The organism is Acetobacteraceae bacterium, from assembly GCA_004843165.1.
Classification (GTDB): Bacteria; Pseudomonadota; Alphaproteobacteria; order Acetobacterales; family Acetobacteraceae.
This window is the reverse complement of sequence record CP039459.1, coordinates 1129560-1187230: the sequence shown is the minus strand read 5'-3', so window position 1 is coordinate 1187230 and position 57671 is coordinate 1129560. Positions and strand designations below refer to the sequence as shown.

Below are 57671 nucleotides of genomic sequence, written 5' to 3'. Positions count from 1 at the left end.
CTATTTCGGGTGAGAAACGCGCTTATAGCGCTGATGAGGTCAGCCATTATCGGGGTCTATAAAGATTTTTGCTCAAAAGCTAAAAGCATCGACCCCACGCTCTATCCTTTGCCAGACCCTATCATCTTTTCTCAGACAGGGTTTTCTCTTGTGAGGGAGTACACGGCGTATTTAAAAGCTCAGATTGAAGCAGAAGAGAAACGATTAGAAATTTTAGTCTCTTCTAAAGATTCATAAATATTCGCATCTCTTTTATTCTTAATTACTTTTAAAAAACTCTATTCCAAAGATCACTTTCTGTTAAACCATTGTCATCATGCAGTTCTATCTGATCAGTTTTATAGATTTTATTCCCCATATTGTTTTCCAATACTCTCATCAATGAGCAATTTCCGAATATGTTTAAAATAATCTAATGCAGAAAAGTGCTGGCTTTTTTTGAAATATGTACGATTTATTTTCGATAAATTTCTTGGAAGTTTTTTTCTAAAGCCTCTTGAATAGCCTCAAAATATTCTAGCGTAGAAAGATGATCATAGTTTGGAATTGTTTCCTCCCGAATCTCTTCTAAAAATTGGTCTGGATTGACTTCACCTTTTTCCATTAAAGAAATCAGTTGATTTATTTCGGAAATAACTCTTGTTGCGCTCTCTTGGCCTGAGCGAGAAACATAATCATGTGTCAATTCCTCTATTGTCGTCCCATAAAGAAAAAAATCCTGACAAAACTGACAGCCAAGGAGATTGACAAGTTTTGGAAATCTTTCTTTCCATTTTTGTTTGTTCATAATCATTTTGGAAATCCTGTTATAAAATTAAAACCTTCCGCCATCTTGGCATTTTTCCTTAAAATAAACTTGGCTTCTTTCTTATAAATTATCTTTCGATCGCTTTTGCGCATAGAGCGACCGATATTTTGGGGCATTTTGACATCTATTTCGAGATCTTCTTTCAAATTCGGCTCATTAAGCCAGTCATGAATTTCTTGTGCGTTATCCTTAATCGCCTTTTCAGCACTCTCCTGCATGAGGTGATTAGTTTCAAAGCAAGAAGAAGTTTTAGGTGCATTAGGCTAATTAAATCTTTCTGCTAGCCCCTCATTATTGCGCGCACCATGCTCTTTTAGCATATGTCCACCTGCATTTTCATGTTCTTCTAAAGAGGAACGTAATCGAATATTCTCCAAGGCATGAAGATTCTTCTGAGAAAATTTCTTCTCTCTTTCCGCTAACTTTGTCTCTGCTTTGCTTTTATCTGCATATTTATTGACATACTCTTTTGGAGAAGAGGCTTTGCCTTTCTTGTCAAAGAAATTTGAAAGCGTTTTTTCTTCTTTCAGAACATTCTTGGGGGCAGCCGCAAGCGCCTTTTTACCCTCCTCTTCGGCAAGAAATTTAGCGAGAAACGCCAGTGTTTCTTCGGAAAAACCATAAGCAAGCTTTAAGCCTTTTAAAATTTTCAAACCTGCCGCTGATGGGGTCGGTAAAAAATCAAAAGGCTCCGCTGCCGGATAAATCGCATCTTTTAAATAAGCTTTATCCTCCTTTTTATTTTCAGCAGAAAATTCGCTCTGCTCTCCGCCGCCCTCTTTTTAGCAAATCGTCCGCCTGTGCTGTCAGGCTATCCGGTGGGGAGATGGTTGGGATTAAAATCCTGTGCTAGTTTCTTTTCTTTTGCGCGCCGCCACATCCAGCCGCACGGCCCGCCTATGGGATATTCCCATGCGTCATCTTCTATCATTTTAATCTCTATTTTATTTCTAAGTTAAATCTAAAAACCCCGTGCCGATAAGGGGGCACGGGGGTTCAAAATAATGCTAAAATGAATTTCTGAAAATTGGGGAAGTAGATTACCCCATAGCATAGAATAAGTATTTCATTTGCGTATTTAATTCGCTAATCTATCATCCTAATTAGAAATTAAAAGGAGTTAGGATATGCCTAAGCCTCTAAGTCAAAAAACGATTGAGATTGTTACTGCTTGTATTCCTGCGCTTGAGGTGCATGGGATCGATATCGCCAAAGAAACCTATAAAAATCTGTTGGCAGATAAAGAAATTGCGGATCTCTTTAATCTTTCCCACCAAAAAGACGGTTCTCAGCCCAAATCTCTTGCAACGGCTTTGCTTGTTTATGCCCAGCATATCCAAGATCCTTCTGCCCTAAAAAGCATGATTGAGCGCATTGCAGAAAAGCATGTTAGTCTCAATATCTACAAAGAACATTATGATTATGTTGCAAAAGCGATTATCAAAGCACTTAAAATCGTCCTTGGCGACAAAGCAACAAAAGAGATTCTTGATGCATGGGGCGAGGCCTATTGGTTCCTAGCCGATGTTTTGATTGAACGTGAGGCCGAAATTTATACAGAACATGCGCAGCAACAAGGCGGTTGGCGTGGCTGGCGTCAATTTAAAGTCGCTGAAATTAAACAGGAATGCGAAGATATGAAATCTTTCAAATTGCTTCCTGTCGATGGCAAGCCCGTTCTCAAACACAAGCCGGGCCAGTATCTAGGTCTTAAATTAGAAATTGAAGGACACGGTTCTCAACGCCGCAACTATTCCATCTCCTCTACCCCGAATGAAGAATTTTACCGCCTTACTATTCGTACCGTGAAAGATGGCGTTGTGTCCGAATGGTTCAATCATAGCGTTAAAGAAGGCGTCATTTTTGAACTTAGCGATCCATCAGGCGATTTTACCCTCCAGCATTCCGATGCGCCTATCGCTCTAATTTCTGGCGGTTCTGGCCTTACGCCAATGATTTCTATGGTTGGCGCACTGGCAGCTCAATCTTCCGTAGAAAAATTGCGTTACATCCATTCTACCCGCACGCAGGAAACAGAAGCCTTTGGCGAACATATCCGCAAACTCGCAGGAGAAGGCAAATTAACAGCCGATATTTTCTATACGAAAGGCGAAAAATCCCCTGAGGCTGAAAATGTAAACACCTATGAAGGACGTGTTTCCGAAGCCTTCTTTAAAGATGCCATTCCAGCCAATGCAATCTGCTATATTTGCGGTCCAAAAGACTTCACCCTTGCAGTCATTAAGGCGCTCAAAGCACAAGGCTTAAAACAGGAACAACTCCGCTATGAGCTTTTTGGCTCTATCACGGATGCAGAACTAGCTGTTTCCTAACTAAAATGCATAAAGCAACAAAAAGCCCCGTTAAAATCGGGGCTTTTTTATAACTGCTTTTCAAAACGCTTTTTTTTGATAACCGAAATCCCAAAAGCGCTTCAGTAAGACGGGAAGATGTGCTGTTTTGGCGAGAAACGGAGGCGATTTATCTTGAGGATAATGAGCCGAGTATCATAGTCGAAATAGTGCCTATTCCCCCTTAATGAAGCGCTTAAGCGTGAATCTCGTCAAGATCATCGAAACGTGTAAACTGCCCATCAAAATAAAGCGGAATGGTACCAGTCGATCCATGACGGTTTTTCTCGATAATAAGATCGGCCTTATTACTTACTTTTTCCATTTTATTTTGCCATTCCACAAGGGCAGCAGCGTAATCTTCCTGCGTATCTTTTGGCTCTCTCTGTTTAAGATAATATTCATCTCGATACACAAACATCACCATATCCGCATCCTGCTCAATCGAACCTGAATCCCTCAAATCGGACATCATAGGCCGTTTGTCTTCACGCTGCTCCACACCACGGGAAAGCTGGGAAAGCGCAACGACAGGCACATCCATTTCTTTGGCAAGTGCTTTTAACTGTCTTGAAATGGCAGATGTTTTATCCACCGTATTGGTAAATTTTGTCCCGACAGCCGGTTCAATAAACTGCAAATAATCGACAATGACCAGATCAAGACCTTGGGTACGCTGCACTTTACGGCAATAGGTACGGATCATGGATAAAGGCGGGGTCGAGGCATCATTAATGCTTAAGGGCAAATGTTCCAATCTTCTAGCAGCCCGAATAAAATTCTCTAAATCTTTTTCTTTAATATTGCCCTTACGCAATTCACTTGCAACGATGCTGGCCTCATCGGAAAGAATACGGGTGACAAGTTGCTCTGCGGACATTTCTGCGGAGAAAAAAAGGACACGCCCTCTTTTTTCTTTGCCTGCAGCTGTTTGCTCTAAGTGACGTGCCGCACGATAAGCCATTTTTGTTGCCAAGGCAGTTTTTCCCATTGCGGGGCGACCAGCCAAAATAATTAAATCTGAGCGGTGAAAGCCGCCGGTTTTCTTATCCAAATCCCGAAAACCTGTTGTCAGACCCGAAAGCTGATCCCCCCGTTGGGAGGCCTCAACGGCTGTTTCAACAACACGGTTTAAAAGGATGGAGAAATCAACGCATCTTTCATCCTGCCCTTTACTATGTGCCAACTGGAATAAAGCCTCTTCCGCCTGCCCAAGTTGGATTTCACCATTATAATCAGGGTTGCTTTCAAAGGCCCCGTTAACCGTTTTTTCACCAATTTCAATAAGCTGGCGACGCATCCAGCAATCATGAATGATTTGACCGTAGGAATCGGCATTGATAATCCCGACCATCGCATTCACAAGCTCAACCACATAGGCATAGCCACCGACATTTTTTAAAATATCGCTATGCTCCAATTCCGCACGCATCGTAATTGGATCAGCTAATTGCCCGCCATTGATTCGGCGTGCCATCGCATCATAGATTTCGCCATGGACTTCATGGGCGAAATGGCGGCCTTCCAAATAAGATTGAACCCGTTCATAGGCACGGTTATTTGTAAAAATTGCCCCTAAAAGTGCCTGTTCTGCCGGAATATTTGCAGGGGTAGGTCGATTCTGCGCTTGAGAGGAATCATCATTTTCAGAAAAAAAAACGTTCGCCTGCCCTGCAGTCGCTGTCTTTTCCATCTTTCCTCCTATACCATTTCAAAACCATCTTGCCGTAAAACTTCACCGGCAAGATAGAGACTACCACAAATCACAATTCGATTCTTTTGAAGAGATCTATTTTCCAGAGCCAATTTTTGCAAAGCAGCTCGAACACTTGCCGCCTCCTCTATCGAAACGGTCTCTCCCATTGGCTCCAGCTCCTGATGCATGGCGGTGACCGTCTGAGCCAAATATTGGTTCTCTTCACAAACCAATAAAATTTTATCCCCCCAAGGCAAAAGCGGTACTAAAATTTCAGACGCTTTTTTACCTTCTTTTAATCCTAAAATGACATAGATTTTCTGATTCGGAGATTCCTCTTTCCAAGATTGAAACATTTTACCTAAGAATTCGGCACCATGCGGATTATGCGCACCATCCAGCCAGAGCTCCCAATTTTCTGGAATTAAATTTTTTAATTTTCCTGTCAACTGCTGTAAACGCCCAGGCCATTTTGCCACTGCAATTCCCTCAAAGGCTTTAGGGCTGTATTGCGGGAAAACATTTTTAAAAGCGGCGATTGCCAGTGCCGCATTTTCAATTTGATGTAACCCTTTCAAGGCAGGAAAAGGCAGAGAAATCTCTGAATCCTCATCTAAAAAAATCCATGATTGCTGATCTTTTTTAAAAGAAACTTTAAAATTTTGACCTAAAATTTCTAAAGGAGCATGAGCGCTCTGTGCCGCTTTTTCAATTTCAACCAAGGCTTCTTGCACCTGTTTGCCAGCATAGACAGGAATATTTTCTTTAATAATGCCTGCCTTTTCAGCAACAATCCCAGAAAGCTTGTCCCCTAAAAAATTTTGGTGGTCATAACTGATAGGCGTTATTAAGCAAACCGCAGGATTTACGAGATTGGTAGCGTCAAATTTTCCGCCCATTCCTACTTCGACAATGGTAAAATCTGCTTGTGTTCGAGAAAATAAAAGAAAACCAACCGCCGTCAGTACTTCGAAAACAGTAATCGGCGCTCCGGCATTTTTTATTTCAATTTCAGCAAGAGCCTCTTCTAAGGTCGCATTATCGACCAACTTCCCTGCAATCCGAAAACGCTCATTTAAAGAGATAAGATGCGGGCTCGTCAGAACATGCGCCCTCAATCCGACAGATTCTCCCATTGCCCGCAAAAAGGCACATGTGCTGCCTTTGCCATTCGTACCGGCAACATGAAAAACAGGCGGTAGGTGATCTTGTGGACGCCCCAATTTCTCCAGCAATTTTTCCAAACGGCCGAGAGAAAGGTCAATAAGGCTAGGATAAAGTTTTTTAATGCGTTCTAAAATCTCTTGAGAACGCAAAGAAAGGCCAAGCAAATCATTGCTCGGCCCTTTCAAAGACGCTTTAATTTCTTTCAATTAAGAACCTTTTTTTGCCACTTTTTTAGAATTATCCTTTTTCTTACTCTTTTTTTCTTTGGACTTCTTCTCTTTTTTCGTTTCTTTTGATGCGTCCTCTACCTCTTCGAAAGAGACTTCCTCTAAAGCAACCGGCACCGTTTCATATTCAAAACCTTCTGGAAGAAGAGCTGTATAAGTCGAAAAGACGGAAATCTCATCTTTTTCGATTAAAGCAAGCTTTCTTTGCTGTTTTTCCAGATCCGCAGGCTTGAGGAAAGAAATCAGTTTACCGAGATAAGCAGGCAAATCCGGACGTGCGACAATTTGATCCACCATACCGTGATCTTGCAAATATTCTGCCCTCTGGAAACCTTCTGGCAGTTCTTCACGCACGGTATCACGGATAACACGTGGCCCTGCAAAAGCGATCAAAGCTTTAGGTTCAGAAATCTGAATATCCCCCAACATTGCAAAAGAGGCTGAAACCCCTCCTGTTGTCGGGTCGGTATAAACAACAATATAAGGAAGACTCGCTTCATGCAGCATCTGAACACCAAGAGTCGTTCTTGGCATCTGCATCAAGCTAATCACACCTTCCTGCATTCTTGCACCGCCAGAAGTGGTGAAAATAATCAATGGCAGATGATGAACAACGGCGTAATGGCAAGCGGCTAAAAAAGCTTCTCCCAAAGCGGCTCCCATCGTGCCGGCCATAAATTCAAACGCCATGACGGCGACAACAGCCTTTTCACCTGAAATCTCACCCGTTGCGACAACCAAGGAATCTTTCAGTTTCGATTTCGCTCTCGCCTGTGCCAGACGATCTGTATATTTTTTGGAATCCCTGAAAGCAAGTGGATCTAAAGGCGCATCCGGAAGCTCAACAAGTTTGTATTCGCCCTTATCAAAAGTCCATTTGAGACGTTCCTCGACATTCGCTTTTAAATGATGGCCGCAATGTGGACATACTTTAAGAATGCGATCGAGATCTTTGACCAACAACATTTGCGAACAGCCTGGGCAATTCGTCCAAAGGTTTTCAGGCACATCACGCTGGAACAAGCCCCTTACCTTTGGGCGCACATATTCAGTTAGCCATGTCATCCGTTAAATCCAGCCTTTTTCCCGTTTTACAGATCATTTGCACGTCACTCACTTGTATTAAAATTACCCTGAATTCTAACCAAATTACCGTGCGAAAATTTTACATATGGAGTTGCACCATAGCCAAAAGTGCAGAAAAGGGAAAGAACCCTCTTCCTAATTGTTGCTAAAAACCACCCTCTTTGTAAAAAATTCTCTCTCCTTTGTCGCTTAAAATCACAGCTTGCAACAAGCCGCCTGTATTCTCACTATTTTCTCAATCCGTCTCCACGCATAAAGCGACATAATACGTTCCTCATGCGCTATCGAATCGTTTCCGTCAATTTCAATAAAATTCAGATAAAGCCTAAAATTTTCATTCCTCATTGCCTTTTCCCTTTTCCCAAGATCTATTGAGATTAAAAGTAAAACAAGACAATGAGTCCAAGACAATGAGTCTATGCATATACATCTAAAATTCCCACCCTTAGAAAGAAGAGTTCTCTTTTTCAGGATCGGGCTTTATAGTTTAGATCTCAATGGCATTTTCTTAAAAAAGAAGTAAAAAGGCTACATTAAAGAATGATCTTCTTTTTTATTTTTATCGGATGGGTCCTTTTTTTCTCACTTTGGCATGGGAAAAAGCTCTCTCCGTTTATTTCATCAAAAAAGCCATTACTTCATTTTTTTTATATCGCACTGATTTGTTTTGTAGCGCTCGCTTGGATTATTTTTGCAGGTCTTAAAGCTTTTACCCTTATTCTTCTATATGCATTTCCGGCGGCTTTGTTCTGCTCTGTCTTACAAAAAATTTATTTTTATTTTCATAAAAAGCCGTAATTATTTTCTTTACTTCATTTTCGTATTATCCTCTTTAATATTGGCTCTGCTTTTTCATTTTTTATTAAAGAGCATCTGCTTTGTAACCTGCTCTCTGGAGTTTTTGATGACCCTTCTTAACAATTCTGACGCACACGCCGACATGCTTAAGGCAGAAATTGCCTCCATGATCAAAGTGAATCCTAATTGGTTTATCGGCAGTGGTGCCGTTTTATGCCTTCTTGGCCTTCTTGCACTCTCCTCTCCTGTTGGCCTAACCCTCGCAAGTACCGTTTTTCTCGGTATTTTCCTCATTCTTGCCGGGGTTGCTCAACTAACCGTAGGATTTGTGCATACAGCTGCCTATCATCTCAAACCGCATCATCCGCGCTGGGAAAGCATTTTAACAGGTGCCTGCTTGCTCATCGGTGGACTACTTATGTGCGTCCAGCCTGTTGACGGCGCTATTTTTGTTACGGCCTGCCTCGGAGCACTTTTCATTTTCTCCGGTATCGGACAGGTTTTTGTGGCCATTCATACCCGTCATGCGCCTGGTCATCTTTGGGTTCTCGTGGGGGGAATTGTTACGACCTTACTTGGTGTTGTTTTGTTTCTCAATCTTAACGGTGCCAGCTTGCAATTTTTAGGGCTTTTAATTGCACTTGAGCTCCTCATGCTCGGCTTTGTGGCTCTCTCTTACGGCTTGTCCCTAAAAAGCTTGCGGAAACAACATGCAGAGGATGATACCTACCTTCTCTAAAAGCAGACTAAAAATCCAATCTCTAAAAGGGCAGGTTTTTCCTGCCCTTTCTTTCTTTTGAGGTAAAAAGATAATGGTATTAATGTATAATGATATTGAAATGAACCAGATGTCTCATGTAATTTATGATTTTAGAATGGGAAAAATTGATGTTTTTGAGGCTCAAAATAAGATTTTTGATCTGAGAGATAAGCTAATAAAGCGGAAACCAGATCAAAAAACTGAAATATCAGAATTTGTCTCATCAGAATTTTTAGCAAATATTTGCTAATAAAAAAATGCAATAAGATAGCGTCTATTAGGACGCTATTTTTTTAAGTAATACTTATGGCAAATGAAGTAGATATATTAAAGAGTTTAGTATTGATCCGCTAACCCACAGAAATAGAAGTGAGCGTGCAAAAGATTATGCTGAATTTGATAAATTTTTATCTGCTGCGACTTAGGGCGAAAATCTCCCAAAGGCCTTGACCACAATTTCCCGCTGCTCTTTTTGATGCGTTTCTATCCAGCCTGAAGCCACCCCGGAAGTCGGTGTACGGGCAACATCATACAACTTTACTGTTTCTTTGCCGGCTCGTTGCAGCGCTTCTAAAATCCAAGGCAGAATGAAAGAACGTGCCCCCATATTTTCAGGCTCTTCCTGTACCCAAACAATTTCCTGTAAAACATCACACGCTTGTAATGCCGTAATTAAATCTTGCAACGGAAAAGGATAAAACTGTTCCAAACGCAAAAAGCCGACATTTTTTATTTTTTCTTTTTCTAAAGCCTCCTCCAAATCATAAAAGATTTTACCACTGCAAAGGATCAAGCGGCGGCTTTGCTTGAGTTTTTCTCCTGATTGCGTTCTTAGAATTGGCTCAAAGCGTGTATGCGGACCAATTTCTCTTAAAGCAGAACGGGCGGCCTTACGGCGCAAGAGAGATTTCGGCGAGAATAAAATTAACGGTTTCGGGCAACGCCGTGTTTTTTGACGACGCAAAAGATGAAAATAACTGGCTGGACTTGAAGGCATACAAATCCGAACATTATTCTGTGCCCCAAGTTGTAAATAACGCTCTATCCTCGCTGAACTATGTTCAGGCCCTCCACCTTCATGGCCATGCGGAAGCAAGAGTACCAAACTCGAAAGCTGATTCCATTTTTCTTCGCCAGAGACAATAAATTGATCAATAATAATTTGTGCACCATTCGCAAAATCACCGAATTGTGCCTCCCAAATGCCAAGAATATTCGGGTCCCCTAACCCATAACCATATTCAAAGCCCATCGCAGCATATTCAGAAAGCAAACTATCGACAATTTCAACACGTCCTTGCTGGTATCCTAGTTTTCCCAGCAATGAAAAACGCTCGCCGCTCTCTTGATCTGTCGTGAGCAAATGACGATGGCTAAAAGTGCCTCGGGCACTATCCTCTCCTGCCAGCCGAACACCATGCCCATCTAGCACAATACTGCCTAAAGCTAATGCCTCTGCTGTGCTCCAATCTAAAGTAATGGCATCACTCATTTCGCCTTGAAACGCTTTCACCTCTAAGGAATCTCTAATTGTTTTACGTTCCGCCAAAAAACGAGACAGACGAGGAGAGATACGGCTTCCTGGCCAGATTTCAGCAATTTTTTCAGGATCAAAAACACTTAAAATTCGGCGAATGCGTTCGAAAGGAATTCCTGTCATCGGCTGAATACGAGGCGCTCTATCATCACGCATGCTGGCACTTCCCTCATAGGATGGCGTAAGAAATAAGCGCTTTCTCTCTTTTTCCTTTTCCGCTTTTCTGGCCGCCTCTAAAGATTCTTCAAGAGCCTTACACACATGGCTTTTAATCACCTCTGCCTCATTTTCTGAGAGAGCACCTGTCGCAAAAACCTGTTGTGCATATTTTTGAACAACACCTGGATGATTGCGGATGGCCTCAACAGCCAAAGGCTGAGTAAAGGAAGCGTCATCTGTTTCATTATGTCCCAAACGGCGATAACCGATCAGATCAATAATAATATCTCTTTGATAAGTCTGGCGCCATGCAACAGCCCACTGCATGGCTTTCACAATCTCTTCTGGATGATCCGCATTAATATGCAAAATCGGAATTTCAAAAGCCTTCCCCAAACTCGCACAGCTTGAGCCTGAATAAGCCTCTTCCGGAGAAAGCGTAAAACCAACCTGATTATTCACAATCACATGAATCGTACCGCCGGTCTTATAGCCAGAAAGCTGATTCATCTGAAAAGATTCATAAACAACGCCTTGCCCCGCAAAAGCGGTATCGCCATGAATCAATAAAGCCGCATATTTTTCTTTGCTTTTAACAGATTTTAAATCCTGTTTTGCCCGCACATATCCAAGACTGACCGCATCGACAGCCTCAAGATGGGAGGGGTTTGGCAAAATCGTAACAGCAAGCGTCTCTTTAAGATTCTCAAAACCAATCTCACTTTGAAAGCCAAGATGGTATTTAACGTCGCCTCCGCCAGCAAAACCTTCAGGCGCTTCCTTTGAAAGAAATTCCCCAAAGATACACTCCCACCCGGCCCCTAAAGTGCCGCCTAGCAAATTAACCCGCCCTCTGTGAGAGAGACCGACAATCAGCTCCTCTCCGCCGGAAAGTGTAAATCCTTTCATGAGAGCCTGAATGGCAACGGCTAGAGATTCACTTCCTTCCAAAGAGAAACGGCGCAATGCAGGAAATTGCCTATGACAAAATTTTTCAAAAAACTCTGTCTTGTAAAGGGAGGTATAAATTTCTTTTGAGGAAAGAAGCGGCACTTCTCTTTGGGAAGAAGACTCAAAACGGTCAATCCACCATTGCCGTTCCTCTGGATTTTCCAAATGCATAAATTCTGCGCCAATATATTTCCCATAGGCATTACGCAGCAATTTCAATAGGGCAGAATCTGAATGTTGAAGATTAGCAGAAGCCTTTTCCATCAAAGGCAAAAGGACATCCGGTATCTTCTTACGTTCTAAAGGATCAAGCTGAACCGTTCGCCAGCCATAGCGCCGCCAAATATCGACATCATTTTCAATACAGGCTTGCGGCAGCTGGAAAATATTTCTTTGCGGTGCAATCGGGGGAAAAGGCTGAAAAGTAGCAGGATCATTTTGAGAATCAGATTCTAAATTTTCAAGGTAAAGCGCATTTGCCCCTCCTAAAAGATCAATCTCTTTTTTCGGTTGCTTTTCGGCGGAAGAAGATAAAGGCTGAATTGGTTTCTTGGGTATATTCAGCTGTTTTTGCATTTCCACTTTTGTCAAAATGACCTTCCTCCCTTGCGCTTCTTGAAAAGGTTCTAAAATATATTAGCATTAAATTTTTATTTTCCTTCTATTTTCCCCTATATTTAAAAATAATTTGTGAAACTGCCGACACATGCCCACAGATATGGAGAAAAATCATAACATTAGGCTGTAGAAGTAAAAGCATTTTATGCCAAAATTCTGCACCTGTGCTTAGTCTCAACAATGTTTAATTATGATGCCCTACGTGCTGCGCAACTGCGCACACATCCCACCCCTCATCTTATCGTAAAAGATTTTATCAAACCGCCATATTTGAAAAAACTTTTACCCCTTTTCCCAAAAATTTCTTCTGGTGGTTCCTTCCCTGCCTTTTCCTTTCGTCATCCCCCCCTTTTCCAACAGATGCTTTTGGAATTTCAGGGAGAAAAGCTTCAGCAGGAAATTCTCAAGAAATTTAACCTTTCTCTGAAAAATCCCCCAAAACTTTTGACGCTTCGTGGACAGACACGTGCTTGCGATGGAAAAATCCACTGTGACTCTAAAAGTAAAGCCGTAACTATTCTGCTTTATTTCAATGCACCGGAACAGGAATGGCAGGAGGGGAAAGGATGTTTGCGTTTTTTAAATGGCCCCCATCCTCAAAATCTTTTAACGCCCTGCTCTCCCAATGAAATGATCGTGCCGACAGGGGGAACTCTTGTTATTTTTCCCAATACAGATCACAGCTGGCACGGCCACCTCCCTTATGAAGGACAACGCCGAACTATCCAGCTCAACTATATGCACCATTCTTGGAAGGCATGGTTCGAAATGAAGCGCCATGCTCTTTCTGCACAATGGAAAAAATGGCATCGTGCTTAAAAACTCTTTTTCTAACCCTTTAAACAAAGCTAGAAATATGGCCTCTTTTTTAAAATTTTTAAGATTTCTCCCTCTCTATAAAACATCTAGCCTTTCGAGTTTTTTTTTAGCAGGCTTCTTTTTCGCTATTGGCACTTGTGTGCCCGCAAAAGCGGATATTTTAAAATCCACACTTAACAGCAGTGAGGGGAATTATGTCGTTCTCACTTGGCTGAGTGATATTCCTTTCCGCCCCAGCATGAAAGACGAGCAGGATTTCTTTGACAAAGAATATGATGACGACAATATCCATGTAAATGCTGTTCATCTTTCATGGAATGAAGAACGTAGCCTTATCAAAGTCTCTCAAGAATATAACCATGTCACCCGTGCAGCCTTTAGTAACCGGGATTTCTGGCTTCCCCTAAAGGCGGATCAACAAAATTACTATTGGCTCGTCAATGTTCTCTATTTTGAATATGACAAAAAAGGACATCCTCGGAAAATTCCGCAAATTCTCTACGGGCACTCTTATTTGCGCTATCTTCGGCATCAAGGTCATGCTGCACCTGATTGCGAGGCCTATACGGATATTGACGAAATTGACATTTCAAACAAACATCTGCTTTCTGTGATTAATCCAATGGATCGCCTTGCCCGACATATTGATATGGGTCAGTCCTGTGACCTGCCTAAAATTACCAGAAGTTTCGTCAGCCATAACTCCCCTGATCCTAAAGACGGACATCTTGTGCAAAGCAGTGATCTCGAACTCTCGCCTGAACTCGTTCTCCACAAGGGAAAATCTTAATCTTCCCTTTTAATTAAACTCATCATTAACAAAAATAATTCTAGGAAAAAAACGTGAAATTAAATGTTGTGGTTGCTGGGGCACGTGGTGTCGTTGGCAGAGAAATGCTCAGAATCCTTGCTGAACGTGACTTTCCCATCGGGAAAATCGCCGCCTTATGTTCTGCCCGTGGCGCAGGACACCAGGTCTCCTTTGGCGAAAACGATGTCTTAACGCTTCAAAATATTGAAAAGTTTGATTTCTCCGACTGGGATGTTGCCCTCTTTGCAACCAGCGCACAGGACTCTGCCAAATATGCCCCAATTGCCGCAAAAGCCGGCTGTCTTGTCATTGATAATTCCAGCCATTTCCGAATGGAACATGACATACCTTTGGTTATCCCTGAAGTTAATCCAAAGGCTTTAAACAAAATTCCTCGCAATATTGTTGCCAATCCGAATTGCTCAACAGCACAGATTGCCCTCCCTCTCAAAGCACTTCATGATGCTTTTGGGATTGAACGTGTCGTTGTCTCAACCTATCAATCTGTTTCAGGTGCCGGTAAAGCCGCAATGGATGAGCTTTATAATCAAACAAAAAAAACCTTCGTCAATGATGAGATCAAAGCCGAAATTTTTCCAAAACAGATTTCCTTTAACCTCATTCCCCATATTGACGATTTTCTAAAAGACGGACGCACCAAGGAAGAATGGAAAATGGAAGTCGAAATCCGTAAAATTCTGGATCCGGATCTGCGCCTTCATGCAACATGTGTCCGCGTACCCGTCTTTATCGGCCATAGCGAAGCGGTCAATGTCACCTGCAAATCAAAGCCAGACCTTAAAAAAGCCCGTGATGTCCTTAAAAAAATGCCCGGTATCATCGTCATGGACCGTCTCGAAGATGGCGGGTATATCACGCCTATTGACGTCGTTGGGGAAGATGAAGTCTATATCTCTCGCCTGCGCCTTGATCCGAGCGCTGAAAACACGCTTTCTTTTTGGTGCGCTTCTGATAATCTACGCAAGGGGGCGGCACTCAATGCGATTCAAATTGCTGAATATTTGCTGGCAGAAAAAAAGCTCCCCCTAAAATCAAAATAGGGGTTTTATGTCATCTCGTCCGTCAAAAGTTGGTATTCTTTTAATCAATTTAGGAACGCCTGAAGCCACAGGCTATTTCCCTATTCGACGCTATTTGAAAGAATTTCTTTCTGATCGGCGTATCGTCAATATCAATCCCATCCTTTGGCGGATCATTCTTCACCTGATGATCTTACCTCGGCGCCCCTTTGTGACGGGAAAAAATTATCAGCGCATTTGGGACGAAACAAAAGATGGCAGCCCCTTGCGTTTTTTTACAAGACGGCAAGCAGAACTTCTCAAACAAAGATTTCCTGATGAAGAGGTGCAGGTTGAGTGGGCCATGCGTTACGGCATGCCTTCCATTCCTCAAAAGATTAAAGCGTTGCAAGCTAAAGGGTGCCACCGAATTTTATTTCTGCCACTCTACCCTCAATATTCTGCCTCCACTTCAGCAAGTGCCCAAGATGCTATTTTTAAATATTTACGCACGCTGACCAATCAGCCGGCAATCCTCACGATGCCCAGCTTTGCTGGAGATGAGGATTATATTACGGCGCTTACGCTAAGCCTTAAACGTGCATTGAATTCACTCACTTTTACGCCGGAAAAAATTCTGCTTTCTTTCCATGGCATTCCACGTAAAATGGCTATCAAAGATTACCGCTACCCAACAGATTGCGCCTTAACGGCTCAAAAATTACGCCAAAAAATGCACATGAGCGAACAGCAGATGATCCTAACCTATCAATCCCGTTTCGGGGCGGCAGAATGGCTCAAACCTTATACAATTGATGTCGTCAAAGAGCTTGCAAGAACAGGAACAAAACATCTTGTGATCATGGCGCCTGGCTTTTTCTCAGATTGTCTTGAAACGCTTGACGAATTGGGAAGAGAAATAAAAGAAATTTTCTTGGCAGAAGGCGGCGAGAATTTTGCACTTATTCCCTGCCTGAATGATTCTCAGGAAAGTATTGATCTCTTGGAAAAATTAATTCAAAAAATAAGAGCTTCTTTTTAGGCCTGAGCCTTGCAATGGTCGGAGCGAGAGGATTCGAACCTCCGGCCTCTACGTCCCGAACGTAGCGCTCTACCAGGCTGAGCTACGCTCCGACAGCAAGAATGTCTCTTCCTAACGCCATTTAGGATTCCGATGCAAGAGCTTAATGCGTTAAATTTATGCTCCGGCCAAAATATTGCCGCCCTAACAATCCCAACCCATAACAAAAACTGGCACCAATCCCAATCCAAAAGGCTGGGGGCCAGCCTGTCAGGCAATATAAAACAATCCCTCCCCAGCTTAGGAATAAAGCACCTAGCACTGAAAAAATCATCCCTTTGAAGGGTGAAAGATTCAACATAAAAGCCCCCGAAGCCGGACCAATAATCAAACTAAATGCCAGCAATGCGCCCGAAATTTCTGCACAAATAGCACAACCAAGCGCCGCTAATGTCATAAAACCTGCGCCAACCCACCAAGCATTTTCACCCCTTGCCGTTGCCATTTCAGGAGAAATTGCAGCAAAAAGCAGCGGACGATACAAACAAAACAAACCCGCAAGACAAAAAAGACTCAGCCCCCCAAGAAACCACAAAGTCTCAACGGAAAGATGCATAAGTCCACCAAAAAGAAGCTCAATCGTATCGGCTTCTGGGGCGTGCGCAGCTTCAAGAACCCCCATCCCCACGGCTAAACTTCCAGCAAGAACAAGACCTGTTAAACGGTCTGCCGCACTTTGGTCTATGGTAATATCGCGTTTTTTTTCATAAAAACCCAACCCTTCCATAATCCACGCTCCGCCCAACGATGCAAGGATAAGGCCAATAATAGGATTAAAACCAAAGACTAAAGCAACAGAAGCACCGCTAAAACCAATATCTGGCAGGGCATGCGCCGCAAAAGCCTGTCCACGCAACAACATGAGCCAACCCAAAACACCGGCCAGCATTGCAATAAAAAAACTGCCAAGAAGCGCATTAAAGATCAACTCATGGGACATCAAAGAGACTTCCTTCTCTCAGATAGAGATCTCGGCGCATTTTAGGGAGAAGATCCATCCCCTCATGGGTAGCTAAGAAAATGCCTATATGCCGTTTTTTTTCAAGGGAAAGCAACAAATCAACAATTTCTGTTCGTGCCCTGTGATCCAAGGCAATAAAAGGCTCATCTAAAATCAATAAGGCAGGGTCTCCTGCAATGGCCTGTGCTAATGCCACTTTCTGGCGCTCTCCCCCAGAAAGCACTTTTAAAGGCCGGTTGGCCAAATGGGCTGCACCACATTCCATTAAAAGAGATTCTGCTTTTTTCTTTCTTTGCGCAGCACCAAAAAAACCAAATCTTGCAGGAATGGCACTTTCAACATGGCTTAAAGTTGGCAAGAAAAGGGCATTCTCCTCACGTTTTTGAGGCATATAGCCAATATGACAACGCGCTTTTTGAGGCGATTTCCCCAATAAACACAATTGGCCTTTACAATGGGGCAAAAGCCCAAGCATTGCACGAATAAACGTACTTTTTCCGCTCCCATTTCCCCCATGAAGCCATGTCCAGCCTGACAAAGAGGTCTTAAAAGAATCTTTTTTAAAAACACATGTCTGCTTATAAAAAATTGAGAAATGAGACATTTCAAGAGAAATATCTTGAGGGCCTAGTGTTTCTACAGTCTTCTTTGAGAACAATTCCATGCGATGACATCTGCTCCCTTAATTAAGAAGAAAGATCAATGTTAAAATATAATCTTATTTTAAGTCTCTATTTTAAAATATTGCGTCTTACTTCTACCAAACCTAATTTTTTCAATCCAGCCAAGAATATTTTCTTTCTAAAAGTTCTAAAACTCTCCGTATTAAGGTAGCTATACGAAGAAATAGATTAAGCGTATAATTGAAGTCTGATTTTTTGGGTTATCCTCGCCCCAAATTTAGAAGGGAAAACAATAATGAATAAATTCTTGCTTGCATCTATTTCAATGATTGCCTCTTCGGGCGCATTTTTCGCCGGAAGTAGCTATGCCGCAGACTCTGCTCAGCCAACAGCGCAACAGGCCGAAGCAGATCATAATGCTCCAAAATTTCTTGGCAAAACACGTATTGCACTCGCACCGGGGCCAGTACGTCTTGGCAAAGATGGCAAACCACTTCAAGCAGATTCAAAAACAAATGACCAGCAAAAGCAGGACGTGAAAGCCGATAATGAACCAAAATTTCTCGGCAGAACAGGTGTCGTGCTTGCACCGGGTCCCGTCCGCCTCGATAAAAATGGCAAACCTCTGCAAACACCTGTACGGATTGACCCAAAAGTCCGCCATCAGCAAGACCTTCAGATGAAATCAGACCTTAAATTACTGGCTGATGGCAAAAAACCTGAAACGAATCAACAGCGTGCCCTTGCAAGAATGACCCCACATGATCGTAGCCTTCTGCTCAATCGTGTGAACGAAGCCATTTCTGCATATAAAGGCTAAGCACTTTCTTCAAAAGCAAAGGAAGACAATTTTTATTTTCTTCCTTTGCTTTTAAAAACTTAACCCATTCCCAGAGGTTTCGATTCTTTTTAATGTCATTTGTGTGACCCCCGGCAAGGCTTCAACGCATTTTTCTCCCATCAATTGAGAGGGGGTAAAATAGCCGCCTTTTCCCTCATATTTCAGCAAAAAACGCACCGTCATCAGCGCAGAGCAAAGTGTCAACGTATAGGGATTAGGTGTCTTAAAACGTCCTATGACACTATTTCCCTCAGCATCTCGCACCTCTCCCCAAATATAGGCAGGATTTTTACCCCGCTGTTCCAGCGTTGGGCCGCTCATATTCCTTTTTACATAATTTGCAATAAATCTTTTAATGCCTGTCTTGGTTAAAAAGCCATTCTTCTTTTCAAGCCAAGCCATGAACTTAACCCTTCCCGGAGCCATTGGAACATAAACCGTAATATTTGGAATCCCTGTCGTATAATAGCTTGTTTGAACATCGCCCCAAGGGATTGAAACAGCATTGATCGGATTCTGAGAAAAATTTACCATGCGCTGTATTTTACCAAAGGGGACACGGACAATTTTCCCATCATGGCGCACCATTGTCCCTTTACCCAAATCCTGCAACATCGTTAGAAACGTGCCACGAGAAGGTTTCATCTCCGTTTGAAAACCGAGCGAAAGCATCGTTGCATTCGGCATGGCTGATTTGAGCACAGAAGCGAGACAATCCGTTGGAACAACATCAAAGCCTGCACCGGGGCAAACAACGATACCCGCAGTCTCATTTTCTTGGTGCCCCGCATACGCCTGTTCAAAAACACCTGCTTCACCTGTAATATCCAGATAATGTGTTTTGGTTTGGCGGCAAGCTGCCACCATCTCCGCACAGGTAATGACAAAAGGCCCTGCACAATTTAGAACAACCTTAATATCTTGAAGGGCATGGATGATTTCCTGCGGCTGATCTAAAGAAAAAACCCGATATTCAAGATCGAGCTTAATCGCTAATGTCTTCAGCGCTTTTACGTTTCTCCCTGCCAAAACAGGAGAGAGGCCTATTTTTTCTGACAATTCGGCAATAAGCTTTCCTGTATAGCCATTGGCACCATATATCATCCACTTATTGCGCATCTTAAGATCTCTTTTCTTAAATTTTTAAAAAATTTCTCTTTTCTCAAAAAATATGAGGCTTCTGAGAAAGAGATTCAAGCATTCCCCTTCATTCTCCGAAAAAATAACGCTAAAGTGCCAAAAGATTCCCCTTAAAAAGAAATAACATTTTCTTTGAATGCTCAGTGAAACAAGATGCCCGAAAACTCCTCCTTTTTTTCTATTTTTCGTGCCCATTCATTTTGTCTTTTTACATTTTCTTTTCTTCTTTTGCTGTCCCATAAAAGCTTTGCGCAATGCCCTCGTTTTGCTGCTGCTGGCGAGTTTCCAACAGCTGGTGAAGTCATCTGCAACGATAATTATGCTGTTGGCTATTCCAGCTCTCGGCGTTCACCGCTTTGGGCCGCAGAACATTTAACACCTGAACAGGCAAAAGCTTCTCAAAATGCCAATATGCCCAAAATAGGCATTACGAAAGACCCCAGACTCAATCAAAGCGCCGCGCTAACAGATTATCAGGACAGCCCATGGAAACCCCTTGCGCTTGCCCCAACGGAGGATATGTCTAGCCCGAAAGCGAAGCAGCAAAGTGCTTTTATCAGCAATATCATCCCAAGTGATCCCACACTAAAACAAAAAACATGGAAAACAATTGAAGAGAATACCCGTAAAATTGTTACGGAATATGGTGGATTAAATGTCTTAACCGGTGTTATTTTTGGCGATTCCCCACAGTTTTTTGGCAAAAACCGTGCCAAACTGCCTGAAAAAATCTGGAAAATTATTTATGTTCCCCGCCAAGGGACGGCGGCTGTGATTTGCAATAATGCCGCCCCGCTGCATTGTGTTTCCAGCAGCGTGCAGGAAATCGAAAATCTTTGCTATATCGGCCTTTTTCCCGGTGTGTCTGAGAGTGAAATCAATAGCAAGCTCAATCCTGCCCATTGGCCGGGTCTCTAACCTATTCCTCCGGGCGCAAATCCTTATAAAGATTATTAGCCCTTTTATTATGAAGGGTCGGTTTCGCAGAATCAGGAAAAAAAGACTGGATATGCGGACTAATTACAGGTTCAGGTTCTGAAGAAGGATGTTGCGGTTGTGGCAATGCTTTCGCAGAACTATCGCCCGACAGATACGGTACTCTTGATAGAGAAAGATTTTGTACAGAAACTCGCTCCTCTGTTTCGGGCGCAGCAAAAGGGTCTGACCAATTCGCCGTACATCCTAAGCGGACCAAAGCAGGTGCTTTCTGCATATCACCAAAAGGTGTCGCATAACGCTCAATCTGAATATTCCAATACGCATATTGTCCAGAGGGGCAATTTTCAAAAGCGCTTTTTGAAGCGTCCTTATAAAGAATAGAAAAAGAATCATTCTGACTGCCATTATAGACTTCATAAAGATTAGGATTAATCTTACGACGACTATCCTCTGGGGCGCATTTACCCTCCGAACAATTTTTAATTTCCAGTAAACCACCATCTTCACTATAAAAATGACGGTCTATTTTTCCCTCTAATAATTCGAGGGCTTCACTTGGCTGCGGCAAAGGCTGAAGACGAGGATAAATTTCAGAAAGATGTGCGTTTTTCTCACGATCTTTACGTTCTATTTTGAGACGATTTTGTTCACAGGATGCTGTCTCAATATCTTTTTGGCGCTCTGCCTTTTTTAAGCCACCTGAAAAATCAAAACGCATTTCCGGTTTGCCTGATTTCGTATCACATGGTCCTTCACGCCAGTAAACTTTGGCGCACCCGGCTAAAAGACCTGCCCCAACAAAAAAACTCACAAAGTAAAAGGGACGTAAAGAAAAAAAGACTCTCATACTCTCTTACAATTCTTTCTCTGATGACCTCGAAAAATACGCCAATAAAGCAAAGAATCCTGTAATCCAGCACCTAAGGAAATCCAAAATTTCCATGCAAAAATAAAACGCAGAGATTCTATCTTATGCTGCAAAGCAAAAGCTTTCATAGCATCGCCTGCAAGTAAGGGCGCATACATTAAAACGCTTGGATCACGATAGCAGGAAAGCATACAATTGGTACAATGACTCCGATCCTCTGGAATGATTTTTAAATCTGTTAATTTTCCAAAAGGTTTATGCCAAGCTTCACAGCGCCAAAGATTTAAATTCCAATCTAAATAATAATATTTAAAGCCGCCAATACAGGGAAAATATTCTTTTTTATTGGCAATATGGCGCTGAATATCCTCAATTCCCGCAATCGGATTTAACATCGGGAAAAGTTTTTTAAGCGCTTTCATCTTTTCTAAAAAATCATCCAACGTCTCTTGTGAAAAAGACACAAGATCCGAGTGTTCGCCATACACTAGCGAACTTGAAGCAAAGGGTTTTTGACGTGGATAAGAAAATGTCACACCGCTAAAACCAAACGCTTTTAAAAGAGGTGGTAACCTCAAAGGATTCACAAGTTTAGAAACTGTGACAGAGGCAATCACAGGAATACCGGCTGCCAGTATTATAGAAATGCCTTGTTTTAAACGCTTTCCCAAACCTTTTAATTGCCGATTTTGCTCATGTTTTTCAATGACATCGCTATCCAAGGAAACAAAAAGACAATGAAGGCCCGCATCAATTAAAGAATCTGCCATTTCCGGCAACTTCCAACCATTGGTAATAAGATCTGCCTTCATACCAGCTTTGGTAACTTCTTTCACCAATTGTAAAATATCAGGATGGAGTAAAGGTTCACCGCCTTGGAAATTAATAAAAGAAAAACCATTCTCTTTTAAAAGAGGTAAACTGGCAATAAAGCTTTCTGCCTCTAGAAAATGGCGTTTTGTTCCTTTTTTAAGATGCTTATTAAAACCGCAAAAATTACAACCGGCATTGCAATAATCGGTCACAGAAACATCCAAAGCTTTCGGAATTACGGCAACAATATTCTCCCCTGTTTGCCAAATTTTCTGCGAGAGATAAGATTTCATTTTTGAAAGCATGCTTGCCCATTCTGCCATTAAAAATCCCACGCTTCAGACAGCGTTACATATCGGCAAATATCACTTTACCAACGCAATATATCTCAGATAGCATCTATCTTGATATAGTTACCTAAAGGAAGCCATTATGTCTTATACCAGTATCAATCCTTACACAGAAGAAACATTAAAAACTTTTCCAGATGCGACAGCAACAGATATTAAAGTCATTCTAAACAAAGGCCATGAAGCTTTCCTCAAATGGCGTAAAACGTCCTTTGCCGAACGCTCTAAAATTCTTCATAAAGCAGCCTCTCTCCTTAAAGAAAATCTCAATGATTATACAGCGCTTATGGCCGATGAAGTCGGAAAACTTCTTCATGAAGGGGAATGGGAAATCACTCTTTGTGCAAATATTTGCGATTACTATGCCGATCATGCTGAAGAAATTCTAAAGCCGCAAAAGATCAAAAAACTTACGGAGAACGAAGGAGATTCCGTTCTTTACCCAACACCTCAAGGGATTATCTGGGCCATTGAGCCTTGGAATGTGCCTTTTTTCCAAGTTTTTAGAATTTTAGCACCTCAAATTGCCGGTGGAAATGTCGTTCTGCTAAAACATGCGCCCTGTGTGCCGCAATGTGCAGAAATGATTGTAAAACTTATGAGAGAGGCTGGACTTCCAGAAGGTGTTTTTCAAAATATCTATTCAACCAATGAACAGACAGAAGAGATTTTAAAAGACCAAAGAATACGTGGTGTCGCCCTCACTGGCTCCACCAAGGCAGGCTCTATTGTTGCGGGTATCGCTTCTAAATATATTAAAAAATCAACTTTAGAGCTTGGTGGCGCAGATGCTTTTATCGTCTTAGAAGATGCCTCTTTAGAAAAAGCTGTCCAAACCGCTGTCTTTGCCCGTCACTTTAATGCCGGCCAAATCTGCATCTCGCCAAAAAGAATGATTATCATGGATGAAATCTATGATGAATTTCTCACTCGCTACAAAGCAGCCGTAAAATCCTTAAAAGCCGGTGATCCAAAAGATCAAACAACAACCTTAGGGCCACTTGTCAGTAAGGCCGCCTTAGAGCACTTAAACCAGCAGGTTGAAGAGGCCAAAAAACAAGGTGTTACCGTTGAGACCATTGGTGCGCCGGTTCCAAAAAAAGGCTATTTCTTTCAGCCAATCTTAATGACAGGTCTTGAAGGGAAAGAAATTCGCAAAGAAGAATTTTTTGGCCCTGTCACACATCTCTACCGTGTCAAAACAGATCAGGAAGCCATTGATCTCGCCAATGAAAGCGAATATGGCCTTTCTGGTTCCATCCAAACAGGAGATGAAAAACGTGGGATTGAAATCGCAAAAAAAATAGATAGCGGTTCTTTCTCTGTAAATGGCGCGCTTTTCACCAGTCCAAATGCGCCCTTTGGTGGTGTCAAAAATTCAGGATATGGGCGTGATCTCGCACATGATGGAATCTTAGAGTTTATGAATATGAAACTCATCAATATTCAAAAATAAAACGACTTCATCAGATAATCAGAAAGGGCGCTGAAAAATCAGCGCCCTTTCCATTTTAGCCTTTTAAAAAGGCAGCTTCTTTTTCAAAGCTTATAGGTCGAAATTAATAACCATACGGCCACGAATTTTACCCTGATGCATTTCTTCAAAGATTTTTGGTGCATCTGCGATCGGACGATCTTCTGTTTTGCATTTCACTTTGCCTTGAGCAGCAAATTCAAAGGCTTCACGAAGATCTTCACGGGTACCGACCAAAGAACCGACAATCTTAATCCCATCGAGAACCAAACGTGGAATAGAAAGATCCATCGTTTCCACAGGCAGACCGACACCGACAACGGTACCGCCAGCACGTACAGAGTTCACAGCGGCATTAAAGGCGGCTTTAGCTGTCGCTGTAACGATTGCTGCGTGGGCACCACCAGCGACCAAACCATGTCCGATTGGTTTAGAACCGCCTGTAAGATCCTGAATTTGGGTGACGAGATCTTTATCAAAAGCATTAAGCGCATGATCTGCACCCAATTCTTTTGCAAAATCCAATGCTGTCTGGTTTCCGTCAACGGCAATCACACGGGCACCAAAAACATTTTTAGCCCACTGAACGGCAAGATTTCCAAGACCACCAATACCAAAAACAACAATCCATTGACCCGGAGCCACTTTGGAGTTTTTAACGGCTTTATAAGTTGTGACGCCTGCACAGGTAATAGAAGATGCTTCAGATAGGTCAAGACCCTCTGGCACTTTCACAGCATAGTTAGCAGGTGCAATGCACTCTTCTGCCATAGCGCCATCAACGGTAAAGCCGGCATTTTCAACTTGACGGCAAAGAGTTTCATCCCCATTGACGCAATATTCACAACGACCACACCCACGGAAGAACCAAGCGACAGAAGCACGATCACCGATCTTCAGAGCGCCTTCCCCCATCATTTCAGCAACATCATGGCCGACTTCAACGACTTTACCAACGCCTTCATGACCTAAAGTGGTACCTGTTTTGTCACCAAAATCCCCATGTGCAACGTGCAAATCTGTATGACAGACACCGCAACGCTCCATTTTAAGGCGAACTTCTGTTGGTTTAATCGGACGAAGCTGCTTCTCTTCGATAACAATGCTATGGTCTTTACCGCAACATACAGCTTTCATAATTTTATCTCCCGGATATTCAAAAAAATAATCCCACCTGTTGGGGTGGGATTATCTTATTTAGGAATTAGGCCTTGTCTGTAACGACAGGGGAACGTGCATTTGTTTTTGCAACTTCTTTACCCCATGTTAGCAGATCTTTGGTGCAATCGTCCTGATCAATGACGACTTGAATCAAAGTTGGGCCTTCTTTATTTGCCTCTGCTTGTTTAATCGCATCTGCAAGTTCTGCAGGTGTGGTTGCTTTTAAGCCGAGACCACTTTTCCCATTCTTATTATGGGAATAAGGGCATTCTTCGCCTTCGCCATTGAAGACTTCCATCAACTTCGCAAAGTTCCAGTTTTGGATGTAGTTGTATGGGCCATCATGAATAGCAATTTCAATGCCATAGCCGTGATTATCAATCAAAAAGATTGTCACAGGCAATTTGTAACGGATCATCTGGCTGACTTCCTGGCAAGTTAGCTGGAAGGAACCATCACCGCACATAATGATGTGCTTACGCTCTGGAGAACCGATCGCACCGCCAAATCCTGAAGGAATAGACCAGCCGATATGACCATATTGCATTTCGGTTTCAATTCTCAAACCATTTGGCCAGTTCATGTCTTTCACATTGAACCATGAATCACCTGTTTCTGCATGCAATGTTGTATTGTCATCCAAAAGAGCCATGATCTGGCGAGCCATTTCTGCATTGGTCAATTTTGCATCTGGCTTAGCAACAGGATATTCAAAATGAGGTGCTTTGCTTGATTCTGCGGTTGCTGGTTTCTTAGAAACTTTTTTAGCAAGACCTTCAACAAGCGCTTTCATGTTGAGGCCAGAGAAAACCTGTCCGTCAACTTGTGCACTTTTTTCATCAATTGTGACAACACCCGGACCTTTTGGCCATGCTTTCCAACCAACGGTTGCGTAGTCATTCCAATTTGGCCCTAAGACAATCAATGTCTCTGCTTCTTCAACAACTTTGTTGGCATCGCCTGTAGAAACAATACCCCAATAGGTTCCACGGAAACCTGGATGTTTTGCGGGGAAGAAAGACATGGAAGCTGGGCCGACTGTCACCGCACAGCCAAGTGCGTCTGCAAGAGCAACTGCAGCTTCTTTTGCTTTTCCTGGGCGAACTTTAGGACCGACATAAAGAGTCACTTTTTCAGAAGCGGCCACTTTCTTTGCAATCGCATCAATGGCGCTTGTCAAAGATTTATTGTCTGCCGCATATTGTGGCAATAGGTCTTCGATTGGACCTGGACGTGGGCATTCCATACCGGAAATATTGCAGGCAATATCAATATAGGCTGGTCTTTGTTCAAGCAACATCGTGCGAATGACATGGTCAATTTTCGCAGGCGCTTCGCTGGCTTGTGTAACGGATTCCGCAGCACACGTAATATGCTTGACCATATCAAGTTGCTGTGTAAATTCCGGCTTCCCAATGGTATGGTGGAGAATACGGCCTGAACCATAATCATTGCAGTTTGGTGCACCTGAAATACAAAGAACAGGTAGGTTTTCTGCATATGCACCAGCAAGGGCGGAGTTCATGGCAGAAATTGCACCCACTGTATAGGTCACAACGCAAGCGGCTGCCCCATTGGCACGTGCATAACCTTCAGCGGCAAAACCACAGTTTAATTCATTACAATCGTAAATTTGATTCCAATTTTTATTTTTCAGAAATTGATCTAATAGAACGAGGTTGTAATCCCCGGCGATAGCGAAGTGATCTTTAAGTCCAATTTGAACCAAGCGATCTGCTAGATATTGTCCAACGGTATAAGACATAATTCTGTTCAATCCTTAAATTAAGAAACCCGGATTTTCGTTACAGCTCCATCTATTATCTCATAATAAAACTTCTATCTAGAAGAAACTGTGATTAAAGAATCTCGAATGAATTCCAGCTTACTTTATACCTAAATAACCTCTCCTAAAACCCACCTGTTGAATTTAAGTACTTCACCCCCCATCTCGTAAAGACAAAGACTGTTGGGCGGCTCTGATAACGTGCATTCCCGCCTGTTTTCTAAAGAGATGAAACATGACTACAACTGATTCAAAAAAAACCAATAAAGCCTCTACAGGGGCTGACAATACTGTTGAACGCCATGAATTTAATGCCGAGGTTGGACGTTTGCTCGATCTCGTTGTTCATTCCCTCTATTCAGAACGGGAAATCTTCCTGCGTGAACTTCTTGCCAATGCGGCAGATGCCACCGATAAACGGCGCTTCGAAGCGCAAAGCGATGCCAGCCTTGCTTTACCTGCCGAAGCACCCATCATTGTTAAAGCCGATGAAAAAACCAAAACCCTCACTGTTTCCGATCAAGGACTTGGTATGAGCCGTGAGGAGCTTGCACAAAATCTCGGAACAATTGCTCGCTCCGGAACAAAAGCCTTTGAGGAAAAACTTCGCAATGCCGACAGCAAGGATCGTCCCAACCTTATCGGCCAATTCGGGGTTGGTTTCTATTCTGCCTTTATGGTTGCAAATTCTGTTGATGTGATTTCTAAAAAAGCCGGTACAGACGAAGCTTGGAAATGGCATTCCGATGGTAAAGGCGCTTATACGCTCGAGCCCGCCACCAGAGAAAAAGCCGGAACGGAAATTATCCTTCATCTTAAAGAAGATGCTGAAGAATTTTTAAAGACAGGCCGTATCCATGAAATCGCAGATAAATGGGTCTCGCACCTTTCTTGGCCGGTCACCTTGGAAGAGGAAAAAGACGGCAAAGCCGAGTTTACCCCCCTTAATAAAGGTAAAGCGCTTTGGAGCCAGCCTAAAAGTAAAGTGGAAGATGAAGAATATTCTGCCTTCTACCACGGCCTAACCCATAATTTTGACAAGCCTGCGGAAATTCTGCATTGGCATGCGGAGGGAATGACAGAATTTTCTGCCCTTCTTTTTGTACCGAGCGAGCGTCCTTTCGACTTTTTCTCTCGTCAGGAACGTGAAAGTAAAATCCAACTTTACGTCCGCCGCATGTTCATTACAGACGAGGCCGAACTTCTACCGGCTTGGCTACGTTTCTATGCCGGTGTGGTCGATACATCCGACCTACCGCTAAATGTTTCCCGTGAAATGCTCCAAGCAACGCCAACCTTAGCCCGTATTCGGAAAGCCGTTACAAGCAAAGCTTTCTCAGCGCTTGAAAAAATCGCCACAGATAACGAAAAGTCAGAAGAGGAAAAATCTTCTTTTGAGAAAATCTGGGGGAATTTCGGAGCTGTCCTCAAAGAAGGTATCTGGGAAGACACCGATTACCGTTCTAAAATTGCGGCAATTTCTCTTTTCCACTCGACCGAAAATCCGGATGGCTGGACGACACTTTCCGACTATGTCAGCCGTATGAAAGAAGGTCAAAAGAGCATCTATTATATTACAGGGGAATCACATGATGCCTTGCGTCATTCCGCTCATTTGGAGAAATTCCGTGCCCGTGGCATCGAAGTTCTGCTCTTAAGCGATCCTGTCGATAGTTTCTGGCCAGAACGCCTCCATGAATTCGAAGGCAAAAAATTAAAATCCGTTACCGACAGCGATGAAGATTTAAAAGACATCAAAGCTCCTGAACCAGAGGGTGAAGCTGCAAATTTAGAGGTGCTGGATACACGCCTCAAAGAACTTCTCGGTGATCAGGTCAAAGAAGTGCGTCCAACCGATAATCTCAGCGAAAGTGCGTTGATTCTAAGCTCTGATGGGGGGCCAGATGCCGCTTTGCAGCAGCTTCTACGCCGTACAGGTCAGGAAGTCCCGGTTTCTCAGCCTACTTTAGAGCTTAACCCACGCCACCCATTGATTGCGATGCTGGCGAAAAAAGCTGAAAAAGGCGAAGACCTCGGCCACTATCCTGAAATTCTGATGAGCCTTGGACGTTTACAGGATGGCGAACATCTTAAAGACCCAACCAGCTTCACCCGAATGATCTCTGATCTTTTAGCCGGTGAGGCAAAATAAGGTTTTTCTAAAAAATACCTGTATAAACTGGAAAGGCAGAGAAGCAATTCTCTGCCTTTTATTTTTATCAAATCAAATTAAAGTTTTAAAAGACACCTCCAGCTTGGGATAATTCCCTTAATCAAAACAAGGCAGATTTTATGAGACGGCAAACAATCATTTTCATCATGTTCTTGTTGGGCTTTTTTCAGTCCGCCCAGGCTCAGGATACACTGGTTCTTTCAAGTTTAAGTCCATACAAATATTGGAAACTTTCTGCCTTGAAAGAGCAGGCAGAGGCCGGAAACACAGAAGCGCAATTATATCTTGGCAGGGTTTATTGGTATGGGGGCGATGGCTTAATTGCGCTTACAGAAGCCCAAGCCAATGAAAAAATGGTTGAACAGGATTATTACAAGGCGGTGATCTGGTTTGAAGAGGCTGCTAAAAAAGGAGAATCCAGAGCCCAGGATTATCTCGGTTTGGCTTATGCCTCTGGGGCGGGCAAGAAAGTGGATTTAAAGCAGGCTTTTGATTGGTTTGAAAAATCCGCCCTGCAAAATAATCTCTGTGCGCAAATACATTTAGCGCAAGCCTATGCAAAAGGCGCAGGCGTGGCAAAAGACTGCCGCCGTGCAAAGGATTGGGTCCATCAGGCAATTTCCTCCCCTGAATGGGAACCCATGATATGGCTTCCTTTTTGCGATGAAAAATCTAAAACCTTAGACCAAATAGAAAAAGAAGGAATTGAATGCACAGATTAAAATTTTTCTAAAAAAGGCGGATGAAATTTCATCCGCCTTTTTCTCGTTTTAAATCACAGTAATTCAATGTTTATGATGCCTATGGTGATGATGGTGATGCCTTTTATGATGCGCCGGTGCAGGCTGTGGCGCTGGATCAGGTTTTTCCAGTGATACCGGTGGCGATAAAGGTTCCCCGGGTTTAGGGTAAAAAGTAGCAGGATCAATCAGAATATCGGTTGGCAAACCTGTCTTCATCGGCTCAAAGGGATGGGTATTCTTCTGAGAACCGCCATCCGCGCTTCCCGCTTCATCTGAAACAGGTACTCCTATATCCGCAACGGTATAATGTGTAATCGTGCCTACTTTTGGTGAAATATGCAATGTGACAGTTTCGTGTGAACGGTTTTTCCACCTGCTTGCGGATGGGCTGAATCAGGATGGATAATAATCGTTGCATCTTCTATCGTTGCGCCTGTAATCGTTTCATCCTCTTGTGTACCCGTTCTTACACCACCGATAATTGTGCCGGCAATGATATAGGCTTTGCCATCTTTTGCAGGGGGCGGGACGATATCTTTAATAATATCTCCTTGGTATAAACCATTGCCGCCTCCACCCAATTCCGGTCTGGACACCCCCGAATTGACATGCGGTGCCGGCGGAATAAAGCCCGGATTATTCGGTCGAATACCGCCACCGCCATTTGGCCTCTGTCCGCGAACATGGATCATCTCACCGCTCTCCTCCTCCGGTTCGTCAGTCATATGCTCCCTTACCATTTTTTTCTTCCTTTCATTCTCGTTAAAGCCTGTTAAAGCTTGAAGAAGCACCTCCAGCTTGAAACGATTCTCTACACAGGAACAAGGGGCATTTTATGAAATGGCAAAAAATAATTTGGATCCCGTTTTTGTTAGGATTCTTCCAATCAGCCCAGGCTCAGGATACACTGGTTTTTTCAAGTTTAAGCCCATACAAATATTGGAAACTTTCTGCCTTGAAAGAGCAGGCAGAGGCCGGAAATACAGAAGCGCAATTATATCTTGGCACACATTATTGGTACGGTGGCAATGGTGGTTTAATTCTGACAGAAACCCAAATCCAAGCTGATGAAAAACTTATTGGGCAAGATTATTATCAAGCGGTCATCTGGTTTGAGGAGGCCGCTAAAAAAGGTGAATCAAGAGCCCAGGATTATCTCGGTTTGGCTTATGCCTCTGGGGCGGGCGGCAAGCAGGTGGACTTAAAACAGGCTTTTGATTGGTTTGAAAAATCCGCCCTGCAAAATAATCTCTGTGCGCAAATCCATTTAGCGCAAGCCTATGCAAAAGGCGTAGGCGTGGCAAAAGACTGCCGCCGTGCAAAGGATTGGGTCCATCAGGCGATTTCCTCCCCCGAATGGGGAAATATTCCTTTCTGCGATGAAAAAATAACAACCTTAAAAAAAATAGAAAAAGATGGGCTTGAATGCGAAAACTAACTTAATATTAGACAAAAGAAAATCATGAAAAAACTTTTATCTCTCAGCGCTCTCCTTCTTTTAAGTTCCTGTATTGGAATTATCGTTAACCAAACTTCGGATTCAAAATCAAACGCTGGTACAATCTCAGAAAGCAATAGCTTCTCATCAAAAGATTCCTCTAATAAAAAAAATATCCAAACTCCCAAAGTCATTATTGTTGCCGGTTGGGAAAATGGCAAAGATATCGGCGATGCACCAGGAGAATATCAATTCTGGGTGGAGCGCCTTCATTTAGATCAGAAAGTCCCTATTCATGGGGTTAAAACCCAAGTCCTTCGTCGTAATAAAGAGGGCGTTTACGGTATCGTTTTAAAGGACGGTATTTTCGATCTTTCCGCTCTTGCTCTAGATCCGAAATTTGACCTGAAAAAAACTTATTGGATTTTCACTGGCATTTCTGGAATTGACCCTAAAGAAGCATCTGTCGGCTCTGTTGCTTGGGCAAGATGGGTTGTCGATGGCGATGCGCTACGTGAAATTGATGACCGTAAAATCCCAAAAAGCTGGCCTTATGGCCTCTGGGCGATTGGCGCAGACACGCCGAACACGCTTCCAAAAGACCCCAACCATTATGGCTCTGTAACCGATGTGGCACAGCTTTCCAAAGCCTATCCTCTTAATCCATCACTAACCGACTGGGCCTATCAGATCAGTCAAAGTGCAAAACTGTCTTCTCTGAAATTAACGGATGCGGAGAAAGCACAATGGAAAAATTACCCAGAGGCCACCAAAGCACCTAAAATTATGCTCGGCGAAACCCTCGGGGCGCTTCGTTACTGGCATGGCGAGGAAAGAACGCAATGGGCAAGAGATTGGGTCAAGCTTTGGACAAATCAAAAAGGCCGCTTTGTGATGACCAATGAGGAAAGCCAGACCAATCAAATTGAAATGCGCCGCTTGGCCAAACAGGATTTAATTGATCCTCAGCGTGTCATGGTCTTACGTTCGGGTAGTAATTTCTGCTTACCACCTCAAGGCATTTCAGCAGAAATCTCTATGGGCAATGAGGGAGATGGGCAAGTTATCGCCTTTGACAATAACGAACGTGCCGGTGAACCTGTCGTCAAAGAACTCGTCAAACATTGGGATAAATACAAAGACACACTCCCAAGCCTGACGCCTAAAAAATAAGCACATAAAAAAGCCTTGTCTTCCTTAATAGAAGGCAAGGCTTAAAACTGGTGGGGTATTACATGGTTATAAGGCACTATACGGCTGGCACACAGACTATTTAATTTTTTGCTCCAACAAATCTATCCATCTGATTGCACCAAGCCCCCATAGACCCTACAACCAAATTTTTATTATCTTTTGCACTCATATCATTCTCCCTTTCTTCCGAAAATTTACTTACATAATTCGCTAACAGGCTTATTCCAAAATTTGAAATAGACGAGATTAAAGAAGGGGCGGCTCGAGGACAGATAAAAGGACAAACTATCATCGCCAAAAAAAAACAACAGAACGGTGCCAATCTCCGTCTCTATAATTCAGTATCAATATTATAATAAAAAAACCCGCTAAAAGTCAAGTAGCTGGATACCCTAGAATTTACGGTTGCTTAAGCGAATGAGGAGCCAGAAAAGCCCCATGCAGAAAAAGCATGTCAGACCTGCATAAACGGTTCCAAAGGTTCCCTCCGCAAAGGGCATTCCGCTCGTATTCATCCCGAAAAACCCTGTTACCAAGGTCGCAGGCACCATCAAAGTCGTTGCCACGGAAAGAATATAAAGACGATCATTGGTTTCAGCGACCTGATTAGAGGCCAATTCATCCTGCAAAGAGCGTGAACGATCCTGCAAAGCTTGAAGATCATCAAGTGCTGTTTTAACCTGCTGCTCCCCCTGCTCTTGCAAAGAATCTGCCCATTTTGGCAATCTTAAATCATATTCCTGCAACACACGGCTCACCGGTGAAAGAACACGGCGAAGCTCCGTACAACGCCGCCGAATACGCCCTAAAGCCGTTCGGATGCCTCTTTGTTCCCGATGTTTAACAACCAGATCCACCTCCGGCTCATCCAGAGAATCATCTAATTTATCAATCTGGCGGCGCACTCTAAGCGCAAATTCTCGTAAAATCTGGTCAACTAATTCTGCTGGTGTAAAGGGAACGAGGCTTGCATGACGTGCGGAAAGACCACGCCCTGCTTTTTCCAATTCAGGGACAACCATATCAGACGTTGTGATAAGAAGATTTTCATTCATCACAAACCGCCATGTTGCGAAATCCCCATCATCGGGCGATTGTTCTGCATCAAATCCAGGAAACGCCCCCCAAACGACCCCTTCCTCTACTTCCAAAGCGACACCAGGTTCCGGCTCACTTAAGACCAAGGAGACGTCTTCTGGGAAAAGACCTACCTCTTCTATTTTCTGTACAATTCTAGGCGAGATGGTCGGAAAATGAATCCACCACCACCTTTCTTCCTCTTCACTTCCCTCAATATCTTCGGAAGAAGACAGATAGCGATTGACTTCTGACTCCCAATCCCCTGCTTTGGTCGGCAATAGCCCTTCTGCATCGAGATCTTCCGCCAGCTGTTCTAGAGGCGTTTCAGCATTAAAAGCATATTTTTGAACTTTTTCACCATGCACCTGCCAAGCCCACAAAGGGAGAGGAAAAGGTATCGGAGCTGCCGGCACAACAGAGGCCCCCGGTGGCGGTATAGGCGTTTTGGTGCCTTTTTGTATCAAAGAAGCAGGCCGTTTATTTTTTTCATGATTCATAAAACCTCTCTACTTCTCAGAGGATTCAAAAAAGCCAGCGAGGCCAGCAGAATGCGGCGACGCAAACACGCACCCTTACAAGCAAATGTAACAGATGAACCGATAACAGATTTTTAGGAAGGAAGGAAAGCCTAACTTTCCTCCCCCTTAAAAGGATGTGTCAAAAATGGCGCAAGAAAACGTCCTGTATGACTTTTTTCCACCTTCACCACTTTCTCCGGCGTCCCAACAGCAACAATTTCACCGCCTCCGGCCCCACCTTCAGGGCCGACATCAATAAGATAATCGCCCGATTTAATCAAATCTAAATTATGCTCAATCACCAAAATACTATTGCCCTGATCCACGAGCTCTTGGAGAACCCCCAACAGCTTAGCCACATCTTCGGTATGCAATCCCGTTGTTGGCTCATCAAGGACATAAAAAGTTTTTCCCGTTGCCCGCTTTGCCAGCTCTTTTGCCAGTTTCACACGCTGCGCCTCCCCGCCAGATAGCGTGGTGGCCTGCTGACCAAGCTTGATATATCCAAGTCCGACACGTTGTAAAATTGCGAGACGATCCCGAATGCGAGGAATGGGCTCAAAGAAAGGCAAGGCCTCATCCACAGTCATCGCCAAAATATCCGCAATAGATTTACCTCTAAAACGCACCTCTAAAGTTTCCCTATTATAACGTGCCCCCTTGCAGGTATCGCAGGTCACAAAAACATCCGGCAGAAAATGCATTTCAATTTTCAACACCCCATCGCCTTGGCAGGCCTCACAGCGTCCACCTTTAACATTAAAGGAAAAACGTCCAGCCTTATATCCCCGTGCTTTGGCCTCCGGCAATCCTGAAAACCATTCACGGATAGGGGTAAATAAATCCGTATAAGTCGCTGGATTGGAGCGAGGTGTCCGCCCAATAGGCGACTGGTCAATTTCAATAATTTTATCAATCTGATCCAGCCCCTCAAGGCTCTTATATTCCAACGGCACCGCAGAGGCACGCATGAGACGCCGACTTAGCGCTTTATAAAGTGTATCAATCACAAGACTTGATTTACCACTTCCCGAAACGCCCGTGACAACCGTAAAAACGCCCAGCGGAAATTTAACATTCACCGTTTTAAGATTATTTCCTGAAGCGCCTTTTAGCGTTAGCCAACCCTTTGGTTTGCGTCTTTTTTCAGGGACTTTAATCCCACGCTTGCCGGCAAGCCACTGCCCTGTCAGGCTTTTCGGATTTTCCGCTACCTCGCCTGGTGTGCCCGCAGCAATCAATTCTCCACCTAAAGCACCCGCCTGAGGCCCCATATCAATCAGATAATCCGCTTGGCGAATGGCATCCTCATCATGTTCCACCACCAAAATCGTATTACCAAGATCTCGCAAACGCCGCAGCATTTCCAAAAGACGGTCATTATCACGCTGATGCAATCCAATTGAAGGCTCATCTAAAACATACAACACGCCTGTTAAACCGGAACCAATCTGTGAAGCCAGACGAATACGCTGACTTTCTCCGCCCGATAAAGTTGCGGAACCACGGGAAAGGGTCAGATAATCCAATCCGACACGTTCTAGAAAATGTAAACGTTCAATAATTTCTTTTAAAATGCGATGGGCAATTTCAGCCCTTTGTGGCGTAAGCGTTTTCTCCACGCTACCAAACCATTTCAAAGCATCCGAAATGGTCATTTCAGAAATTTTTGCAATATCTTCCCCAGCCACTTTGACGCAAAGTGCCTCCGGCTTTAAACGTGCGCCTTGGCACGTAGGGCAAGGCGATTGTGACTGATAACGCCCAAGATATTCTTTAATGTGATTGCTATCTGTCCTAGCCAAACGGCGCTCTAGCTGGCCGATAACCCCCTCAAAAACACGCCGAACAATATGGACTTGCGTCCCTTCCACATAAGGGATTTTAATAAGATCATCCCCCCCATGCAGAATGTAATCACGTGTTTCCTTTTTGAGATTTTGCCATTTTGTAGAGGTTTTTTCGCCTTTATGTTTGGCAATCGCTTCTAAGGTCTGCGCATAAAAATCGCCCTTATCCCAGCCATTATCCCGCCAAGGCGCAATCGCTCCCTCCTTCAAGCTCAATGTCTCATCAGGCACAATGAGATTTTCATCAAAATTCGTTTCTGTTCCTAAACCATCACAGGTCGGACAAGCTCCCATTGGGGCATTAAAAGAGAAAAGCCGTGGCTCGATCGATTCAATCATAAAACCTGAAACCGGACAGGAATAACGTGCGGAAAAGCTTAGTTTAATAAGCTCTTTCCCCTCCTCCGGATGGGCAGAGGGTGGCAGTACCTCTTCGACAAAAATCAAACCATCTGAAAGAGATAGACCCGTTTCTAAAGAATCTGCCAAGCGCTGTTCGATCCCTTCTCGCACAACCAAACGATCAACAACGACATCAATATCATGACGGGTGCGGCGATTTAATTTCGGCACATCAGCCATATCATAAACTTCACCATCGACCCGTACTCTGGAAAAGCCTTTTTGTGCCAACTCGGCTAAATCTTTTGCGCCATCCCCCTTGCGTCCACGGACGACGGGCGCAATGAGCATAAGACGGATTTTCTCTGGTAAAGCCATCACCCGATCCACCATCTGACTCACCGATTGCGCCTCAATTGGCAGACCTGTCGACGGCGAATAAGGCACACCGGCACGCGCCCATAAAAGACGCATATAATCGTGAATCTCAGTAATAGTGCCAACCGTTGAGCGAGGATTTTTTGAGGTTGTTTTTTGCTCGATCGAAATAGCTGGGGAAAGCCCCTCAATTGAATCAACATCAGGCTTTCCCATCAATTCAAGGAACTGACGGGCATAGGCAGAAAGACTTTCGACATATCTCCGCTGCCCTTCGGCATAGATCGTATCAAAAGCCAAAGAAGATTTTCCGGAACCGGAAAGTCCCGTGATGACAGTCAAAGTATCTCTAGGAATATCGGCATTCACATTTTTTAAGTTATGCGTCCGTGCCCCCCGCACCCGAATGCAGGGGCCTTTTAAATATTCTTTGCCCCCCTTTTTCGGCAGATTTTTACTTGAAGAAGAGGCTGACGGAGCGAAATGAGAAGACATCAGAATTAACTTTCAAGCTTTACCAGTAACAAAATAATCAGTGACGTAATGGTCAATAGACGCACAGTCTATCACATTCTGCACCATCCTTTGAAAGAGATAAAAACAAATCAATAAAGTGATTAAAAAAATAAAAAATAACTATTTTCAAATAAAAAAATTAAGTGCAAACTTTTTTATAGAAAACGAGTCCCTGATGAGAAAATACCTGCATTTTCTTAACTTTAAATCTTAAAAAAATCAGCCTCGTACCTTCTGAAATTTCTCTACGCAGCAGGAGTTATAGAGATGAAACGTTTTTACAACCATCGAAATACAATCGTTAAAGAATCTGTTGAAGGGCTACTCTGCTCTTCTCATGGCACCGAACTGGCTATGCTTGAGAACAAGGGCGGAAGCTGTGTCGTTCTCCGTAAAAATTTGGACAAAAAAAAGGTTGCCCTCCTCTCTGGCGGTGGCAGTGGACATGAGCCAATGCATGCTGGATTTGTCGGGGAGGGAATGCTAACAGGTGCTATTTGTGGTGCCCTGTTTGCCTCCCCTGGATCACAAGATATTCTTGCAGGCATTTTAGCTGTAACAGGTGATGCAGGATGTCTGGTCATCGTCAAAAATTATATGGGGGATCGCCTTAATTTTGGGAGTGCCGTTTCCGAAGCACGTGCCCTTGGGCTTAAAGTCGAAATGGTGCTTGTCGGTGATGACATTGCCCTCGGTGGTGGCACTAAAGCCCGTGGCCTCGCAGGTGTTGTCCTGATCCATAAAATTGCAGGTGCGGCTGCTCAGGCTGGAAAATCCCTAGAGGAAGTCGCAGAAATTGCTAGAAATGCTGCTGCAAACCTACATACGCTGGGTCTAGGGCTCACGAGTTGTACACCTTATGACGCCAAGCCCTCCACCCGTATTGCCGAAAATCAAGTTGAGGTCGGAATCGGTATCCACGGCGAAGCTGGGGCAGCAATTATTCCCTACGAACCCCTCACCTCTCTTATGGAAACATTGGTAAAACGCCTTCTTTCCAATGCGCCTGAGGGGGATTTTTTTCTTTTGGTCAATATTCTTGGCATTACGCCAATCATTGAAGCGCAAGCGATTATTTCCTCACTGGCACTCACCCCCCTTTCCAAAAGGGTAAAAATGTTAATTGGGCCTGCTGCCTTTTGCACGTCTCTTGATATGTCAGGCGTCTCTCTGACCATCATGCCCGCTCAAGCGCAATTCCTAGAGCTCCTTTCTGCACCAACCAAAGCACCTTATTGGGTAAGCCCGGTTCCTTACACCACCTCTCCTGTGACTTTGCCTGTCCCCATTTTACCAACAAATGCACGGGCAACAGCGAGTGCTAATCCCAGAATAGAAAAATTGATGCAGGTCATCACCACAACCTTAGAGAACAACGAGGCTTTTCTAAATTCCCTCGATGCCAAAGCAGGGGATGGGGATTGCGGCTCAACTTATGCGGATGCCGCCAGAAGGATCGCCACCTGCCACAAAGATCTCCCTTTTGCGGATATTTCTGCCCTCTTTGGTGCCGTTGGACGTTTACTGTCACGTTATTCGGGCGGTAGCAGTGGTGCTCTGTTCTCCATTCTTTTTGCAAATGCAGCAGAAAATAAAGATTGGCGCCAAGGCCTATTACGTGGTGTTGAGAAAATGGAAGAATATGGTGGTGCCCAGCCTGGGGACCGCACCGTTTTAGATGTTTTACGTCCCGCAGTGGAATGCCTTGCTAAAGGCGGCACGATTGAAGAAACGGCTAAGCTTGCACGGGCAGGCGCAGAAGCGACAAAAACGATGAAGGCCCAAATTGGTCGCGCCTCTTATGTCCCGCCAGAACAAATTCTTGGTGTTCCGGATGCAGGTGCCGAAGGTGTTGCACGTGTTTTTGAAGCCCTTGCCCATGAAAACGGCACCCATACCTCAAACGCTTAAAAGAACGAAAGGATTCTCGTCATGACCAAAACAAAATATGTGGTTGGCAATTGGAAAATGCACACCACCCGTGAATCCGCACTCAAACTTGTAAATGAAACAGTTGAAGGCCTTCACAAAAATCCGAGTGCAGAGGATTGTCGCATTATCATCTGCCCGCCTTACCCGCATCTCTATACTGTTGGAGAAATTCTCCGCAATGCTCAGCTGCCAAATGTCTTTTTAGGGGCGCAAGATTGCAGTGCACGGGATGCAGGTACAGGCGATGTTCCTGCCCAAATGCTGCTTTCTATGGGCGTGAAATATGTCATTCTAGGCCATTCAGAGCGCCGGCTTCGCCATCATGAAACGGATCATCTCATCTGCTCCAAAGCAGAATGGGTGGCACAGGCTGGTTTAACCCCTATCGTCTGTATTGGGGAAACGCTTGAAGAACGTGAGGCTGGACAGATATATGCCATTTTGAAGAAGCAAATCACAACTTCCCTTCGTCGCGATTTTACAGGCATCGTCGCTTACGAGCCTATCTGGGCAGTTGGCAGTGGTGCCATGGCGACCGCCGTCGATATCAGAGATGCTTTTGAGATGATTTCTGAACTGCTTTCCGGTTATCTTGCGGCTGAACTTCCGCCCATTCTTTATGGGGGGGCGGTGCAAAATGGCGCACAGGCAAAAGAAATTTTTAGCCTTCAAATGGATGGTGTTCTGGTTGGACGTGCCTGTTTAGAAGCCGCACCTTTTCTTGATATCATCCATGGTGCTGATTCATGAAATAAATTAACGACAGACATGACCTTTCAAAAACCTTGACAGGAATCATGCTTAAAGCTCATCCTAATAACAGATCCGAGGGGAGACCTGCTGAAATGCAGGTCTGAGAGCGCTTTAAGCGAAACCCTTGAACCTGATCCAGATCATGCTGGCGAAGGGACGGAATTTTGAGAGAAAATCAAACGGCTAAATTTTGCAATTTATTTTCCTCTCTCCCTCTAAGTCTGAGCATCATGGGTCCTTATGTCTAAATTGATAAGGTCTGTCTATGTCTCCTCAAAATCCTCTTTCAATCGCTGTCATCGGTGCTGGCGTCGGTGGCCTCGTTACGGCAATGATCCTCAACGAAGCCGGCTATAAAATCACCCTTTACGAAAAATCGAAGATTATCGGTCCTGAAAGCTGTTCTTTTATGTCAGGCGGAATGCTTGCCCCTTGGTGTGAAAGAGCCGATACAGACCCAGAAGTTCTTCGCAAAGGCATTATGGCACTGGATTGGTGGGAGAATCATTTTATAGGCTTTTCTCGCAACGGTTCTTTGCTTCTTTCCTCTAAGCATGATTATTCCGAAATCGCACGTTATAGGACACATACTTCCGGCCACGAAATGGCGGATCAAAAAAGAATTTCCGAACTTGAACCTGCTCTTTCCCATCTTTTTGACGAAGGTTTATTCTATCCCGAAGAAGGACATCTTGATCCAAGGGAAGCCCTAGCATCTCTTGCACATCAGTTGGAACAAGCATCTGTTTCCATCAAAACAGGCAAGGCCGTAAAACATTCAGATCTCAAAGAAGACCTCATCATTGATTGCCGTGGATTGGCGGCACGGGAAGATTTACCAAAGCTTCGAGGGGTTCGAGGCGAAATGCTACGCATCCGCAGCGACGAAGTCTCCTTTTCACGCCCCATCCGTCTCCTTCATCTAAGAGATTCCATCTATATTGTCCCCCGTAAAAATGGTGAAATAATGGTCGGAGCCTCTTCTATTGAAACAGATTGGGACGGCCCCGTCACCGTTCGCACCGCCGCCCGCTATTTAGAAGCCTGCGAACGCCTTCACCCTGCACTTGGACAGGCTGAAATCCTTGAGCTCGGCGCTGGTGTCCGTCCTGCCTTTCCCGATAATCTCCCCCATGTCAGCCGTGAGGGGCGTGTCATTTACCTGAATGGTTTTTACCGGCATGGCTGGTTGCTTTCCCCTTGGGCGGGGCAGGAAGTGTTAAAAGAAGTACAGCAGTACACAGGAGAAAAAAGCACAAAAAAAGCCTCCCAAGCACAACCGACAGAGATCCACGCCATTGTAAATGGCAAAAGCCAAGCCATTCCAACTCTTCTTTCTGAACTTCTCAAAAAGCTCCATTTCCAAGATAAAATCGTCGCAACAGCGCTTAATAATCAATTTATTCCCGCAGAAAAACGTGCCGAAACCTTTCTTAAAGAAGGTGATCGCATTGAAATCCTTACCCCCATGCAAGGCGGTTAAAATGTCAGATACAAAATTTTCAATTTACGGCGAAGTTTTTGCCTCACGCCTTTTTCTCGGCACCGCACGTTATCCCTCCCCCAGCTGCTTAAAACAAGCCGTCCAATCTTCTCAAACTTCAATGATTACCGTCTCTTTAAGGCGAGAAATGATTGGCAAAGGCCAAAAACCACAACGACAAAATGCGGGCGGTTTTCAAGAAATTATCAAGGATTTGAACCTACCGGTTCTTCCCAATACCGCCGGTTGCCTCAGCATTGCAGAAGCCATCACAACCGCCCAGATGAGCCGGGAAATTTTTGGTACAAACCGTCTAAAATTAGAAATCATCCATGATGAAAATAGCCTTCAGCCCGATGTTATTGCCCTCGTGGAAGCCGCACGCCTTCTCTCTCAAGAAGGGTTTAAAATCTATCCTTATACAACACCGGATTTAAGCATTGCCGAAAGATTATTGCGTGCCGGCTGTGAGGTTCTCATGCCAGGTGCTGCCCCGATCGGCACAGGCCAAGGCATCAATGACCCTAGCGCCATGAAACGCCTACGCACCACTTTCCCTGAAACGATCCTGATCGCCGATGCGGGATTACGCTTGCCGTCCGAGGCCGCCGCCCTCATGGAATGGGGGTATGATGGTATTTTAGCGAATACAGCGATCGCCAGAGCCGGAGATCCTATCCAAATGGCGCATGCTTTTTCACTTGGTATTCAAGCCGGCAGAAATGCCTATATGGCAAACCCGACAAGCATTTACGAAGAGGCCGTCGCTTCAACCCCTCTCGAAAATAGAGGATTTCACGAATGAAATTACCCGATATTTTCTATCCAATCGCTGAAAATTCAAAAGAAATTGCCTTAGCCGTTCAAGCTGGTGCTAAATTTATTCAGCTCCGTTTTAAAGGCGCACCGGAAAAGCGTCTTACGGAAATCCGCCATTCTCTTAAAATTTGCCATGATGCAAAAGCGATCTGTGTCATTAATGATTACTGGCAAGAAGCGCTTTCAGAAGGGGCAGAATGGATACATCTTGGCCAAGAAGATTTAGATACGCTCGACGATTCAGACAAAGAAGCCTTCCGGCGCAAAAAGATCAGGCTCGGCATCTCCACCCATGATAAGACGGAACTTTTCCGTGCTTTATCGCTTAATCCTGCCTATATTGCCCTCGGCCCTATTTGGGAAACCACACTCAAAAAAATGAAATGGCAGCCGCAAGGTTTAGAACGCCTTTCTCTATGGCGCAATCTTATTCCAACGGAAATTCCTCTTGTGGCGATCGGTGGACTAACGCCTGAACGTGGCAAGAAATCTCTTGAACAAGGTGCAGATGCTGTTGCCTGCGTCAGTGCGGTTTTCAAAACCAAAAATCCAACCGAAGCGATTCAAGAGTGGAAAAAATACCTTGCCGGATAACGTTTTCCAAGAAAGATTTTCAAGCCAAATCCGCCTGCCGCATATTGGCCTATCAGGACAAGAAAAACTCTTTCAGGCAAAAATCCTTGTTGTCGGCGCTGGGACTTTAGGCTGTGCCTGCCTACCGTGGCTTGTTGCCTCCGGGATTGGCGAAATCCGTCTTGTTGACCCAGACAGGATAGAGCCTGATAATCTTGCCCGCCAAGTGCTTTACACCGAGGCAGAGCTTGGACAAAACAAAGCTCTTTCTGCCAAAACAACATTACAAAGACAAAATCCGCATTTAAATCTCATCGCAGAAACGCAATATGCGACACGGGAAAGTGCCCAAAACTGGATAAAAAAAGCCGATTTGGTTCTTGATTGTGCCGATAATGTTGCCACGAGCTTTTTACTCGATGATTTATGCAGATCTGCTGGTAAAATCTTTGTGAGCGCCTCGGCAGAACGTTTTGGCGGTTATGTCGGTGCTTTTAACGGAAACGCTCCAGCCTATCGGAATATTTTTCCGGCCCTAAATGAAGGAACAGATTGCGCAACATCCGGAATTTTAGGCGCAGCCGGCGGTGTCATCGGAGCGCTTCAGGCGCAAATCACCATTTCCCTGATTTTAGGCTTAGACCCTTCCCCTTTAGGAAAACTCTTTGTCTGGAAAGGTGACGAGTGGCGCATGGAAACGATTATTTTCTATGATGCGCCGATTAAAAAAACAGAAAACTATCCTGTTATTTCCTTAAAAGAAATCACGGCAAACGATCTGTTAATTGACCTCCGTCCTAAAAATTCATGGCCAAAAATAAACAACGCCTTACGGGAACTTCCAAAGAATCTAAGCCCCGAACAACAAGATCATCGGCGAATTATTTTTCTCTGTGAAACAGGTGCACTAGCTACAAAAGAGGCCTTAGAACACCAAGAGCGAGGCTACCGCAACCTCGCCCTCTGTGCTTTAAATTTAGAAGAGAATCTCTAAATTATGCTTCTGGCTCATCATCGAATTTATCAAAGACGGCTTCGACTTTTCCGTTTAGTTTCAAAGTCATTGGACGGCCAAAACGGTCAAGAGATTTACGCCCTGCGGCAACACGGATCCAGCCTTCGGACATGCAATATTCTTCGGCATCATGGCGTTCTTTGCCATTAAAACGAACACGAAGATTTTTCTGCAAAGCCTCCTCATTAAAAAAGGAAGAATCCGGCCAAATGGAAAGGCGATCTGGGGGCGTATTTTCACTCATACTAAAATCCTAAAATATTCTAAAATTAGATAATTGCTTATAGCAAAAGAAAATCACTTTTACATTCCCTCTTTACGTCAGAAGATGTTCCACGTGAAACATTTACTCTTGCAAGCCATTTGCCTTTCTAATTCTTTTAACTAGTGTTTCTATTTTTTGCTTTAAATCACCATCTAGGCAAAATTCTTCCCAACCAGATGAATCCTCACAGATTTTTTTAGCTAGCTTCACCTTATTCGCATCAGCTTCACTTTTATCTTTTTTAATGTATTTAAAAAGATGATGGTCAAGCTGTTCTAAATCCGTCGGCTCTGCTTCGTAAGACTTACTGTGATTAAATTTAATTGCTGCTTGTAACTTATCTTTATCAATATAATTTTCGACCTCTCTTCCAAAAGTCACCCAAAAAGCTTCTGAATTTTCTTCTCTTTCAAGATCGTTCTTAATGCGTCTTACAGCTGGCTTGAAGTCTTCCTCATCATGCGGACAATCTCTATCCATTAAAATCGTCATATTTCGATTAATTTGTAAAAGCTTAATAAAATCAGAAAATTCTTGCTCATTTATCGTCTCATTCTCTTCATCAGAGAGTGAAAGATACTTTATCAAAGCCCCACCGTAGAACATGATGGAATAGTCTATGCCCTCTTGTAGACCATCATCTATAAGAGAAATCCAATGACGCAGATAAATACGATCAGAAGGCCCTTCAACCCAAATAATATAATTCGTTTGCAAAAGGTCAGAGGCCAGATAACCCAAATCATCCAGAACACCTCTTTTCTGTAACGCATCTGGAAGATGCTCTATATGCGTTTCGGTTCCATCATTCCTCACTCTAAAAAGATTTGCCTCTTTTATATCTATAAAAATATTGGAATGGGTCGCAATAAAATACTGACTGGTCGTATTTTCGATTAGGTAACGTACAAGTTTACGTTGAAGTGCTGGATGAAGATGAATTTCTGGTTCTTCAATACAGATAATATCCCCATCATAAATTGTGCAGTAAGCAGCGATGATAACAACTTCTTTAATGCCTGTGCCTAGATATTTTAAAGGTAAAATTTTTCCTTCAATATCCACCTCAATATCTAAGTTCTCACCGTTATACGCAATTCTGATTTCAGCATTATCGTTTCCAAGAACATTTTGAAGAAAGTTATTTATTCTTCTAAATGTTTTACTTAACCCTAAGTTTTTATATGTAGGGTTGGATAACTCAAGTAACTTACTAGGCAAAGCTCTACCACTTAAAGCTTTAGATATTTTTTCTCCCTGAACATCAGCTTGAACATCCCTAATTGCTGAGATTAAACGTATTTTTTTTGTTTTTGGAAATCTAGATTTTTCATCTTTCATTTCGGATAGAATCTCTTCTATTGATTGCTTAGATTTCAGTTTTTGAAGAATCCAGTTAGCCCGACCGTCTCCTTTTTTTACATAATCCTCCTCGAATTCATCCTCGCTATAACCACACTTAAGAAAGAGGAACTTTAAACTCACTTCATCTAAAGAGCTTAGAAAATCCTTCAGAATCCCTTCTAGTTTCTTTTCATAACCGTTTACAGAGCCTTCTAACCACCAGTATTTGTCTTCTAATAAATCTTTAAATTTATCTTCCAATACCAATTTTTTATCCAAAGCATCCTGAATTTCTAAAATTATTTTTTGAATATACTCTCGGTGTTTCTCCAAAGAAAAACCTAGCCCCTGACGTAAATATCCCAGTTCAAAATAAAACTCCCCTTTTTTTAAATGGAACTCCTCTCCTCTTAAATTTCTAGGAGGCTCGAGGCCTTCCGAAGAGGCATCAGGGCCATACCTATCGTAATACTCACACTCTGCAATCCGTATAGCTCTAAAATCATCCAAATAATCATTTATAAAATTTAAAACTGTAGACTTTCCAGCATTATTCTCACCAATAAAAACATTCATTTGTCCTAAAGGGCCGATAATCTGTTCAGAGCCGATACCTCTGTAATAGGCGACTTTTATGGCATCAAAGGGTGGAATAAATTCTTCTTTATTGTGAATATTTTTCTCAGACATCTTTCCGCCCCCTAAAGCGTATTAAAATTTCGTTTAAACTTCCCTTCTTATTTCTTTTTTCTTTATAGTCTGTATTCTCTTTTTTCTTAAATATTTTCAGAAAAGACCACGATGCTTCTACCTGTTACAGAATTTCAAGATTCCTTAGATCCGTCACAGACAGTGCTGATTTTACTGCATGGGGTGTTTGGGCGTGGAAAGAATTTCGGGCAGATCGCACGGGTGCTCTCCAAAGACGTTCAATGTATGACGCTGGATTTACGCAACCATGGCACAGCACCTCCCGGTCCTTTAGAAATTAGCGCGATGGCAAAAGATGTCATTGATACATGCCTCTCCCTTAAATTAGAGAAAGTCATTCTTTTAGGCCATTCGATGGGCGGTAAAGTCGCCATGTCTGCCGCTTTAGAGACAGAAAATCATCCTGCGGAATGGCATCACATTTTAAAGGCGCTGATTATCGCCGATATTGCTCCCATTTCCTTCACTTCTTCCCATCGCAATATGGCAAGCGATTTGGCTCGGCTGGAATTTCCAGCCCTTAAAACACGGCGCATGGCCGCCGATTTTCTATTGGAAAATGTTCCTGAGGTGACAGACCCTGCGATTGCCGCTTGGCTCACGCAAAATCTCGCGCCCGGAGAATATCCCTATTGGGAAACAAATATTGCGCAAATCGCTTTAGACTTTGATAATGTCGCAAACTGGCCAAAAGAAAAAAATCTTTCGCCTTATACAAAGTCAAGCCTCTTTCTCCGTGGTGAAAAATCTGACTATATTCCAACCAAAAGTGAGGCAGAAATTTTCCGCCTCTTTCCAAAATCGGAAATTAAAACCATTGAAAATGCAGGCCATTGGCTCCATGCGGAACAGCCTCAGGCCTTCCTGCATTTGGTAAAGAACTTTCTAGAGACTCAGTTTTCCTGAGTATCTTCCATCCGATAACCGCCCTTGCCGTTGCTGCGAATCACGCCAGAACCAAAAACATGCGGCCCAGCAGCGACAATATCGCTTTCCGAAAGTTTCTTTAGGGTTTCAAGACGGGTCTTTAAGGCCGTCTCTCGATCCAAATCATAGCCGATGCACCAATGCGGATAGGGCAACTGAAATTCTGCGGCATGAATAATATCGCCCCAAATCAAAAGCTTTTCACCGTCACTTTCAAGCATAACACCGCTATGTCCGGGCGTATGACCTGGCAAGGCCACTAATTTAACGCCTTTTTCGACCTCTTCCCCCCACTCGACCGGCTGGATTTGCCCCTCATAGGCTTTAAGAACTTTTTGAACTGCCGCAAAATAGGGTTTTAAATCCGGAAATCTAGAGGCATTAAACTCATTATTCCAGAAGGCGAATTCTAAACGTGACATGGTTAAAACTGCATTCGGATAGAGTTTCTTCCCCTCTAAATCAATAACGCCCCCGACATGATCCGGATGGAAATGAGTCAGAAACACCCTTGAGACCGCTTTAGGATCATAGCCTGCCTTAACAAAAGATTTATAAGACCTACCAAAACGTGGCCCCATATGTCCGCCACAGCCGGCATCTACCAAGTAAAAATTTTCACCGCCCTTTTCCGCAGGCATTGCCAAAAGAAAAGCCTGCATCGGCGAAGGAATAGCCTCTTTTGAAGAAAGCGCATGAAGTCTATAAATTTCATGCCCCTCCTCGCAATCTGCCTCTGGGATCAAGTCCGGCGTAATCAGATTAATCGCATCTAAAAATGCTGTTACCTTCGCCTTACCAATTCTTCTTTCTTCGAGCATGGAGAATATCCTTAAACTTTACTTTGCCGTTTTATTTAATGTCTAAGCTGACCAGCGGCACAAACAATCCATGTTTCCGGCTGTCCCATCGCCTTCCCTCTAACACTTGTATCAGGATTAGCTGCTAGATTTTCGGCCTTTAACGTAGCGGCAAGCTTATCATTGTCAAACATGCATTTTTTACCATCTACGCCGCAAAAATGATTAAAAGCTTGCTTTTTAAGCCAATCCTGAGAGGCCAGCGTATAAAAATCTGTTTTCGAGGCAGGCACAAGATAATTGCCGAAAAGCTTCTTTTCAGGAACTTTTTTCACAGTGGAAAGCGCACAGGCATAATTAACAATTGGTGCCGTTGCCAAATCTTGGCGCTGAACAGGGATATTGGCTAGCCAACCTTGCCAGGCCTTATTTTCAAGTGCAAAAGAGGTCTGTATAGGTGTTTGCGGCATGAAATGCACCGCACCGGGATTTTCCAAACCTGCGCTAATCAATACTTCGGCCGCTCTCTGCCAATCGGGAGAGGGTGCAAGGGCGGGGTCTTTGTTGCTATGCGCCGCAGCCGGCATGATCTGGAGCGCAGAAACAGCGAAAAACCCCGAAAAAAGGGCGAAAATATTTTTAATCTTTGTAGGTTTCATAACTGGCTTCCCCTTATGATGAACTCAGCAGATCATAACGTATTTTAGACCAAATTACGCCTGCTTTTCCTTAATTTTCCGTTTCAAAGCTCACTTTTCCACGTGAGTGGTCGGCAAGCCAGCGTTCCGCCTCTTCAAAATGTTTTTGGGGGATTTTGACGGTTAGGCGGACACCCTCACCACCGAACTCCCGTACCTCAATATTACCGCCCCATATGTCCAAACTCGCCGAAAAAAAATCAAAAAGTTCGAAGGGGCAGGTAAAAACCGCCTTTTGCATCGGGACGAAAATATCAAAAATCCCTTCGTTCAGGCAGTTTGCGGCGGCACCTGAATAAGCCCGCATCAATCCGCCTGCGCCGAGTTTGATCCCGCCAAAATAACGCACAACGAGAACGGCAATATCTTCCAGCTCTCTGCCCTCAATAACCGAAAGGATTGGACGCCCTGCTGTGCCGGTCGGCTCGCCAGCATCATAGGCACGTGCCGCCCCACCTGCCCGAAAAGCCCAACAATTATGCCGAGCGTCCTCTTTGGATTTTTCGGCAATAAATGCCATGGCGGATGCCTCATCCGCTACAGGGGCGGCATAGGCTAAAAAAACGCTTTTTTTAACTTCCAAAACAGATTCGCAAGGTTGGGAGAGAACATATTTCTCCCCCTCACCCAGTTCGCTTTTCTGTTCTTTCGGTTTTGCCTTTTTTGCCATCTCAGATCAAATTTTACCTGTCTTTTGTGCAACCGCCCACATGGCAAAGGCTTGGACGATAGCGACTTCATGCAACCGGTCAAAACGTCCGGAAGAACCTTTATGCCCTGATTCCATATTGATCCGGCACATAAACTGCCCTGATTTGGCCTCATCTCTGAGACGAGCAATCCATTTTGCAGGTTCCCAATAGGTAACCCTTGGATCAGAGAGTCCCCCCATCGCCAAAATAGCAGGATAATCTGTATGACGAATATTATCATAAGGGGAATAAGAGGCGATCAGATCATAATCCTCTTCACTCTTGAGGGGATTACCCCATTCCGGCCATTCGGGAGGTGTCAGCGGTAAATCCACATCCGACATCGTATTCAGCACATCGACAAATGGTACTTGCGCAACGATACCTGCAAAAAGTTCTGGTGCGAGGTTTGCAACTGCGCCCATCAGCATACCGCCGGCAGAACCGCCTTGAGCGACCATATAATCTGCCGATGTATATTTCTCCGCAATCAAATAGCGGGCAGCAGCCACAAAATCGGTAAAGGTATTTGGTTTGTTCTTTTTGCGTCCCTGTAAAAACCAATTCCAACCTTTTTCCGTTCCACCCCGAATATGGGCAACCGCAAAAATCCAGCCACGGTCAATAAGACTATAGATATTTGGGTTAAAATCAGCCTCCATCGGAATACCATAAGAGCCGTAACCATAAAGAAGAAGAGGCGTTTCTCCGTTCTGTTGCGTGCCTTTACGCATAAGCAAGGTAACCGGTACCTCTTCACCATCTGTCGCTTTGACATAAAGACGCTTTGTTTCATACTGGTCTGCATCAAAAGGCACAGGAGATTTCCAAACCTTTCTTAACTTCTTCTCCCCTGTCGCAATATTTTCATCCACCCAATGCGGCGCTGTTGAGGGGGACTGCCAGATATAACGGATCGTTTCACTTTTGAAACCCAAAAAGCCCAAAGAGCTTAAATCATAAGCAGGATCTGAAATCGCAATTTCTTTTGATTTCGTACGAATATCTTGACTGTCTTTTACATCTTCAAAAGAGATAAAGCGCAAAGTTGGGTTGCCCTCAATACGCTCTGTCCAGACAATCCAGTCTTGAGCAACATTTAGTCCCAAAAGGAAATGCCCCGGCGCATGCGGCAGAAATGCCTCCCATGCTTCTCTCTTCGTTTGATGATTTTTAGACTGTAAAATCTGGAAATCAACGGCATTATTTCGGTTGGTTAGAATGAGGAAACGATCTTGCCAATCAAAAATTTCATAGCGCTCCCCCCTTATCAAAGGTGCCGCAGAGAAAGGGGTGCTTTCCGGCTCATCTGCTTTAATTAAGAGCGTTTCTGAGCTTTCATGATCGCCACGCCCAAGCTTAATAAAACGTTTGGAAGAAGTTAAAGAAAGATGCAAAAAGAATCCCTGATCTTCCTCTTCAAAAACCAAAATGTCATTATCCTCGCCTAAACGACGGCGGAACAATTTTCTCGGACGACCATTTTCATCCCGCCAAATCCAAAAAATCCACTGATTATCCGGCGTAAGAATAAAATCACCCGTGCTCCCCTCAACAGGCTTTCCGACAAATTCTCCCGTTGCGATTTCTCGGACTTTAATCTGATAAATTTCAGACCCTTGAGTATCTTCACCCCACGCATAAAAGCGATGATCTTGCGAATGACAAAACCCAACAGCATGGTAAAAAGCTTTGCCTTCTGCCTCTTTGGCTTCGTCCAGAAGGATTTCTTCTGGCCCCATATTTTCCAAAGGATCTGTGCCTGTACCGACCTTATGGCGAATATGGAGCGGATGCTGTGCGCCCTCTTCAAAACGTGCCGTATAGGCGTATGCCCCATCTGGACGCGGCACACCATTTTCTTTCGGCGGCAGACGTTTTTTCATTTCCTCAAAAAGCGTTTTTTGCAACGCTTCTGTCCCCTTTAGAACAGCTTTGGTATAGGTATTTTCTGCTTCAAGATGTTCTTTAATATCTGGGCGAACTTTTGTGGGATCTGTCAAAAGTTCCTGCCAGTTTTCATCCTTCATCCACGCATAGGGATCGTTTCTTGTACGCCCAAGTTGGGTAATCGAATGATCTTCTTTACGTGCTTTTGGAGGTGTTAAAAGCACATCAGAGGAGGGGGAATTTAATAATGTCATAAACGAACGGGAAAGCCTTTTTTCAATAAATAAAATATTCTAATCATTTTTTAAAATGCTTAGCCACCTGTCAAATTGAGGCCTGCCACACAGAAAACGATACCGGCAATACATAAAAAACGAAGCGCTGAGGCAGGTTCTCCAAAAAAAATCATGCCAAGTAAAACCGTTCCAACAGCACCTAATGCAACCCAAACAGCGTAAGCGGTTCCCATTGGAATAGTACGTGAGGCCATCTGCACCAATGTCAAACTAATAACCGAGAAAAAGACTACACTCAAAATCCAGCCAATATCCCGCCAGCTTTGAATAAAACGCATTGATGTTGTAAAGCCAATTTCCGTTACGCCCGCCAGCAATAAATATATCCAAGCCATATGTTCGCTTTCACCCTTTAAAGAATAATTGTCCCCATTTTATAAGCGGTTTTACGCTGAAATAACAGAAGCACACCTTTCATCAAAACGACGGGATTTTCTACCAGCTCTTTCACTCTATTTAGAGATTACCTATATTCAAAGAACTTCAAACTCATTTAAAAAGTTCTGTCTATGAATCCGTTTTCAAAATCTTCTCTTCTCAAAACAGCAAGCTGTTTTGCCCTTCTTTCCGGCATTGCTCTCACCTCTTTTTCCGCTGCGAATGCGGCGGCTCCCTCCAGTAAAGAAACGGCGGCAGAGCAGGTTTTTTCCCAAAAACAACGCACAGCCATTATTGAGATTGTTCGGAATGCTTTGAAAAAAGACCCTTCCATCCTCACAGATGCCCTCATGTCATTGCGTCAAAAGGCGGATGAAGAAAACAGTACGGCAGTCACACAAAGCATTCAGAAAAATTGGGCACTATTTCTCAAAGCCACACCACAAAGCATTTGGGGAAATAAAGACGCTAAAAAAACACTAACAGCTTTTCTTGATCCTCGTTGCGGCTATTGCAAACGGATGGTGCCTGTTCTGGCCGATTATATCAAAGCACACCCAGATGTTCGCCTCATTGAACGACAAGTTCCGCTTTTGGGAGATGCAAGCCAATATGCGGTCAAGGCTATTTTTGCTGCGGAACAGCAGGGAAAATACAAAGAAATGCGTGATTTAATCATGAAAGCTTCTACGGTAGATGAAGCGCAGATTGATAAATTTGCGACCCAGCTCAAACTTGACCAAAAACGCTTCCATGCTGATTTCTCCAGCAAGAAAGTCACTGAGGAAATGAATCAAAATATTCATCTTTCCCGTCTGGCCCGTATGGAAGGCACCCCTTATTTCCTCTTTGGCCAGTTGCCTGTTCCCGGCGGTTTAAGCCTTAAAGAAATGAATGATCTCACTAAAGAGCTACCAACAGACCCTTCCTAAAACCCAATGCTAAAAAAATTAATCAATGGGCAGGATTTTATCCTGCCCAAATTGATGGGAATTTTAAACGTCACTCCGGATTCTTTTTCAGATGGGGGACGTTTTTTTTCACCCAAAACGGCTCTGGCGCAAGCAAAGAATCTTCTCCTTGAAGGGGCGGATATTCTTGATGTCGGCGCTGAATCAACACGTCCGCATTTCATACCGCTTTCTGCTCAAAAAGAAATTGAACGTCTCCGACCTGTCTTATCCCTTTTAAAAGCAGAAAACATTACCTTTTCCATTGATACGTATAAATCTGAGACAGCCTCTTTTGCACTTTCTTATGGCGCAGAAATCATCAATGATGTTGGCGGCCTCCAAACAGATCCGCATATGGCTTTTGCCATTACAAAACATACACAAAGCACCGGGCAATGCCCTTCTATTGTTGTGATGCAATCTCTTCCCCAGGCAAACGCCTCTTTCCCTTTAAAGGAACAATTTCAGATTTTCTTTGAAAAATCTCTCGCTATTGCAAAAAAAGCTGGTATCCCTCAAGAAAAACTTATTTTAGATCCGGGGATCGGGTTTGGAAAAACACCTGAGCAAAATATGGAATGTCTTTCCCTCATTCCTTTTTTAAAACAGACCTATCATCTCCCTGTCCTGATTGGTCTTTCTAAAAAAAGATTTTTAGAAAAATTTAGTCCGCATCCACAGGCTGCATCTGAACGCCTTCCCGCAACTTTAAGTGCTGATCTTTTTGCTGCCCTTAAAGGAGCAGATATTTTACGGGTTCATGATATTTTAGCCCATAAAACCTTTCTTCACCTTTTTCAGGCCTTATACCATCAGGAATCTACTGCACCATGATCTCCCCTCCTTTGATCCATGTTCAAATTCAGGACTTAAAAATCATGGCCTGTCATGGCGTACTTGCCCATGAAAAAACAATCCCTCAGCCCTTTCTTATTTCCTTAGACCTTTCCGTAACCCCGCCAGAATGGCTTGGCATGACAGCTCAAGATGACCTCTCCCAAACCATTTGCTATGCCAATCTCTGTCAATTTGTCGAAAATTTTGTTCAAAAAAATTGTTTTAATTTAATTGAAACACTTTCTAAAAAACTTGGAAGCGCTCTGCTCGAAGCCTTTGATAATCTCAATCAGGTAAAAATCCTCATCAAAAAACCAGAGGCACCCCTTCCCTCTCATTTTGGAGAGAACTCTCTGCAAAAGCAGGTACAGATCAGCCATATTGCGACTAAAATCTATCCCGTTGGAATTGCCCTCGGTAGCAATTTAGGAGAACGAGAAGCCTTTTTAGAAGCAGCCATTAACAGCTTAAATCTTTTAGACGAGTTTGAGGTGCTTAAAACCTCTCCGGTTTTAGAAACGGAACCTTGGGGGAAAACAGATCAGGGGAAATTCCTCAACCAATGTTTAACAGGCCAAACCACTCTTGATCCCTTTGCACTTTTGCGGGCGTTGAAAAAGCTGGAGCGTGAAATCGGCCGTGTTCCCTCCAAAAAATGGGGGCCTCGCCATATTGACATTGACCTTATTTTTTACAGTCATTTTAAAATTAAAAGTACAGCCTTAAACCTTCCACATGTGGAGGCGGCCTTGCGGGAATTTGTTCTCAAACCTTTTGCCGAAATTGATCCTAATTTAAAAATTGGCGAAAATACTGTAAAAAAATTACTTGGTCATTTAAAAACATGACTCCGTTTTAAAAATAAACAACGCTGTAACAAGTAAATAGATCGAAATAAAAAATGAACGACAATCTTAACAAGGCAATCACGTTGCCTGAAAATGCCCAAGAGCGTATGCAAAAAGCTGTCAAAGAAATGCTGCTTGCGCTGGGTGAAAATCCAGAACGTGAAGGCTTGCAAGAGACTCCCAAACGTGTGGCAAAAGCATGGCTGGAATTCTTTAGTGGGCTGTATGAGAATCCAGGGGATCATCTCAAAACCCGTTTTTCCTCTGAAAATTGCAAAACGCCTGTGATCGTTCGAGATATTCCCTTTATCTCCTTTTGTGAGCATCATCTCCTGCCCGTAACAGGCAAAGTTCATCTCGCCTACCTCTCCAATGGAAAAGAAGTCACAGGCCTTTCTAAATTGGCACGTATGGTCAATGGCTATGCACGAAGACCACAACTTCAAGAGCGCTTAACAAAGCAAATTCTTGAAGCCCTCATCCATGATTTAGAGGCAAAAGCGGCTCTTGTGATCATTGAGGCCGAACATGCTTGCATGAGTCTGAGAGGTATTCGAGCTGCGCATAGTTGCACAACGACCTTTGAAGTCGCAGGAGAATGGGAAGAGAATCTTGCAAAACGCCAGGAAATTTTTTCTCTCTTAAAGCCCTCTTCGCTTTAAAAGAATTTAAACCACAAAAAAGCCTGCTCCATTTCATGGAGCAGGCTTTTTTTATTCCACTATGATGCCTGTTCAAAAGAGCAGGCATCATATTTAAGGATTATGGATAAAGCTTCTTCATAATAAGAGCAGCTGTGCCATAAATTCCTAAAAAGAGTAATGGAATGGCGAAAACAACATATTCAAACATTGCTATTCCTTTCTTCTGTAACTCTTTCCTTGTCTTGGATATCGACATATTCACCACTGACCGCAGCGATGACAACTGCCATCGTTGTGCCCATGAGCCAAATCAAATACCAAGGACCGCAATGAGAAGTCACCATTGCAACCAAGGTTGCAAAAAGAACGATTGCAGCGAGGCCGCAAAATTCAAGGAAAAGCTTCGCCAAACTGGAATTTTGTTTATACATAAATACTTCCTTTCCTGTTTGACTCAGTAGCCGTGATCATTATTGATGACATCATTAATGGTCACTTTACCGCGCATCGCCCAGTAGCACCAAGATGTGTAGCATAGGATTACAGGGATAAAGATACCCGCCAAAACAACCATGCATGTCAATCCATATTCACTGCCAACAGCGTTCCAAAGCGTTAAGCTCTGATCAGGATTTTTATAAGAAGGCATCAAGAATGGGAACATGGCAGAACCAACGGTGCCGATAACACCAGCCCAAACACCAAGACCACTCCACCAAGCAATATCTGCTTTTTCAAGTTTAATCAAAACAGATTGTGCAAGGATAGCAAACAGCGCCAATGCAGGGAAAATCCAAAGAATTGGATGTGCATTGTAATTGTTTAGCCATGCGCCTCTTACCATTTCCGCATGCTGTCCAAGAAGCGGATAGGAAGCCATTGCAGGATCAGCATCAACCATGTTGAAGCCTGTCATTCTAAAGACATAAAAACCGCCAACAAGAAAAAGAACTGCTGCAACAGGACCAGCAATCACACCCCAAGCTTGAGCTCTTTTGTAAAGAACACCAACACCGTCAACCATAATAATGGAGGCACCTTGCTGAATGCTAAGGGCAACAGACATCAATCCGCAAAGAATTGCGAATGGGTTGAGGAGATAAGCCAAGAATGATTCATCTTGAATGTACTGACCATTCCACAAGAAGTGGAAGCCGATACCTTCTAAGACATTTCCGATAGCCATACCGAAAATCATCATTGGACCAAAGCCGGAGACAAAGAAAGCCCAATCCCAGCAGGTACGTGCAATGTTGGATTCAACAAGGCCACGATATTCAAACGCAACAGGACGTAAAATCATGATAAACAGAAGGAGAATCATGACAATATAAAGTGCGGAGAAAGAAGTACCGTACAGAGTTGGGAAGGCCGCAAAAATGGCACCACCACAGAGAATGAACCAAGTTTGGTTACCTTCCCAATGAGGGCCGATCATGGCTAAGAGTGTGCGACGCTCATCATTATCACGCCCCACAAAATTGAGCATTGTACCCACGCCCATATCCATACCGACCATAAGGCCGACCATGGCTAACAGAACCGTAAGCAAAAAGCCCCAAATCAGTTTACAGGCCACATAGACCGAAAAGCCCGCTATAATCATATTAGACCTCGCTATATTGGCTGATGTGCTGTTCGCTTGAAGCATGTTCCAACAAATTTGTTGGGCCTAAGCGAGCGACACGGAACATCAGGTACATTTCAACAATGATGAATGCTGTGTAAATCACGGCAAAACCAATCAAAGAGAAAATCATGTAACCGACACTATGGGAAGAAGCAGAAACGAATGTTGTCAACTTCTCGAAAACAGTCCAAGGCTGACGTCCGCACTCAGCAACAACCCAACCATATTCTGTCGCAAGAACAGGCAACGGAATGGAGTAAACAAGCGCTTTGAGAACCAATGGATAATTTTCGATTTGATTTTTCAAGCTCAGCCATGCGCCGATACCGAAAAGCAACATAAACCAACCAGCCAAGAAGACCATGAAGCGGAAGCCCCAGAAAGTCACGAAAACATTTGGAAGAATGTCTGGCTGTGTGGCTTTAACAACGTTATCAAGCTGATCTGCTGTAATCTGAGAGACATCCTGCAATGGTGCATGTGGCATTGCGAGGAAGCCGTACCCGAGGTCACCCTCATGTGCACGGAACAGATCTAGATCATCCTGAGATTGTGTTTTTGCATAGGACTGCAATGCTGTAAGCGCCAAGATACCGGAGCGGATTTTTGGATCTGCCTGTACTTGAAGTTCACGCATACCCAAAACAGGGGTGCTGAAGCTATGTGTAACCAATGGACCCAAAACATATGGAATCCCAAGTTCAAAATGGTTTGTCTGTGCTTTCTGATCTGGAATCGCAAAAAGAGCCCAAGGTGCGAAAGGTGGCTGCGTTGTTTCCCAGATACCTTCCATCGCATCAAGCTTTGTTGGCTGATCTTCATAATCGGAAACACCAAGCGCATCCCCGGCAACGATTGCGGCAACAATCGCAAAAATACCGAAAACAGAAGCAATACGGAATGAACGAAGCGCAAAATCACGATATTGGCCACGAAGAAGGTAAAAGGCGCTCACACCCATCACCAGCATCGCTGCACACACGTAACCTGCAACAGAGGTATGAACAAATTTAGCCTGTGCATCCATGTTGAAAACAACCTGTTCTAGGCTGTCCATCTGAAGACGCATTGTGTGCGGGTCAAAATAACCGCCACGTGGCACCTGCA

53 protein-coding genes, 1 tRNA gene and 1 riboswitch (1 of these 55 only partly in view) are annotated in these 57671 nt (G+C 43.7%); of the genes, 25 read left to right on the top strand and 29 right to left on the bottom strand.

Annotation, left to right across the window (positions count from 1 at the left end):
• Positions 1-454 precede the first annotated feature (454 nt).
• The 3 genes from FAI41_05825 to FAI41_05815 are packed head-to-tail and all read right to left on the bottom strand — an operon-like array spanning position 455 to position 1461.
• The gene (locus FAI41_05825; protein QCE33153.1) at positions 455-793 is read right to left on the bottom strand and encodes a hypothetical protein; all 339 of its coding nucleotides are present in this window, start codon (positions 791-793) and stop codon (positions 455-457) included.
• Positions 790-1026: a hypothetical protein gene (locus FAI41_05820; GenBank protein QCE33152.1), complete on the bottom strand. Its 237-nt coding sequence runs from the start codon at positions 1024-1026 to the stop codon at positions 790-792. Before FAI41_05820 ends, FAI41_05825 begins: the two co-directional genes overlap by 4 nt.
• Positions 1027-1071: 45 nt before the next feature.
• Positions 1072-1461: a hypothetical protein gene (locus tag FAI41_05815; GenBank protein ID QCE33151.1), complete on the bottom strand. Its 390-nt coding sequence runs from the start codon at positions 1459-1461 to the stop codon at positions 1072-1074.
• A 474-nt stretch (positions 1462-1935) separates the two neighbouring features.
• Between FAI41_05815 and hmpA the strand changes: the two genes are divergently transcribed.
• A complete protein-coding gene (hmpA, locus tag FAI41_05810) occupies positions 1936-3141 on the top strand; it encodes an NO-inducible flavohemoprotein (protein ID QCE33150.1) in 1206 nt (401 codons plus the stop codon).
• A gap of 214 nt (positions 3142-3355) precedes the next feature.
• Here the strand turns inward: hmpA and FAI41_05805 are convergent, their stop codons facing one another.
• The 3 genes from FAI41_05805 to FAI41_05795 form a co-directional block, all read right to left on the bottom strand.
• Positions 3356-4852 (bottom strand): replicative DNA helicase, encoded by a 1497-nt coding sequence (locus tag FAI41_05805; GenBank protein QCE33149.1) that lies wholly within the window; start codon positions 4850-4852, stop codon positions 3356-3358.
• 8 nt (positions 4853-4860) lie between these two features.
• Positions 4861-6156 carry a bifunctional folylpolyglutamate synthase/dihydrofolate synthase gene (locus FAI41_05800; protein QCE33799.1) on the bottom strand — a complete coding sequence of 432 codons (1296 nt, stop codon included), beginning with the start codon at positions 6154-6156 and terminating at the stop codon, positions 4861-4863.
• Positions 6157-6228: 72 nt separating this feature from the next.
• A complete protein-coding gene (locus FAI41_05795; GenBank protein QCE33148.1) occupies positions 6229-7314 on the bottom strand; it encodes an acetyl-CoA carboxylase carboxyltransferase subunit beta in 1086 nt (361 codons plus the stop codon).
• A 712-nt stretch (positions 7315-8026) separates the two neighbouring features.
• Here FAI41_05795 and FAI41_05790 point away from each other — a divergent pair.
• Both FAI41_05790 and FAI41_05785 read left to right on the top strand, forming a co-directional pair.
• On the top strand, positions 8027-8872 hold the full coding sequence (locus tag FAI41_05790) for a hypothetical protein (protein QCE33147.1): 846 nt from the start codon (positions 8027-8029) through the stop codon (positions 8870-8872).
• 82 nt (positions 8873-8954) lie between these two features.
• Positions 8955-9143: a hypothetical protein gene (locus tag FAI41_05785; GenBank protein ID QCE33146.1), complete on the top strand. Its 189-nt coding sequence runs from the start codon at positions 8955-8957 to the stop codon at positions 9141-9143.
• A gap of 171 nt (positions 9144-9314) precedes the next feature.
• Here FAI41_05785 and FAI41_05780 read toward each other — a convergent pair whose 3' ends face one another.
• Complete coding sequence (locus FAI41_05780) at positions 9315-12131, bottom strand: 2-oxoglutarate dehydrogenase E1 component (protein QCE33145.1); 2817 nt, start codon at positions 12129-12131, stop codon at positions 9315-9317.
• A 207-nt stretch (positions 12132-12338) separates the two neighbouring features.
• Between FAI41_05780 and FAI41_05775 the strand changes: the two genes are divergently transcribed.
• The 4 genes from FAI41_05775 to FAI41_05760 all read left to right on the top strand — a co-directional run bounded on the left by FAI41_05775 (position 12339) and on the right by FAI41_05760 (position 15849).
• Entirely contained in the window at positions 12339-12977 is a 639-nt protein-coding gene (locus tag FAI41_05775) for a 2OG-Fe(II) oxygenase (GenBank protein ID QCE33144.1), read from the top strand.
• Positions 12978-13116: 139 nt separating this feature from the next.
• On the top strand, positions 13117-13767 hold the full coding sequence (locus tag FAI41_05770) for a hypothetical protein (GenBank protein QCE33143.1): 651 nt from the start codon (positions 13117-13119) through the stop codon (positions 13765-13767).
• A 53-nt stretch (positions 13768-13820) separates the two neighbouring features.
• The gene (locus tag FAI41_05765; GenBank protein ID QCE33142.1) at positions 13821-14849 is read left to right on the top strand and encodes an aspartate-semialdehyde dehydrogenase; all 1029 of its coding nucleotides are present in this window, start codon (positions 13821-13823) and stop codon (positions 14847-14849) included.
• 7 nt (positions 14850-14856) lie between these two features.
• On the top strand, positions 14857-15849 hold the full coding sequence (locus FAI41_05760) for a ferrochelatase (GenBank protein ID QCE33141.1): 993 nt from the start codon (positions 14857-14859) through the stop codon (positions 15847-15849).
• 15 nt (positions 15850-15864) lie between these two features.
• Here the strand turns inward: FAI41_05760 and FAI41_05755 are convergent.
• The 3 genes from FAI41_05755 to FAI41_05745 form a co-directional block, all read right to left on the bottom strand.
• Positions 15865-15941, bottom strand: a tRNA-Pro gene (locus tag FAI41_05755).
• Between the two features lie 50 nt (positions 15942-15991).
• Positions 15992-16828, bottom strand: coding sequence for a metal ABC transporter permease (locus tag FAI41_05750; GenBank protein ID QCE33140.1), 837 nt, complete (start codon positions 16826-16828; stop codon positions 15992-15994).
• Positions 16818-17513 (bottom strand): ATP-binding cassette domain-containing protein, encoded by a 696-nt coding sequence (locus tag FAI41_05745; GenBank protein QCE33139.1) that lies wholly within the window; start codon positions 17511-17513, stop codon positions 16818-16820. Before FAI41_05745 ends, FAI41_05750 begins: the two co-directional genes overlap by 11 nt.
• A 254-nt stretch (positions 17514-17767) precedes the next feature.
• Between FAI41_05745 and FAI41_05740 the strand changes: the two genes are divergently transcribed.
• The gene (locus FAI41_05740) at positions 17768-18292 is read left to right on the top strand and encodes a hypothetical protein (protein ID QCE33138.1); all 525 of its coding nucleotides are present in this window, start codon (positions 17768-17770) and stop codon (positions 18290-18292) included.
• 51 nt (positions 18293-18343) lie between these two features.
• Here FAI41_05740 and FAI41_05735 read toward each other — a convergent pair whose 3' ends face one another.
• A complete protein-coding gene (locus FAI41_05735; protein ID QCE33137.1) occupies positions 18344-19432 on the bottom strand; it encodes a hypothetical protein in 1089 nt (362 codons plus the stop codon).
• Positions 19433-19606: 174 nt separating this feature from the next.
• Here FAI41_05735 and FAI41_05730 point away from each other — a divergent pair, with 174 nt between their 5' ends.
• Positions 19607-20371, top strand: a complete 765-nt coding sequence (locus tag FAI41_05730; protein QCE33136.1) for a DNA/RNA non-specific endonuclease — start codon at positions 19607-19609, stop codon at positions 20369-20371.
• A 1-nt stretch (position 20372) separates the two neighbouring features.
• Here FAI41_05730 and FAI41_05725 read toward each other — a convergent pair whose 3' ends face one another.
• Both FAI41_05725 and FAI41_05720 read right to left on the bottom strand, forming a co-directional pair.
• Positions 20373-21239: a hypothetical protein gene (locus FAI41_05725; GenBank protein ID QCE33135.1), complete on the bottom strand. Its 867-nt coding sequence runs from the start codon at positions 21237-21239 to the stop codon at positions 20373-20375.
• Positions 21236-22396, bottom strand: a complete 1161-nt coding sequence (locus FAI41_05720; GenBank protein QCE33134.1) for a radical SAM protein — start codon at positions 22394-22396, stop codon at positions 21236-21238. Before FAI41_05720 ends, FAI41_05725 begins: the two co-directional genes overlap by 4 nt.
• Positions 22397-22505: 109 nt before the next feature.
• Here FAI41_05720 and FAI41_05715 point away from each other — a divergent pair, with 109 nt between their 5' ends.
• Positions 22506-23879, top strand: coding sequence for an NAD-dependent succinate-semialdehyde dehydrogenase (locus tag FAI41_05715; protein QCE33133.1), 1374 nt, complete (start codon positions 22506-22508; stop codon positions 23877-23879).
• A 90-nt stretch (positions 23880-23969) separates the two neighbouring features.
• Here FAI41_05715 and adhP read toward each other — a convergent pair whose 3' ends face one another.
• Together adhP and FAI41_05705 are read right to left on the bottom strand one after the other, a co-directional pair.
• Positions 23970-25034: an alcohol dehydrogenase AdhP gene (gene adhP / locus FAI41_05710; protein ID QCE33132.1), complete on the bottom strand. Its 1065-nt coding sequence runs from the start codon at positions 25032-25034 to the stop codon at positions 23970-23972.
• Between the two features lie 67 nt (positions 25035-25101).
• The gene (locus FAI41_05705) at positions 25102-26823 is read right to left on the bottom strand and encodes an alpha-keto acid decarboxylase family protein (GenBank protein QCE33131.1); all 1722 of its coding nucleotides are present in this window, start codon (positions 26821-26823) and stop codon (positions 25102-25104) included.
• Between the two features lie 256 nt (positions 26824-27079).
• Between FAI41_05705 and htpG the strand changes: the two genes are divergently transcribed.
• Both htpG and FAI41_05695 read left to right on the top strand, forming a co-directional pair.
• A complete protein-coding gene (htpG, locus tag FAI41_05700; GenBank protein ID QCE33130.1) occupies positions 27080-28996 on the top strand; it encodes a molecular chaperone HtpG in 1917 nt (638 codons plus the stop codon).
• 140 nt (positions 28997-29136) lie between these two features.
• Complete coding sequence (locus FAI41_05695; GenBank protein ID QCE33129.1) at positions 29137-29739, top strand: sel1 repeat family protein; 603 nt, start codon at positions 29137-29139, stop codon at positions 29737-29739.
• Between the two features lie 63 nt (positions 29740-29802).
• Here the strand turns inward: FAI41_05695 and FAI41_05690 are convergent, their stop codons facing one another.
• A complete protein-coding gene (locus tag FAI41_05690; GenBank protein ID QCE33128.1) occupies positions 29803-30102 on the bottom strand; it encodes a hypothetical protein in 300 nt (99 codons plus the stop codon).
• Positions 30081-30485: a hypothetical protein gene (locus FAI41_05685; GenBank protein QCE33127.1), complete on the bottom strand. Its 405-nt coding sequence runs from the start codon at positions 30483-30485 to the stop codon at positions 30081-30083. The genes FAI41_05690 and FAI41_05685 overlap by 22 nt, the downstream gene beginning before the upstream one ends.
• A 110-nt stretch (positions 30486-30595) precedes the next feature.
• On the opposite strand from FAI41_05685, the gene FAI41_05680 reads away from it, so the two are divergent.
• Positions 30596-31198 (top strand): sel1 repeat family protein, encoded by a 603-nt coding sequence (locus tag FAI41_05680; GenBank protein ID QCE33126.1) that lies wholly within the window; start codon positions 30596-30598, stop codon positions 31196-31198.
• A 24-nt stretch (positions 31199-31222) separates the two neighbouring features.
• Positions 31223-32371 carry a purine nucleoside permease gene (locus FAI41_05675; GenBank protein QCE33125.1) on the top strand — a complete coding sequence of 383 codons (1149 nt, stop codon included), beginning with the start codon at positions 31223-31225 and terminating at the stop codon, positions 32369-32371.
• Between the two features lie 413 nt (positions 32372-32784).
• Here the strand turns inward: FAI41_05675 and FAI41_05670 are convergent, their stop codons facing one another.
• Both FAI41_05670 and uvrA read right to left on the bottom strand, forming a co-directional pair.
• A complete protein-coding gene (locus tag FAI41_05670) occupies positions 32785-33969 on the bottom strand; it encodes a magnesium transporter (protein QCE33124.1) in 1185 nt (394 codons plus the stop codon).
• Between the two features lie 131 nt (positions 33970-34100).
• The gene (gene uvrA / locus FAI41_05665) at positions 34101-37055 is read right to left on the bottom strand and encodes an excinuclease ABC subunit UvrA (GenBank protein ID QCE33123.1); all 2955 of its coding nucleotides are present in this window, start codon (positions 37053-37055) and stop codon (positions 34101-34103) included.
• Positions 37056-37343: 288 nt separating this feature from the next.
• On the opposite strand from uvrA, the gene FAI41_05660 reads away from it, so the two are divergent.
• From FAI41_05660 to FAI41_05635, 6 genes are all read left to right on the top strand, one after another.
• Entirely contained in the window at positions 37344-38987 is a 1644-nt protein-coding gene (locus tag FAI41_05660) for a DAK2 domain-containing protein (GenBank protein QCE33122.1), read from the top strand.
• Between the two features lie 21 nt (positions 38988-39008).
• Positions 39009-39758, top strand: coding sequence for a triose-phosphate isomerase (gene tpiA / locus FAI41_05655; protein ID QCE33121.1), 750 nt, complete (start codon positions 39009-39011; stop codon positions 39756-39758).
• Positions 39759-39826: 68 nt separating this feature from the next.
• A riboswitch (TPP riboswitch) is annotated at positions 39827-39935 on the top strand.
• A gap of 91 nt (positions 39936-40026) precedes the next feature.
• Complete coding sequence (thiS, locus tag FAI41_05650) at positions 40027-41244, top strand: sulfur carrier protein ThiS (GenBank protein QCE33120.1); 1218 nt, start codon at positions 40027-40029, stop codon at positions 41242-41244.
• Position 41245: 1 nt separating this feature from the next.
• Positions 41246-42049 carry a thiazole synthase gene (locus FAI41_05645; GenBank protein ID QCE33119.1) on the top strand — a complete coding sequence of 268 codons (804 nt, stop codon included), beginning with the start codon at positions 41246-41248 and terminating at the stop codon, positions 42047-42049.
• Positions 42046-42657, top strand: a complete 612-nt coding sequence (locus tag FAI41_05640) for a thiamine phosphate synthase (GenBank protein ID QCE33118.1) — start codon at positions 42046-42048, stop codon at positions 42655-42657. Before FAI41_05645 ends, FAI41_05640 begins: the two co-directional genes overlap by 4 nt.
• A complete protein-coding gene (locus FAI41_05635) occupies positions 42572-43630 on the top strand; it encodes a HesA/MoeB/ThiF family protein (GenBank protein QCE33117.1) in 1059 nt (352 codons plus the stop codon). The genes FAI41_05640 and FAI41_05635 overlap by 86 nt, the downstream gene beginning before the upstream one ends.
• A 1-nt stretch (position 43631) precedes the next feature.
• Here FAI41_05635 and FAI41_05630 read toward each other — a convergent pair whose 3' ends face one another.
• Positions 43632-43895 carry a DUF3297 family protein gene (locus FAI41_05630; GenBank protein QCE33116.1) on the bottom strand — a complete coding sequence of 88 codons (264 nt, stop codon included), beginning with the start codon at positions 43893-43895 and terminating at the stop codon, positions 43632-43634.
• A 102-nt stretch (positions 43896-43997) separates the two neighbouring features.
• The gene (locus FAI41_05625; protein ID QCE33115.1) at positions 43998-45950 is read right to left on the bottom strand and encodes an ATP-binding protein; all 1953 of its coding nucleotides are present in this window, start codon (positions 45948-45950) and stop codon (positions 43998-44000) included.
• 111 nt (positions 45951-46061) lie between these two features.
• Here FAI41_05625 and FAI41_05620 point away from each other — a divergent pair, with 111 nt between their 5' ends.
• Positions 46062-46877, top strand: coding sequence for an alpha/beta fold hydrolase (locus tag FAI41_05620; GenBank protein ID QCE33114.1), 816 nt, complete (start codon positions 46062-46064; stop codon positions 46875-46877).
• Here FAI41_05620 and FAI41_05615 read toward each other — a convergent pair.
• The 5 genes from FAI41_05615 to FAI41_05595 form a co-directional block, all read right to left on the bottom strand.
• A complete protein-coding gene (locus FAI41_05615; GenBank protein QCE33113.1) occupies positions 46865-47719 on the bottom strand; it encodes an MBL fold metallo-hydrolase in 855 nt (284 codons plus the stop codon). The genes FAI41_05620 and FAI41_05615 overlap by 13 nt on opposite strands.
• Positions 47720-47754: 35 nt before the next feature.
• Positions 47755-48357, bottom strand: a complete 603-nt coding sequence (locus FAI41_05610) for a hypothetical protein (protein QCE33112.1) — start codon at positions 48355-48357, stop codon at positions 47755-47757.
• A gap of 70 nt (positions 48358-48427) precedes the next feature.
• Entirely contained in the window at positions 48428-49066 is a 639-nt protein-coding gene (locus tag FAI41_05605; protein ID QCE33111.1) for a YigZ family protein, read from the bottom strand.
• 6 nt (positions 49067-49072) lie between these two features.
• Complete coding sequence (locus FAI41_05600) at positions 49073-51232, bottom strand: S9 family peptidase (GenBank protein QCE33110.1); 2160 nt, start codon at positions 51230-51232, stop codon at positions 49073-49075.
• A gap of 59 nt (positions 51233-51291) precedes the next feature.
• Positions 51292-51609 carry a multidrug efflux SMR transporter gene (locus FAI41_05595; protein QCE33109.1) on the bottom strand — a complete coding sequence of 106 codons (318 nt, stop codon included), beginning with the start codon at positions 51607-51609 and terminating at the stop codon, positions 51292-51294.
• A gap of 174 nt (positions 51610-51783) precedes the next feature.
• Between FAI41_05595 and FAI41_05590 the strand changes: the two genes are divergently transcribed.
• Genes FAI41_05590 through folE form a run of 4 tightly spaced genes read left to right on the top strand, consistent with a single transcriptional unit; the run spans position 51784 to position 54952 of the window.
• Positions 51784-52584: a DsbA family protein gene (locus tag FAI41_05590; GenBank protein QCE33108.1), complete on the top strand. Its 801-nt coding sequence runs from the start codon at positions 51784-51786 to the stop codon at positions 52582-52584.
• A 6-nt stretch (positions 52585-52590) separates the two neighbouring features.
• Positions 52591-53439 carry a dihydropteroate synthase gene (folP, locus tag FAI41_05585; GenBank protein QCE33107.1) on the top strand — a complete coding sequence of 283 codons (849 nt, stop codon included), beginning with the start codon at positions 52591-52593 and terminating at the stop codon, positions 53437-53439.
• The gene (gene folK, locus FAI41_05580) at positions 53436-54290 is read left to right on the top strand and encodes a 2-amino-4-hydroxy-6-hydroxymethyldihydropteridine diphosphokinase (protein QCE33106.1); all 855 of its coding nucleotides are present in this window, start codon (positions 53436-53438) and stop codon (positions 54288-54290) included. Before folP ends, folK begins: the two co-directional genes overlap by 4 nt.
• A gap of 53 nt (positions 54291-54343) precedes the next feature.
• A complete protein-coding gene (gene folE / locus FAI41_05575; GenBank protein ID QCE33105.1) occupies positions 54344-54952 on the top strand; it encodes a GTP cyclohydrolase I FolE in 609 nt (202 codons plus the stop codon).
• Between the two features lie 182 nt (positions 54953-55134).
• Here the strand turns inward: folE and FAI41_05570 are convergent, their stop codons facing one another.
• The 3 genes in view from FAI41_05570 to FAI41_05560 are tightly spaced (at most 23 nt apart) and all read right to left on the bottom strand, a layout consistent with a single transcriptional unit that may run on beyond the window.
• A complete protein-coding gene (locus tag FAI41_05570; GenBank protein ID QCE33104.1) occupies positions 55135-55365 on the bottom strand; it encodes a hypothetical protein in 231 nt (76 codons plus the stop codon).
• Between the two features lie 23 nt (positions 55366-55388).
• Positions 55389-56540 (bottom strand): cytochrome d ubiquinol oxidase subunit II, encoded by a 1152-nt coding sequence (gene cydB, locus FAI41_05565; GenBank protein QCE33103.1) that lies wholly within the window; start codon positions 56538-56540, stop codon positions 55389-55391.
• Position 56541: 1 nt separating this feature from the next.
• A protein-coding gene (locus FAI41_05560; protein ID QCE33102.1) for a cytochrome bd-I ubiquinol oxidase subunit CydA crosses the window boundary here: on the bottom strand, positions 56542-57671 show its 3' portion. 463 nt of this gene lie beyond the right edge of the window; only the last 1130 of its 1593 coding nucleotides appear in the window; the start codon falls outside the window, past its right edge; its stop codon occupies positions 56542-56544.

Coding starts and splice junctions, on each gene's coding strand:
- FAI41_05825 (QCE33153.1), bottom strand. CDS start 793: ATGATTATGAACAAACAAAAATGGAAAGAAAGATTTCCAAAACTTGTC.
- FAI41_05820 (QCE33152.1), bottom strand. CDS start 1,026: ATGCAGGAGAGTGCTGAAAAGGCGATTAAGGATAACGCACAAGAAATT.
- hmpA (QCE33150.1), top strand. CDS start 1,936: ATGCCTAAGCCTCTAAGTCAAAAAACGATTGAGATTGTTACTGCTTGT.
- FAI41_05805 (QCE33149.1), bottom strand. CDS start 4,852: ATGGAAAAGACAGCGACTGCAGGGCAGGCGAACGTTTTTTTTTCTGAA.
- FAI41_05795 (QCE33148.1), bottom strand. CDS start 7,314: ATGACATGGCTAACTGAATATGTGCGCCCAAAGGTAAGGGGCTTGTTC.
- FAI41_05785 (QCE33146.1), top strand. CDS start 8,955: ATGTATAATGATATTGAAATGAACCAGATGTCTCATGTAATTTATGAT.
- FAI41_05775 (QCE33144.1), top strand. CDS start 12,339: ATGTTTAATTATGATGCCCTACGTGCTGCGCAACTGCGCACACATCCC.
- FAI41_05760 (QCE33141.1), top strand. CDS start 14,857: ATGTCATCTCGTCCGTCAAAAGTTGGTATTCTTTTAATCAATTTAGGA.
- FAI41_05750 (QCE33140.1), bottom strand. CDS start 16,828: ATGTCCCATGAGTTGATCTTTAATGCGCTTCTTGGCAGTTTTTTTATT.
- FAI41_05745 (QCE33139.1), bottom strand. CDS start 17,513: ATGGAATTGTTCTCAAAGAAGACTGTAGAAACACTAGGCCCTCAAGAT.
- FAI41_05740 (QCE33138.1), top strand. CDS start 17,768: ATGAATAAATTCTTGCTTGCATCTATTTCAATGATTGCCTCTTCGGGC.
- FAI41_05735 (QCE33137.1), bottom strand. CDS start 19,432: ATGCGCAATAAGTGGATGATATATGGTGCCAATGGCTATACAGGAAAG.
- FAI41_05730 (QCE33136.1), top strand. CDS start 19,607: ATGCCCGAAAACTCCTCCTTTTTTTCTATTTTTCGTGCCCATTCATTT.
- FAI41_05725 (QCE33135.1), bottom strand. CDS start 21,239: ATGAGAGTCTTTTTTTCTTTACGTCCCTTTTACTTTGTGAGTTTTTTT.
- FAI41_05720 (QCE33134.1), bottom strand. CDS start 22,396: ATGGCAGAATGGGCAAGCATGCTTTCAAAAATGAAATCTTATCTCTCG.
- FAI41_05715 (QCE33133.1), top strand. CDS start 22,506: ATGTCTTATACCAGTATCAATCCTTACACAGAAGAAACATTAAAAACT.
- adhP (QCE33132.1), bottom strand. CDS start 25,034: ATGAAAGCTGTATGTTGCGGTAAAGACCATAGCATTGTTATCGAAGAG.
- FAI41_05705 (QCE33131.1), bottom strand. CDS start 26,823: ATGTCTTATACCGTTGGACAATATCTAGCAGATCGCTTGGTTCAAATT.
- htpG (QCE33130.1), top strand. CDS start 27,080: ATGACTACAACTGATTCAAAAAAAACCAATAAAGCCTCTACAGGGGCT.
- FAI41_05695 (QCE33129.1), top strand. CDS start 29,137: ATGAGACGGCAAACAATCATTTTCATCATGTTCTTGTTGGGCTTTTTT.
- FAI41_05685 (QCE33127.1), bottom strand. CDS start 30,485: ATGACTGACGAACCGGAGGAGGAGAGCGGTGAGATGATCCATGTTCGC.
- FAI41_05680 (QCE33126.1), top strand. CDS start 30,596: ATGAAATGGCAAAAAATAATTTGGATCCCGTTTTTGTTAGGATTCTTC.
- FAI41_05675 (QCE33125.1), top strand. CDS start 31,223: ATGAAAAAACTTTTATCTCTCAGCGCTCTCCTTCTTTTAAGTTCCTGT.
- FAI41_05670 (QCE33124.1), bottom strand. CDS start 33,969: ATGAATCATGAAAAAAATAAACGGCCTGCTTCTTTGATACAAAAAGGC.
- uvrA (QCE33123.1), bottom strand. CDS start 37,055: ATGTCTTCTCATTTCGCTCCGTCAGCCTCTTCTTCAAGTAAAAATCTG.
- FAI41_05660 (QCE33122.1), top strand. CDS start 37,344: ATGAAACGTTTTTACAACCATCGAAATACAATCGTTAAAGAATCTGTT.
- tpiA (QCE33121.1), top strand. CDS start 39,009: ATGACCAAAACAAAATATGTGGTTGGCAATTGGAAAATGCACACCACC.
- thiS (QCE33120.1), top strand. CDS start 40,027: ATGTCTCCTCAAAATCCTCTTTCAATCGCTGTCATCGGTGCTGGCGTC.
- FAI41_05645 (QCE33119.1), top strand. CDS start 41,246: ATGTCAGATACAAAATTTTCAATTTACGGCGAAGTTTTTGCCTCACGC.
- FAI41_05640 (QCE33118.1), top strand. CDS start 42,046: ATGAAATTACCCGATATTTTCTATCCAATCGCTGAAAATTCAAAAGAA.
- FAI41_05635 (QCE33117.1), top strand. CDS start 42,572: ATGCTGTTGCCTGCGTCAGTGCGGTTTTCAAAACCAAAAATCCAACCG.
- FAI41_05630 (QCE33116.1), bottom strand. CDS start 43,895: ATGAGTGAAAATACGCCCCCAGATCGCCTTTCCATTTGGCCGGATTCT.
- FAI41_05625 (QCE33115.1), bottom strand. CDS start 45,950: ATGTCTGAGAAAAATATTCACAATAAAGAAGAATTTATTCCACCCTTT.
- FAI41_05620 (QCE33114.1), top strand. CDS start 46,062: ATGCTTCTACCTGTTACAGAATTTCAAGATTCCTTAGATCCGTCACAG.
- FAI41_05615 (QCE33113.1), bottom strand. CDS start 47,719: ATGCTCGAAGAAAGAAGAATTGGTAAGGCGAAGGTAACAGCATTTTTA.
- FAI41_05610 (QCE33112.1), bottom strand. CDS start 48,357: ATGAAACCTACAAAGATTAAAAATATTTTCGCCCTTTTTTCGGGGTTT.
- FAI41_05605 (QCE33111.1), bottom strand. CDS start 49,066: ATGGCAAAAAAGGCAAAACCGAAAGAACAGAAAAGCGAACTGGGTGAG.
- FAI41_05600 (QCE33110.1), bottom strand. CDS start 51,232: ATGACATTATTAAATTCCCCCTCCTCTGATGTGCTTTTAACACCTCCA.
- FAI41_05595 (QCE33109.1), bottom strand. CDS start 51,609: ATGGCTTGGATATATTTATTGCTGGCGGGCGTAACGGAAATTGGCTTT.
- FAI41_05590 (QCE33108.1), top strand. CDS start 51,784: ATGAATCCGTTTTCAAAATCTTCTCTTCTCAAAACAGCAAGCTGTTTT.
- folP (QCE33107.1), top strand. CDS start 52,591: ATGCTAAAAAAATTAATCAATGGGCAGGATTTTATCCTGCCCAAATTG.
- folK (QCE33106.1), top strand. CDS start 53,436: ATGATCTCCCCTCCTTTGATCCATGTTCAAATTCAGGACTTAAAAATC.
- folE (QCE33105.1), top strand. CDS start 54,344: ATGAACGACAATCTTAACAAGGCAATCACGTTGCCTGAAAATGCCCAA.
- FAI41_05570 (QCE33104.1), bottom strand. CDS start 55,365: ATGTATAAACAAAATTCCAGTTTGGCGAAGCTTTTCCTTGAATTTTGC.
- cydB (QCE33103.1), bottom strand. CDS start 56,540: ATGATTATAGCGGGCTTTTCGGTCTATGTGGCCTGTAAACTGATTTGG.